Origin of the sequence: Paraburkholderia sp. CHISQ3 (assembly GCF_030464945.1) — a bacterium.
GTDB classification, from domain to species: domain Bacteria; phylum Pseudomonadota; class Gammaproteobacteria; order Burkholderiales; family Burkholderiaceae; genus Paraburkholderia; species Paraburkholderia megapolitana.
In genome coordinates this window covers 1-57,671 of sequence record NZ_JALPRG010000015.1, presented here as the reverse complement: position 1 = coordinate 57,671, position 57,671 = coordinate 1, and the positions used below count along the sequence as shown (strand labels likewise).

The window sequence follows — 57,671 nt, the reverse complement described above, 5'->3', positions numbered from 1 at the left end:
CTGGTTGACGTCGGTCTTGCCGTTGATGATGCGCTTGTCAGCAACATTCACGCGCGCCTCGGAGGCGGCGACCGGCGTTGCAGCGGCGGAATTCTGAGCGGCGTACGGAGCGACAGCGATGTCGTTCGCGAAGATATCTTTCGCCGAGGGAGCCTGATGAGCGGGACGCGTTACAGCTTGCGTACCGACAGCCGCTTCCGCCGAGTTGCGCAACGCATTTTGTTGCGCAACGCTCGCGGGAGTTACGGCAGTGATCTCGTCATCCCAGTTGAGCATAAATGTCACCATCAATTTAGAACGGTTTGTACCATCTTTTCACGAGCGTTAAAAGAGTTCGCTCACGAAAAATCCTGTTTTCGATTCGCGTTGCGACCTTCATACAACACTTTGTTCGTTCAACTGCATCGCGCGCTTCGCGCAACGCAGTCGAAACACATGTCGAAGAAGTGCTTCACGCGATCGATATGCATCGATCACAAGCGTGTCGATGCCTGAAAAATTTCTGCTACCGGAGCGTCTGCATCGCAGCGGATGCTTCGGGTAATTACCTGTTCGTCAGTGCGATCGAGACGAAGTTCAAGGTGATGCGATTCTCTTCGGCACACATCGCGGGATCGTCTTGCGTTCTCGCGCTGCGCGTTGCTCTTCGACTCTTCGACTGCTGCACGACTGCTACGGTCCGACTGCTGCGCCGGCGATCCCCCACTGTTCCAGGTTCCCGCCGGCGATGCTCTCTATATAGATAGAAGTTACTGGCAGGCTTCGCACTCGTCGAAGCCCGGGTCGCCCGGACGCATCATGCACACCGGACCGTCTGCTTCCGGTGCCGCTGCGATCGCTGCCGCTACCGGCGCCGCCGCGTTCAGACCACCCGACGAAGCCGCACCGCCGCTCACGCCGAAGCCGCCCGCATTGCCGACGCCGCCGCCTGCGGAGCCACTACCCGACGCGCCGCCCGATGCACCGCCGTCACCCGACGACACCGCGTTCAACGCACCGTGCGCAACCGTCGACTTCTCGACGTGCGTCGCCGCCATCGTGCGCAGGTAGTAGGTTGTCTTCAGACCGCGCAGCCACGCGAGCTTGTAGACCTCGTCGAGCTTCTTGCCCGACACGCCGCCCATGTAGATGTTCAGCGACTGCGCCTGGTCGATCCACTTCTGCCGGCGCGACGCCGCTTCCACAAGCCACGTCGGGTCGACTTCGAACGCGGTGGCGTAGATGGCGCGCAGGTCGGCCGGAATCCGGTCGATGCGCGACAGCGTGCCGTCGAAGTACTTCAGGTCGGCGACCATCACCTCGTCCCACAGGCCGCGTGCCTTCAGGTCGCGCACCAGGTAGTCGTTCACCACCGTGAATTCGCCTGACAGGTTCGACTTCACGTAGAGGTTCTGGAAGGTCGGTTCGATGCAGGCCGACACGCCGATGATGTTCGAGATCGTCGCCGTCGGCGCGATCGCGACGCAGTTCGAGTTGCGCATCCCGTACGTTGCAATGCGGGAACGCAGTTCTGTCCAGTCCATCGATTCGCTCGAATCGACCTCGACATAGCCGCCGCGTGCATCGGCGAGCAGCTTCAGCGTGTCCTGCGGGAGGATGCCGCGATCCCACAGCGAGCCGCGGTAGCTCGAGTAGCGGCCACGTTCCTGGGCCAGCTCGGTCGATGCGTAATACGCGTAGTAGCAGACCGCTTCCATCGACGTATCGGCGAACGCCACCGCTTCCTGCGACGCATACGGCGTGCGCAGCATGTGCAGGCAGTCCTGGAAGCCCATGATGCCCATGCCGACCGGGCGGTGCTTCAGGTTCGAATTGCGGGCCTTGGCGACCGCGTAGTAGTTGATGTCGATCACGTTGTCGAGCATCCGCATCGCCACGCTGACGGTACGCTTCAGCTTGTCGTGGTCGAGCACGTAGCTGCCGTCGGCCTGCTTCGCGAGGTGGGCGACGAGGTTGACCGAGCCGAGGTTGCAGACGGCGATTTCGGTGTCACTGGTGTTCAGCGTGATTTCCGTGCACAGGTTCGACGAGTGCACGACACCGACGTGCTGCTGCGGGCTACGGATGTTGCACGGATCCTTGAACGTGATCCACGGATGACCGGTCTCGAACAGCATGCCGAGCATCTTGCGCCACAGCTGGGCGGCCGGGATCTTCTTGAACAGCTTCAGCTCACCGCGTGCCGCCTTGTCTTCGTACGCGGTGTAGGCGGTTTCGAACTCGGCGCCGAACTTGTCGTGCAGGTCCGGGCAGGTGGACGGCGAGAACAGCGTCCAGTCACCGCCTTCCATGACGCGCTTCATGAACAGGTCGGGAATCCAGTTCGCCGTGTTCATGTCGTGGGTACGGCGGCGGTCGTCGCCGGTGTTCTTGCGCAGTTCGAGGAATTCTTCGATGTCGAGGTGCCACGATTCCAGGTACGCGCAGACCGCGCCCTTGCGCTTGCCGCCCTGGTTCACGGCGACCGCGGTGTCGTTGACCACCTTCAGGAACGGCACGACGCCCTGCGACTTGCCGTTCGTGCCTTTGATATGCGAGCCGAGCGCACGCACGCGGGTCCAGTCGTTGCCGAGACCGCCGGCGAACTTCGACAGCAGCGCGTTCTCTTTCAGCGCCTCATAGATACCGTCGAGGTCGTCGTCGACCGTCGTCAGGTAGCACGACGACAGCTGCGAGCGGCGCGTGCCCGAATTGAACAGCGTCGGCGTCGAGCTCATGAAGTCGAAGCTCGACAGCACGTTGTAGAACTCGATCGCACGCGCTTCACGATCGACTTCGTTCAGTGCGAGGCCCATCGCTACACGCATAAAGAATGCCTGCGGCATTTCGATGCGCACGCCGTCGCTATGCAGGAAGTAGCGGTCGTACAGCGTCTGCAGGCCGAGGTAGCCGAACTGCAGGTCGCGGTCGGCGTCGAGCGCGGCGCCGAGGCGCTTCATGTCGTACTGCAGCAGCTTGTCGTCGAGCAGTTCTGCCTGCACGCCACGCTTGATGAACTGCGGGAAGTATTCGACGTAGCGTTCGTCCATCTCGGCCTGCGTCACTTCCCCGCCGAGAATCTCGCGGCGGATCGTATGCAGCAGGATGCGGGCGGTGACCTGGCTGTATGCCGGGTCCTTCTCGATCATCGTGCGCGCCGCGAGAATCGCCGAGTCGTAGACCTGGCTCATCGGTACGCCGTCATACAGGTTCTTCACCGTTTCCGTGACGATCGGCGTGGCGCTGACCGCGTCCCCGAGGTTCGCGCAGGCGGATTCGATCAGCGAGTGCAGCGCCTGCAGATCCAGCGGACGCGTGATGCCGTTGTCGACCACGTTCAGTCCGGGTGCGGCTGCGTCGGTAGCTTCGTGCGCGACGCCGCGCTCCTGGTTGCGCTTCTCGCGATACAACACGTAGGCACGCGCGACGTTATGTTCGCCGCCGCGCATCAACGCGAGTTCGACCTGGTCCTGGATGTCTTCGATATGGAACGTTCCGCCGTTCGGGCGGCTGCGCAGCAGCGCACGCACGACGCTCTGCGTGAGCTGCTCCACCAGTTCGCGCACGCGTGCCGATGCTGCGCCCTGACCGCCGTTCACGGCCAGGAACGCCTTCGTCACCGCAATCGCGATCTTCGACGGTTCGAACGACACCACGCTACCGTTGCGACGGATCACCTTGTAGTCGGCGAAGGTGGCCTGCGGTGCGAGGCCCTGTGCGCTATGTGCCTGCCCGGCGAGGGGATGGCCAGCGGATGCGCCCTCGGACCGGGTCGTCACGTTGTCGGTCGTTTGCATGTGCAAAGCTCCTGATTCTGGAATGTGCGGAGAAACCGCGGATTAAAACGAACGCTGCGCCGCCGCGAGCGCAAACGAAAGGGAGGAAGAAAAAGAACAGCGAGGCCAGGTGGCCGGATGCGACAAAGCTGAAAAGACCTGGGTCTGCATCATGTATGTCGCGATCACTTGCTGCCCCCCTTCTTCGATTTAGCTGACGCCGCCAGTCCCTCAACCAGCCGCGCCGCACGAATATTTTTCACTGCCGGGCATGCTCACAGCGCCGTGCTCGCAGAGCGAAGCGCCGCTTACCTACAACCCATGAACACACAACATATAGTGGAAAACTGAACGTCTGGCACCAAGTATAGTGAACTTTCCAACCATCTCAAATTATTTTATTTGGCCCTGCGCGCTTGACTTTTGATGACCCGCGCAACGACGGGGCGACGCGGAAAGCAAGCGCCCATCGCGCTTTGCCGCGTATCGAACGATGCGTGTCAGGAAGCGAGGGGACGATGCAGATAGGGGAAATACCGATCGGCGAGCGCGGTGTCGCGCTGCAGTCGTGGCCACTCGAAATGCGGGCCTGGATCGGTCTTGCGGCCAGGCGCAATATCCGCGTGACCGGCGAGCGCGCCGATCGGATAACGCGCGACCAGTGCCTTCACGAGCGCGGCGAGCGTCTCGTATTGCTGCGCTTCGAACGCGGTGGCGTCGCTGCCTTCCAGTTCGACGCCGATTGAGAAATCGTTGCAGCGTTCGCGGCCGAAAAAGCTCGACGAGCCGGCATGCCACGCGCGCTCGTCGCACGATACGTACTGCTCGAGCGCTCCGTCGCGATGGATCACGAAATGCGCGGACACGCGCGTGTCGCGCAGATGCATGTCGTAGTACGGATGCGCATCGCAGTCGAGCTGGTTCAGGAAGAGCTCGGTGATCGCGCTACCGCCGAACTCGCCGGGCGGCAGGCTGATGTTGTGCACGACGATCAGCGTCGGCACTGCGCCGGCGGGTCGCGCCTCGTAGTTCGGCGACGGCAATTGTCGTGCGCCGGATACCCAGCCGTCAGCCGCGACGGCGTAACGAACGGTCATCGCGCTTCGCGGCCTGTCGGTCGCGCGGCATGACGGTGCGCGTGCTCGGCGCAGCAGAACGCCTGCCCCGCGACGACCACCGAGTCGCTCTTCGGCGCATGCACGCCGCACTCGACACAACGGATCATCGGCTCGGCGAGTTGCGGGGCTGCGCGGGTGGCGCCGGCTCCGGCCGGGTTTGCACCCGTGGTGCGCGCGTTACCGGCGTCGCCGGTCGCGCCTGCAGGACCGGTTGCGCCACCGGTGCGCTGGGTACGCGCGTCGGCACGGCGCACCGCTTTCACCAGCCATTGGCCGACGATGAACAGCAAGATCAGTAGAAAGATTTGTCGCATGGAAAACTCAGACCACAGGGCGGTGCAACAGCACCTCGAAAACGAAACGGCTGCCGACATACGCGAGCAGCAGCGCCACGAACGACGCCAGCACCCATCTTAACGCTGCGCGGCCGCGCCAGCCGGACACCTTGCGGGCGGTCAGCAGCGCGCCGAACATCAGCCACGAAAGAATCGCGAACACGGTTTTGTGATCGAGCCGCAGCGCGCGGTCGACCAGTTGTTCGCTGAACAGGATGCCGGACACCAGCGTGAGCGTCAGCAGGACGAAACCGGCGGCGATCAGACGAAACAGCAGCTTTTCGAGCGTCAGCAGCGGCGGCAGCGAATCAAGCCAGCTCGACAGCCAGTCGTTGTCCGACGCCGCGCCCGGTCGAGATGCCGAGCCGCTGCCGCGCATCGCGTGCAGACGACGTTCGACGAGCAGCATCAGCACCGCGTGCAGCGCCGCGATCGCGAACAGACCATAGGCGATATTGGCAATCAGAAAGTGCAGCTTGAAAAGCGGCGCCGCCGAATACGACAGCACGCGCACGCCGCCAAAGCCGAGCGGCAGCAACGACGCCACGCAGGCGAGCGGCAAAACGAGCAGCCGCAGACCGTCCAACGGGAAAAACAGGCTTTCGATCCAGTAGATGCCGACGCCAAGCCAGAACATCGCGGACAGCGCGAATGCGAAACCGAACACCATCGCGTTCTGCGGGAAAATCGTAGTGTGCAGCAGTGCGCCGTGCGCGAGCAGCGCGACGACCAGCAGCGCGCGGCCCGACGTGCTCATGCCCACCGCGGCGGCAACGCCGGCGCGCGGACCGGCCGGCAGCGGCGGAACGCTCTCGAGCAGCGGCTGCGCAGCGGTCTGCCGGTGCGCGCGCCAGCCCGCGACGGCAAGACCGCCGTAGAGGAGCGCAGTGAGGGCATACAGTACAATATCCATGTTCGAAGTTTACACTAGGGCCTCGGTCCGCGACGGCTTCGTCGTCGCGCGCTGTTCAGGCCGCACTGCTCATCGCTCCCCATGCTCGACAATCTGACTCAACGGATGGCGCGCGTCGTCAAGACGCTGCGCGGCGAGGCCCGGCTTACCGAGGCCAATACCCAGGAAATGCTGCGCGAAGTCCGCCTCGCGCTGCTCGAAGCCGACGTCGCGCTGCCGGTCGTGCGCGACTTCATCGCCAAGGTGAAGGAAAAGGCGCTCGGCGAAGAGGTGATCTCCAGCCTGTCGCCGGGGCAGGCGCTCGTCGGCGTCGTCCAGCGCGAACTGACCGCCTTGATCGGCGGCGACTATGAAGGCAAGGCCGTCGAGCTGAACCTCGCGGTGACGCCGCCCGCGATCATCCTGATGGCCGGTCTGCAGGGCGCGGGCAAGACGACCACGGTCGGCAAGCTCGCGAAGCTGCTGCGCGAAAAGTCGAAGAAGAAGGTTCTGACCGTCTCGTGCGACGTCTACCGCCCTGCCGCGATCGCGCAGTTGAAGACAGTGACCGAACAGGTCGGCGCTGACTTCTTCCCGTCGGAACCGGACCAGAAACCGATCGACATCGCACGCGCCGCCGTCGACTGGGCAAAGCGCCACTATCACGACGTGCTGATCGTCGATACGGCCGGTCGCCTCGGTATCGACGAAGCGATGATGCAGGAAATCACGGCGCTGCACACCGAACTGAAGCCGGCAGAAACGCTGTTCGTGGTCGACGCGATGCTCGGTCAGGATGCCGTCAATACGGCGAAGGCGTTCAACGATGCGCTGCCGCTCACCGGCGTCGTGCTGACCAAGCTCGACGGCGATTCGCGCGGCGGTGCGGCGCTGTCCGTGCGCCACGTGACGGGCAAGCCGATCAAGTTCGTCGGTGTCGCTGAAAAGCTCGACGGCCTCGAAGTCTTCTATCCGGACCGGATGGCGAACCGGATTCTCGGCATGGGCGACATCCTCGCGCTCGTCGAGGAAGCGCAGCGCGGCGTCGATGTCCAGGCCGCGCAGAAGCTCGCCGACAAGGTCAAGAAAGGCGGCGACTTCGACCTGAACGACTTCCGCGCGCAGCTCTCGCAGATGAAGAACATGGGCGGCCTGTCGTCGCTGATGGACAAGCTGCCCGCACAGTTTCAGCAGGCTGCCGCAGGAGCCAATATGGGCCAGGCGGAAAAGCAGATGAGCCGCATGGAAGGCATCATCAACTCGATGACACCGCTCGAACGCGCGAAGCCCGACCTGATCAAGGCGACCCGCAAGCGCCGCATCGCGGCGGGTGCGGGCGTTCAGGTGCAGGAAGTCAACCGGATGCTGAACCAGTACGACCAGATGCGCACGATGATGAAGAAGCTGAAGGGCGGCAATCTGCAGAAGATGATGCGCGGCATGAAGGGTATGCTGCCGGGTATGCGCTGATCGTCAAGGAACGCGGGTTTATGCTGTAGCGTGCCCGGTCCGTTTTTCTCACACTATGTATACAGTTACCGCCCGCCAGACGTCATGAATCGAGAAGAAGCTCTCCACATTTTCCGCCACTCCGAAGAAATCGTATCGGCCGGCGACGTCAACGCGTCGATCAGCGGGATGGCCGCAGCGATCCGGGCCGAGATCAGCGAGGAATTCCCGCTGGTGCTGTCGGTGATGGGCGGTGCGGCGGTGTTCACCGGCATGCTGCTGCCGCACCTCGATTTCCCGCTCGAATTCGACTACATCCACCTGACCCGTTATCGCAACACGACCAAAGGCGGCGCCGACATGCAGTGGCGCGTTGCGCCGGCCGAGTCGGTGAAGGATCGCGTCGTGCTGGTACTCGACGATATCCTCGACGAAGGCGAGACGATGGCTGCGATCCGCGACCGCATCCTCGATATGGGCGCGAAGCGCTTTCTGAGCGCCGTGTTGTGCGAGAAGACGCTGACGAAGACAAAACCGTTGCATCCGGACTTTTGCGGTTTCGAAGTACCGGACCGTTATGTGTTCGGTTGCGGGATGGATGCGAAGGGTTACTGGCGCAATCTGCCGACTATCCGGGCATTGACGGAAGGCGCGTAGGCTTCGGCGCCTCGTCTCCGGTGAATGAAAAAGCGGCCCGTGGGCCGCTTTTTTCTTTACTGCACCTGCTGGCGCACATCGGCGTTCAAAGCTGATGCACGAAACTCCTGATACCGCCCAGGATCATCTCGACGGAAATCGCTACCAGCACGAGCCCCATCAGACGCTCGAATGCGGTCACCGTGCGCTCGCCGAGCCAGATCTGGATGCGCTCCGCCAGCACCAGCACGATCGCGCAGACAACCATCGTCACGGTCAACGCACCGACCCATTCGAACATCTTGCCGGGCGCCTGCGACGTCAGCAGCATCACGGTTGCGAGCGCCGACGGCCCGGCAAGCGCAGGGATCGCGAGCGGCACGATGAACGGCTCGCCGCCGCGCTTGTCGCTGCCGAACGCACCGTCCGGATGCGGGAAGATCATGCGCAACGCGATCAGGAACAGCACGATGCCGCCGCCGATGCGTAACGATTGATCGGTGAGGCTCATCATCCGCAGGAAGCGGTCGCCGACCAGCATGAACAGCAGCAGGATCGCAAACGCGATCGCCACTTCGCGCAGGATCACGACGACGCGCCGGTGAGGCGCGACGCCGCGCAGGCAGTTGATGAAAAGCGGGATGTTGCCGAGCGGATCGGTGATCAGCACCAGCAGGACTGTCGCGGACAGGAAGTTATATTCCATGTCCGCTCCGGTCAGCGTGCGAGCGCTGCACGAATCTTCTCGACCACGGTCTGCGCCGCGCTCTCGACCGGCAGCAGCGTCGCTTCGGTGTCGCGGCGCCCCTGATATTCGATCTTGCCTTCCTTCAGTCCGCGCTCGCCGATCACGAGACGATGCGGGACGCCGATCAGTTCCCAGTCGGCGAACATGACGCCCGGACGCTCGCCGCGATCGTCGAGAATCACGTCGATACCGGCTTCGACGAGCGCCGCATACAGCGTGTCCGTGTGTTCGCGCACTGCGTCGCTGCGGTCATAGCCCATCGGGCACAGCACGATCTCGAACGGCGCAATCGACTCCGGCCAGATGATGCCCTTCTCGTCGAAGTTCTGTTCGATCGCCGCGCCGAGAATCCGCGTCACGCCGATGCCGTAGCAGCCCATCACCATCGGTTGCGGCTTGCCGGATTCGTCGAGAAAGGTCGCGTTCATCGCCTCTGAATACTTGCTGCCGAGCTGGAATACATGGCCGACCTCGATGCCGCGGCAGATGTCGAGCACGCCCTTGCCGTCCGGCGACGGGTCGCCCTTCTTCACGTTGCGGATATCGGCAACGACCGGCTCCGGCAGATCGCGGCCCCAGTTCACGCCGGCAATGTGGAAGTCGACCTCGTTCGCACCGACGACGAAGTCGCTCATGTTCGCAACCGTGCTGTCCGCGACGACTTTGACCGGCTTCTTCGTGCCGATCGGACCGAGATAGCCGGGCGGCGTACCGAAAGTCGCGACGATTTCTTCTTCGGTCGCGAAGCGGAAGTCGGCCAGACCGGGCAACTTGCTCGCCTTGATCTCGTTCAGGTCGTGATCGCCGCGCAGCATCAGCAGCCAGATGGTCGGCTCGGCACCTTCTTGTTCGGTTGCGAGCACGATCGACTTGATCGTGCGTTCGAGCGGGATGTTCAGCAGTTCGGCTACCGCTTCGCACTTCGCCTTGCCCGGCGTCGCGGTTTTCTGCATCGGCTCGGTGGGTGCGGCGCGCGTGGCGATTAGCGAGAGCGCTTCAGCTGCCTCGACGTTGGCCGCAAACTCCGAGGTCGGGCAATACGCGATTGCGTCTTCACCGGTGTCGGCGATCACGTGGAACTCATGCGAGCCGCTACCGCCGATCGAACCGTTGTCGGCCGCCACCGCACGGAACTCAAGGCCGAGCCGCGTGAAAATCCGCACGTACGCGTCGTACATCTTGCGATACGTCTCGCGCAGACCGTCCATGTCCTTATCGAACGAGTACGCGTCCTTCATGATGAATTCGCGACCGCGCATCACGCCGAAACGCGGACGGATCTCGTCGCGAAACTTCGCCTGGATCTGATAGAAGTTCACCGGCATCTGCCGGTAGCTCTTGATCTGGTTGCGCGCGATGTCGGTGACGACTTCCTCGTGCGTCGGCCCGAGCACGAAGTCGCCTTGCCGGCGATCCTTGAAGCGCAGCAGCTCCGGACCGTACTTTTCCCAGCGGCCCGATTCCTGCCAGAGTTCGGCCGGTTGAACGACCGGCATCAGCAGTTCGATCGCGCCGGCCCGATTCATCTCTTCGCGCACGATCGCTTCCACCTTGCGGATCGAACGCAGACCGACCGGCAGATAGTTATAGATGCCGCCAGCAATCCGGCGAATCATGCCGGCACGAACCATGAGCTTGTGACTGACGATTTCGGCGTCGGCGGGAGCTTCCTTCAGGGTGCCGATAAAGAAACGGGAGGCTTTCATTCAGAGTTTTTTCCAAAAGCGGCGGCCCGGACAGGCTGCCCAAAAGATGAAACGGTGGAAATCGCGAACCCTGCACGCATCCAGTACTAACCCGGCGAAGCAGGATGGATGCGCTTCTGGCGCCCTACCTGTGGGCGCCACGATCACGCCCCCTTTACTGCCGGCTGACGGAGAATCGACCCATTCTGGGTCGATTCGGTGCGTAGGGTCCGTTATCTGTTTATAATCAAAGCAATTTTAAAGGATTCGAAGGTGGTTGTATGCTGGATCGTGAAGGCTTTCGCCCGAACGTCGGCATCATCCTCTTGAACGCGCACAACGAGGTGTTTTGGGGCAAACGGCTCCGTGAACATTCCTGGCAGTTTCCGCAAGGGGGCATCAAGTACGGCGAGACCCCCGTGCAAGCGATGTATCGGGAGTTACACGAAGAAACCGGGCTGCTGCCGGAGCATGTCAAGGTTATCGGTCGCACGCGCGACTGGTTGCGCTATGAGGTGCCGGACAAGTTCATCAAGCGTGAAGTCCGCGGGCATTATCGCGGGCAGAAGCAGATCTGGTTCCTGCTTCGGATGGTGGGGCGCGACTGCGATATTTGCCTGCGCGCCTGCGATCATCCGGAGTTCGATGCCTGGCGCTGGAACGAGTACTGGGTGCCGCTCGACTGTGTGATCGAGTTCAAGCGGGATGTGTACCAGATGGCGTTGACGGAGTTGTCCCGTTTTCTGCGCCGCGCAGTGCCGCGAGCAGAGAAACCGGGCATGCATCATGGGCCGCGCTATCCCCGGATAGCGACGTCGGCGGACGGAACCGTCATGACCTCGACTGTCGTGGTCGAGGCGACGCTCCGAACGACGATCGAGTCCGACTGCGGCTCTGTTGAAAGCGTCATCGGCCACGTGCCGGGGCTGCGCGATTAAAAACCTGTGCGGCCGCTTACGCATGCCGCCTCTTGCCGGTGCGGCACGCGTGCTGCCGCGCCGGTGTTTCGAGGAATCATATTGAAAGTACTTGCTCTCGTCGTGGCGTGCGCCGCCACCGGCGCCTTGCTGGCTGGCTGTTCGAATTGGGGCCAACCGCCCGCCCAAGGTCAAACCGCGTTCCAGTACCTGCTGGACGAGCCTTCCAACTGGAAGGAAAACAAGGTCGATACGCTGCCGCCGTTGCCGGACCCGGCCAATCTGCTGGAGTTCGTTGTATCGGGTAATACGCCGCTGCATTTCTCGCTGGATGCGAAGTCGATCTCCGTCGGCTCCGACGGCGTCGTGCGTTACACGGTGGTAGTCACGAGTCCCGCCGGCGCGCGCAACGTGAACTACGAAGGCATCCGCTGCGATACCTACGAATGGCGCCTGTATGCCGGCCTCGATGCGGATCACAACGGTTGGGACCGGACCGTCGCGAACGACTGGACACGGATCGAGAACGGCGACCTGAACGCGTATCGCGCGTCGCTCTATCAGGATTACTTCTGCGCGAACAAGCTGCCGACCGGCAACGCCGCGAAGATCGTCGATAACGTCAAATACCACCGCACCGCGACTTCGCAACTCCGCTGACGCGAACCACATGCTGAACGCTGGATCAAGGGGCGGCGCCGGACTACCGGCGCCGCCCCTGTGTTTTTCCGGCTAGACGAGCACCAGGTTGTCCCGGTGAATCAGTTCCGGCTCCAGCATGTAGCCGAGTACCGATTCGATCTCTCCGCTCGGTCTGCGCTGAATCAGCTTCGCTTCGGCGCTGCTGTAGTTCGTGAGTCCACGCGCGACCTCGCGTCCAGCCGCGCTCAGACACGCAATCACCTCGCCGCGCGCGAACACGCCCTGCACACCCACCACCCCGATCGGCAGCAGGCTCTTGCCGCCGGCCGTCAGTTTCTCCACCGCGCCGTCGTCGATCACCACGTGCCCGCGCACCTGCAGGTGATCGGCCATCCATTGCTTGCGCGCAGCGATGCGCGCGGTTCGCGCGATCAGTTGCGTCCCGATCGCTTCACCCGATGCAAGCCGCACCAGCACATCCGACTCCCGGCCGCTGGCGATCACTGTATTTGCGCCGCTATGCGCGGCGCGCTTCGCTGCGAGAATCTTGGTCAGCATGCCGCCCCGGCCGAGGCTAGAACCCGCGCCGCCGGCCATCGCTTCGAGTTCGGGCGCACCGGCATCGGCCTGTTCGACGAATTTCGCAGCAGGGTCCTTGCGGGGGTCGGCGGTATACAGGCCGCGCTGGTCGGTGAGAATGATCAGCGCGTCGCCTTCGATCAGGTTCGCCACCAGCGCACCGAGCGTGTCGTTGTCGCCGAACTTGATTTCGTCGGTGATCACCGTGTCGTTTTCATTGATGATCGGCACGACGCCGAGACGCAGCAGCGTAAGCAGCGTGGAGCGCGCGTTGAGATAGCGCTCGCGGTCCGCGAGATCAGCGTGGGTGAGCAGGATCTGCGCGGTCCGGATTGAATGCTCGGCGAAGCGGCTTTCGTAGACCTGCGCGAGCCCCATCTGGCCGACCGCCGCCGCGGCCTGCAATTCATCGATCTCGCGTGGCCGTTTCGTCCAGCCGAGCCGCTGCATCCCTTCGGCAATCGCACCCGAGCTGACCAGCACGACTTCCTTGCCCTGCGCACGCAACGCGGCAATTTGCGCCGCCCAGCGGCCGATAGCCGCATGATCGAGCCCGCGCCCGTCGTTCGTGACGAGGCTGGACCCGACTTTCACTACCAATCGCCGGGAATCTGCGATGACGGAACGCATGATGCGCGGTCTCCCAAGATGACGCGTGATACCGCGGGCAGCCACGACAGCGCCCGCGCGCTCGACCTTTTTTGCTACCGGCTTATTACCGGTTCGCTGCCGGTTATTCCTGCGGCGGAACCGGGGTGCCAGCCGCCTTCCCTTCCGGCCCTTCGCGGAAGCGAACATCCGCGGCGAGGTCTTCGGCTTCGGCAGCACGCTGCGCGTCCGAATGCGCAGCGATGTGGTCATACACCGCGTAGCAGAGACTCTCGCAGCCCTGGCCGGTCAGTGCGGAAATCTCGAACACGGGGCCTTTCCAGCCAAAACCTTTGAGGAAAGCCGCGACACGTGTCTTGCGTTCATCTTCCGGAATCATGTCGAGCTTGTTCAATACGAGCCAGCGTGCCTTTTCGTGGAGCTGCTCGTCGTACTTGCGCAGCTCGTTGACGATCGCTTTGGCTTCGACGACGGGATCCACCGCCTCGTCGAACGGCGCGAGATCGACGATATGCAGCAACAAGCCCGTGCGCTGCAGATGGCGCAGGAACTGGTGACCAAGACCAGCCCCTTCGGCCGCGCCTTCGATCAGCCCGGGAATATCGGCGATCACGAAACTGCGGCTCGGCCCCACGCGCACGACACCGAGGTTAGGCGCGAGCGTAGTGAACGGGTAATCGGCGATCTTCGGCCGGGCATTCGATACCGACGAAATAAACGTCGACTTCCCTGCGTTCGGCATGCCGAGCAGACCGACATCGGCGAGCACTTTCAGCTCGAGGCGGATCATCCGGCGCTCGCCGGGTTTGCCTTCGGTTTTTTGCCGCGGCGCACGGTTCGTGCTCGACTTGAAATGCAGGTTGCCGAGGCCGCCTGCACCGCCAGTCGCCACCTGGATGGTCTGGTTATGCTCGGTCAGGTCGGCGATCAGTTCGCCGGTGTCCATGTCGGTGATGATCGTACCGACTGGCATGCGCAGCGTGATATCGTCGCCGCCCTTGCCGTAGCAATCCGCACCGCGGCCGTTTTCGCCGCTGCGCGCCTGATGCTTTTTCGCGTAACGGTAGTCGATCAGCGTGTTGATATTGCGATCCGCCACCGCGTAGACGCTGCCGCCGCGCCCGCCGTCGCCGCCGTCCGGGCCGCCGAACGGGACGAACTTCTCGCGGCGCATCGACGCACTGCCATCCCCTCCGTCGCCGGCGATGACTTCAATTCTCGCTTCGTCAATGAACTTCATGAGTTGCTCCGTCCCGTGTTTACAGCTATTTTGCCGCGCTCGACGCGCGTTGAACATTCGGCCGAATGGCCGGCCGGTGGGAAATCGCTTCGATCCGCAAAATCCTCCGGCAATAAAAAAGGCCCCGCCAACTTCGCGGGGCCTTGTTCCGGTCCTGAAGCCCGTGCCTGATTAAGCTTAGGCTGCTACCGGGACGACGTTGACCAGATGCTTCTTGTCGGCGCCTTTCGTCGTGAACTTGACGTGGCCGTCCGTCAGCGCGAACAAGGTGTGATCCTTGCCAATGCCGACGTTGTCGCCAGGGTGCATACGCGTGCCGCGTTGACGCACGATGATGCCGCCGGCGTTGATTGCCTGACCGCCGTACACTTTCACGCCAAGTCGTTTCGACTCGGAGTCGCGGCCGTTCCGGGACGATCCGCCTGCCTTTTTGTGTGCCATTTGATAGCTCCTTGACCGGTGCGCTTACGCGGTAATAGCGTCGATGCGCAGTTCGGTATAGTTCTGGCGGTGGCCGCCGTGCTTCTGGTAGTGCTTCCGGCGACGCATCTTGAAGATGGTCACTTTGGCATGCCGACCGTGTGACACAACGGTAGCCTTGACGGAAGCCCCACTGACCAGCGGCGTACCGAATTGAATCGATTCGCCTTCGCCAACTGCAAGAACCTGGTCGAGCGTGATTTCAGCGTCAATGTCTGCCGGTATCTGTTCTACTTTCAATTTTTCGCCGACAGCAACCTTATACTGCTTGCCGCCGGTTTTTATGACCGCGTACATTGAGAACCTCACTCTGTATTCATTTTCCCCACGCACCACGCGCGGAAACCCGTGATTATACATAGAGTTAGCTGCGCGGTCAAAACTCTCTGACAGTCCCGGATGTCCGCCCCCAGCGGCCATCCGGCACCGGTGCGCAGCCGGCCGGGCCGCGCCCGACACGCTACGGCCCGGAACAAGCGCGATTCGCCTTATAATTCGCGGCACTACCCTGCGGCACCACCCCTTTTTTGCCCTATGTCGTCGACTGCCACCCCCGCCCCCAACGCCGCCACCCTGCTCGCTCCGATCGCCGATGACATGGAACAGGTGAATCGTGTCATCCGGCAGCGCCTGGCGTCGGAGGTGATGCTGATCAACCAGATCTCCGAATACATCATCAGTGCCGGCGGCAAACGGCTGCGTCCCGCGCTGCTGCTGCTGGTCGCGGGCGCGCTGGGCGAAACGACCGGACACCGGCACGAGCTGGCGGCGGTCGTCGAGTTCATCCATACGGCCACCCTGCTGCACGACGATGTCGTCGACGAATCCGATCTGCGGCGCGGCCGCCAGACCGCCAACGCGCTGTTCGGCAACGCGGCGAGCGTGCTGGTCGGCGACTTCCTGTACTCGCGCTCGTTCCAGATGATGGTTGGCGTGGGCAAGATGCGCGTCATGGAGATCCTGTCCGAAGCGACGAACATCATTTCCGAAGGCGAAGTCCTGCAACTGCTGAACATGCACGACGCCGACGTGGACGAAGCGCGCTACATGCAGGTGATCCGCTACAAGACCGCGAAACTCTTCGAAGCCGCCGCACAACTCGGCGCCGTTCTGGCAGGCGCCGACACCGCGACCGAAAAAGCCGCGGCCGAATTCGGCCGGCGCATCGGCACGGCGTTCCAGATCATGGACGACTGGCTCGATTACACGGGCACGCCGGAATCGATGGGCAAGAACGCCGGCGACGATCTGCGCGAAGGCAAACCCACGTTGCCGCTGATCTGGCTCATCGAACACGGCACACCGGCCGAGGCGACGCTCGCGCGCGAAGCAATCGAACAGGGCGGCACGGACCGCTTCGACGAGATTTTCACGGCCATCACGCGCTCTGGTGCACTCGATCACACGCTTGAGTGCGCGAAGCAGGAAGCCCAGGTCGCGGCGGCGGCAATTTCTTCGTTCCCAGATTCCATTTACAAAGAAAGCCTGCTAGAATTATGCTCTTACTCGACGGCAAGACAGTCCTGAACTGGACTGAAACGTCGTAGAAGTCCAGATCGGGGTGTAGCTTAGCCTGGTAGAGCGCTACGTTCGGGACGTAGAGGCCGGAGGTTCGAATCCTCTCACCCCGACCAGATTTGCAAAAAACCGCGCACGTGTTGCGCGGTTTTTTTTCGGCCCTTCAGCCTGCGAAGTCGCCGCGGCACCCTCTGCTATATTCTCCCCACCTTCTCTCACTCTTCACGCCGCGTGGAACAACTTCCCTTATGGGCGCAGATCGGCGCCATCTTTCTGCTGCTTGTCTGCTCCAGTTTTTTTTCGATCTCCGAAACGGCGATGATGGCGCTCAACCGTCATCGGTTGAAGCATCTCGCCAACCAGGGCGCGCTCGGCGCGAAGACCACGCAGGGGTTGCTGGCGCAAACCGACCGCCTGCTCAGCGTGATCCTGATCGGCAACAATCTGTTCAACACGATCATCCCGGTACTCACGACCTCGATCGCGCTGCATACGTTCGGCCGCGACAACGTCGTGCTGTCGATCGCGACCGGTATGGTCGCGTTCCTGATCATCGTCTTCGCGGAGATCACGCCGAAAATCGTCGGGGCGACCTATCCCGAGAAAATCGCGCTGCCGGCGAGCCTGCTGATCGCGCCGCTCATGCGCGTCGCGAGACCGGTCATCTGGTTCGTCAACCTGTTCGCGAACGGCATCCTGCGGGTACTGCACATCAACACGAAAGGCGAACGCGAGCAGCGCCTCTCGACCGAGGAACTGCGCACCATCGTGCTCGAATCCGGCAGCTTCATGCCGACCAAGCACCGCAGCATCCTGCTCAATCTGTTCGACCTCGAAAACATCTCCGTCGATGACGTGATGATTCCGCGCCGCCGGATCGAGGCGCTCGATTTCGACGCGCCGTTCGAACAGATCCTGCATCAGCTCGAAACCTGCTATCACAACAAGCTGATCGTTTATCAAGGCGACATCGACCGGGTACTCGGCGTGCTCCATGTGCGCAAGACGCTGTCGGCGCTGCATAACCAGGAGCTCGAGCGCGAGACGCTGCGCGAACTGCTCGCCGAGCCTTACTTCGTGCCGACCGGGACACCCGTCTTCCAGCAATTGCAGTATTTCCAGGAGAGCCGCCAGCGTACGGCGCTCGTCGTCAACGAGTACGGCGAGCTACAGGGTCTCGTCACGCCGGAAGACATCATCGAGGAGCTGATCGGCGAATTCACCACGTCGATTCCGCGGAGTGCGTCATCGCGTGGCGGCTGGAACGACGATGGCGAATGTATCGTCGCGGGCAGCATGCCGCTGCGCGAACTGAACCGCTGGCTGCACCTGACGCTACCCACTGACGGCCCCAAGACGCTCAACGGCCTGATCCTCGAAATGCTCGAAGAGATCCCAGAAGGCGACGTGTGTTTGCGCATCGGCGATGTGAAGCTCGAAGTGATGCGCAGCGACGATCAGGCGGTTCGCACGGTCAAGCTGTTCCGTCCGGGGCTCGCACCGAAAAGCAAGCCCAAGAAAGGCCAGCTCGCCTGAACGCAGCGTCGCGCTCTGGCCATCCGGCCAGGTGGCGGTCATGCGGACGCTAACGGAAGATGAAGTCGTCATTTTCTGCAGGCGGCTTCCGGCCGGTCTTCGATGTTTCCCTCGTCTCGTGGCGCACCGCCCACCTCAGCCGAAGCGCCACGCGGTGACCTGGCCGCCGCTACCGTTCCGCCGTCGCGAAGCATCCCCGGTCGAGACCCGCGCGCGTTTCCCGCTGTGGCAACGGCAGGGACCACAACAAGCCAGCGAACTGCTCTTTCAGACGATGCGGATGACACCGACTCCGCCCCCGCAGTCCGCCTGCTAACGGACACATTGCGCGAAGCGGCCACGCGTAATGCATCGGACATTCACGTTGAACCGGCGGAACACGGCTGGCGGATCCGCCTGAGAATCGACGGTGTGCTGCATGAGACCGGCAAGCCGCCCGCTCACTTGCGCGACGCGTTCATCTCACGCGTGAAGGTGCTCGCCAGGATGGATATCGCCGAGCGGCGCATTCCGCAGGACGGCCGCCTGCGGCTCGCCGCGACCAAAGGGGCGTTCGAGGACTATCGCGTCAACTCGCTACCGACACTCTTCGGCGAAAAGCTGGTGCTGCGCCGACTCGAAGCGCTACCCACCGATCTGACGCTCGACTCGCTCGGGCTCGATGCGCAGCAACGCGATATCGTCGACGCCGCTATCCGCGCACCGCACGGCCTCGTGCTCGTCACCGGTCCCACGGGCAGCGGTAAAACGCTGTCGTTGTACTGCTTCCTGCAGATGCTGAATGTCGCGTCGCGCAATCTCTGTTCGGTGGAAGATCCGGCGGAGATCCAGCTTGCCGGCATCAACCAGGTCGGCGTGCGCGAGAAAGCGGGGCTGACCTTCGCGATCGCACTGCGCGCGTTTTTGCGGCAGGACCCGGACGTGATCATGGTCGGCGAAATCCGCGACGAAGAAACCGCCGATGTCGCGGTGAAAGCCGCACAGACCGGCCACCTCGTACTTTCCACCTTGCATACGAACGACGCTCCTGCGGCGATCGCGCGGCTCATCGATATCGGCGTCGAGCCGTACAACCTCGCGGCGGCGTTGCGGCTCGTAACAGCGCAGCGGCTCGTGCGCCGTCTCTGCGTGTCGTGCCGCGTACCGGCGAAGGAATCGGGCGCGGCACTGCTCGCGGCCGGCTTTGCGCGCGAGCATCTCGGCGACTGGCATCCATATACAGCGGCTGGATGCGCGGCGTGTCATGGAATCGGTTATCGCGGGCGCATCGGCATTCACCAGGTGATGCCGGTTCCGGAGTCGATGCGCGACCTGATCGTCACGCGTGCGGGCACCCAGGCGATCTCGGCGCATGCGCAGAACGACGGACGCGTCACGACGCTGCGCGATGCGGCACTCGCCCGCGTGCGCGATGGCACGACGAGCCTCGCCGAAGCCCTCGCCGCCACGGAGACCCAATGACACCCGACACCGCACCGCAGGACCTGCGCTTCGCGTGGCAGGCGCTCGACGCGACCGGAGCAGCGCGTCGCGGCTCGCTCGTTGCACCCGACGCGGCCGCAGCGCGTGCGATGCTCAGACGCGACAGCCTCTTCGTCGTAGAGCTCGCGGTACGCGGCCCGGCACTGCGCCCGAAAGCACGCACCGCCGATGTCACGTTGTTCGCGCGCCAACTCTCGAGCCTGCTGCGCGCCGGGCTGCCGCTCGCTGCCGCGCTCGATCTGCTCGGCCAGGCGCCGGGGCCGCGCGGCATGCCACGCATCATCGCCGCCCTCGCGCGCGACATCACGGCCGGCCTCGATTTTTCCGCGGCATTGCGGCGGCATCCCGCGCAGTTCAACGCATTGTTTTGCCAGCTGGTCGCCGTCGGCGAAGTGTCGGGCGCATTACCGACGATTCTCGCGCGCATCGCCGACGACCGCGAACGCAGCGCGACCCAGCGCGCAAAAGTGCGGGCGGCACTCACCTATCCGGCGGCCATCCTGCTGCTCGCGCTTGCGATTACGGCAGCGTTGCTCGTCTGGGTAGTACCGACGTTCAAACAGATATTCGATGGCTTCGGAGCGAAACTGCCCGTGCCGACTCAAGTGGTGCTCGCGCTGTCCGACGCGGCGGCGCGCTGGAGCATCCCTGCCGTCGTCGCAATCGGCGCCGGTAGTGCCGCACTGGGCGCGCTCATGCGGCGCTCGCCGGCAGCCCGCGTGCACGTTGCCCGTCTGTCCTTGCGGGCACCGCTGTTCGGACGGCTGTTAAAGACACTTTGTGCGGCCCGCTGGGCCCGTGCGCTCGGCACATTACTCTCCGCCGGCACGCCGCTCGCCGATGCGTTCGATTCGCTGACCCACGCCACCGGCAACGCCTACTTCGACCGCGCGACGGCCGACATCGCCACGCGTCTGCGTCGCGGCGAACGGCTCGCAGCGGCGATGCGCGCGGCCGGCTGCTTTCCCGCCGACGTGGTCCAGCCGGTCGCAGTGGCCGAAGAATCGGGCGCTCTCGACACGATGCTGCTCGACGTCGCCGCGCTCAGCGACCGTCAGGTCGACGAACAGATCAGCACGCTCGCGAGCCTGTGCGAACCGCTAGTGATCGTTGTGCTAGGTGGGCTGGTCGGCGGCCTTGTGATCGCGATGTATCTTCCCATCATTCAACTCGGCAACGTGGTGTAGCATCGCAGCCGAATCCCACTTTTCCGTTATGCCGGCTACCTATCCGACCGTGTCCGATTCCCTGTTTAGCAGCCCCTGGGGCCGCGTCGCCACCGATGTCGGCACGACCTTCAGCATGTTGCCGGTCAGTGTGCAGATCGCTTTCGCGATCATGTTCGGGCTCGTGATCGGCAGCTTTCTCAGCGTGGTCGCGCACCGTCTGCCGATCATGCTGGAACGCGCCTGGCGCAACGAGGTCAGCGACGCAACCGGCCAGCCTCCCGACGACGACGGCCTCCCCATCCGCTACAACCTCTGGCTGCCGCGCAGCGCATGCACGCATTGCGGCCATACGTTGCGCGCGTGGGAGAACATCCCGGTTGTGAGCTATGTGCTGCTGCGCGGCCGCTGCTCGCAATGCGGAACCCATGTGAGCCGGCGCTATCCGCTACTCGAACTCGCGAGCGCAGCCTGCGCGGTCGCGGCGCTCGTCTCGTTCGGCCCTACCCTGATGGCGCTGGCCGCGTTCGGCCTGTGCGCCGCGTTGCTCGCGATGAGCGTAATCGATATCGATACGCACCTGCTGCCCGACTCCATCACGCTGCCGCTGCTGTGGGCAGGGCTGATCGTCAACTTCGACGGGCTCTTCGCGAGCTTGCACGACGCGGTGCTCGGCGCGATCACCGGGTATCTCGTGCTGTGGTGCGTACACTGGGTATTCAGGCTGGTGCGCGGCATCGAAGGAATGGGCTACGGCGATTTCAAGCTGCTCGCCGCGCTCGGCGCCTGGCTGGGCTGGGCCGCGCTGCCGCAAATCGTGCTGGTGGCGGCCGTCGCGGGCGCCGTGGTCGGACTCGCGGCAACGTGGCGCGGCCGTATGCGTTTCGAGGAACCGCTGCCGTTCGGTCCGTTCCTCGCGGCCGGCGGCGCGCTCACGCTGTTTATCGGCACACCGCTCTATCTGGCGCTCGGGGGAGGCTGACACTATGTTTGCGGTTGGATTGACGGGGGGTATCGGTAGCGGCAAATCGACGGTGGCCGACAGGTTCGGCGCACTCGGTGTGCCGCTTGTCGATACCGATGTGATCGCGCATCGCATCACGGCGCCGAACGGTGTCGCGATGCCGGCGATCGCCCAGGAGTTCGGCCCGTCGTTCGTCACGACCGACGGTTCGCTCGATCGCGCACAGATGCGTACGCTGATCTTCAGCGACGACACCGCACGCAAGCGTCTCGAAGCCATTACGCATCCATTGATCCGTGCGGAAACCCAGCGGGAACGCAACGACGCGCAGGGTCCCTATGTCATCGTCGTGGTGCCGCTGCTCGTCGAATCGGGCAACTGGAAGACACGCGTGGACCGCGTCCTCACCGTCGACTGCAGCGTCGAAACGCAGATCGCACGCGTGATGCGGCGCAACGCCTTCTCGCGCGAACAGGTGCTGGCGATCATCGCGCGCCAGGCCACGCGCGAACAGCGCCTCGCCGCCGCCGACGACACGATCGTCAACGAAGACGCCCCACCCGATGCGCTACAGATTCAGGTCGAAGCGTTGCATCGCGCTTATCTCGCTTACGCGCATACCGCCTGATACTTCGGGTTCACGGCAGTGCAGTGAGCGGCCCGAGAAATGTGCGCTTGCCCGCCTTTCGCAGGGAACTTCGGCAGTGCAATGACAGACAGAATAAATTGCGTGAGGACACGCATAAAGTGCGTGATTGCGGGGGTAGTCTCACGGCATTAGAATGTCCTGCAATCCTGTCACCGACCACGCCCGAGGCGAGCCCGCTTGATTCTTTACGAGTATCCCTTCAACGAGCGAATCCGGACGCTGCTGCGCCTCGAAGATCTATTCGAGCGTTTTACGTTCTTTCTGACTCAGGAAGACGCCAGGGAACATCATGTCGCGCTGACCACGCTGTTCGAAATTGCCGAGGTCGCAGGACGCGCCGACCTGAAATCGGATCTGATGAAGGAACTGGAGCGGCAGCGGCAGACGCTCGCACCGTTTCGCGGCAACCCGGGCATCGAGCAGAGTGCGCTCGAAGCCGTGCTCGGTGAAATCGAGCAGACGCTGGCAGGTCTCTCGCAGATGCAGGGAAAGACTGGCCAGCATCTTGCAGACAATGAATGGCTGGCCAGCATCCGCAGCCGCGCAATCATCCCGGGCGGGACCTGCAAGTTCGATCTACCGTCGTACTTTGCGTGGCAGCAAACTCATCCCGATCAACGTCGCCAGGACATCGCCAAGTGGGTGACGCCGCTGCTGCCGCTGCGCGATGCTGCAACGATCGTGCTGCGTCTCGCGCGCGAATCGGGGCAGGCGTCGAAGGTGATGGCGATGCAGGGCAGCTACCAGCAGATGTTGTCGGGCCGCTCGTATCAGTTGATGCAGGTCCGCGTTACGCCTGAACTACGGGTGATCCCCGAAGCCAGTGCCAACAAGTACATGCTGTGGGTGCGCTTTACCGTGCAGGACGGCGACTTGCGGCCGCGCGCGGTAGATGTCGATGTGCCGTTCCAGCTGACGCTTTGCAGCCTGTAGTCGCGTGGTGCGCCGTGTCGGCACCACTCTTTAAGCCGCCCGAAACGCCCTCAAGTAAACTACCCGTTCCGTTTTGAGATTGACTGCCTGATCGAATGCCCACCGTCGTCAAATGCCCCACTTGCGCAAAGGATGTCCGCTGGACCTCTGAGAACCGCTTCCGCCCGTTCTGCTCCGAGCGATGCAAACAGATCGATCTCGGCGCATGGGCCGCTGAGAAATACCGGATTGGCGGGACCAATGATGAGCTGCCGCCGGATGAAGCGCCGGCCGGCGACACCCCACCCCACTAGCATCCGCAGCGCGATCGGTGCGGGCCTTCCAGTCCGCACCCATCCGCGACGCTATTCCGCCGCAAGCCACTCCAGCACAGGAATCGTCGCCGGCAACAGCGGCGCAACGTCGGCCGGCAGCGTCTGCCAGACGAACGCCTGGCCTTCGCGGCCATGCGGTTCACCGGTCCACGCGGTCACCTTGCAGAAATACAGGCGCACATAGGCGTGCGGGTAATCATGCTCGAGCGTGTGCCAGCGGTGGCTCGCCTGCACGTCGATACCGAGCTCTTCATGCAGTTCGCGTGCGAGCGCCGCTTCCACCGACTCCCCCGGCTCGAGCTTGCCGCCGGGAAATTCCCAGTAGCCCTCATACGGCTTGCCGGCCGGCCGCTGCGCCAGCAGGTAGCGCCCATCAGGTTGCACCAGCACGCCGACCGCGACTTCGGTAACCGGCCGCGCCGGGGTAGGCTCCACAGCGCCGGTCATGCGGGCGTCCGCCGGCCGGACCAGTCGCGTGCGAACTGCCACGCCACCCGCCCCGAGCGCGAGCCGCGTTCCAGCGCCCACACCAGCGCATCGCCGCGCGCCGCCTCGACACCCGCATCGTCGCAGCCGAAGTGACGCAGCCAGTGGCCGACGATCGACAGGTAATCGTCCTGCTTGAACGGATAGAAGCTCACCCACAACCCGAAGCGCTCGGACAGCGAGATCTTTTCTTCGACCACTTCGCCCGGATGAATCTCGCCGTCCGCGGTGTGCTTATAGGTCTCGTTGTCGCTCATGTATTCGGGCAACAGATGACGCCGGTTCGAAGTCGCATAGATCAGCACGTTGTCCGACTGCGCAGCGATCGAGCCGTCGAGCGCAACTTTCAGTGCCTTGTAGCCCGACTCACCGTCCTCGAACGAGAGGTCGTCGCAGAACACGATGAAGCGTTCAGGACGCGCCGAAATCAGGTCGACGATGTCGCCGAGATCGTGCAGATCGTCCTTGTCGACTTCGATCAGCCGCAGGCCTTCGTTTGAAAACGCATTCAGGCAGGCCTTGATCAACGACGACTTGCCGGTGCCGCGGGCGCCAGTCAGCAGCACGTTGTTGGCAGGCTGGCTACGCACGAACTGGCGCGTGTTCTGCTCGATCAGCGATTTCTGGCGCTCGATGTTCTGCAGGTCGTCGAGCGTGATCGTCGAAATGGCGGGCACCGGCTGGAGATAACCGCGGCCCTGGCGCGTACGCCAGCGAAACGCGACGCCCGCGCTCCAGTCGATATTGGGCGCGGCAGGCGGCAGCACCGCCTCCAGGCGGCCAAGCAACGCCTCGGCGCGGGTCAGAAACTGTTCGAGCTTATCCATGAGAAGAGAAAGTGCAGATCAGGAACGATAGTCGGCATTGATGCTCACGTATTCGTGCGAGAGATCGCAGGTCCAGATCGTGGCCTGTGCATCCCCTCGCCCGAGCAGCACGCGAATCGCGATCTCGCTCTTCTTCATGACACGCTGCCCATCTTCTTCGCGGTAGTCCGGATTGCGGCCCCCCGCCTTCGCCACCAGTACGTCGTCGAGGTACAGATCGATCTTGCCGACATCGAGATCGTTCACCCCGGCGTAGCCGATCGCGGCCAGGATGCGGCCGAGATTCGGATCGGATGCGTAGAACGCTGTCTTCACGAGCGGCGAATGGCCGATCGCATAGGCGATCTGCCGGCATTCGGCGACGTCACGGCCGCCTTCGACCTGTACCGTCATGAACTTCGTCGCGCCTTCGCCGTCGCGCACGATCAGTTGCGCGAGCGCTTGCGCCGCGTCGGTCACTGCGTCGCGCAGCGCCACATACGCGGGCGAATCCGTCGACGTCACCGCCGGCAGGCTCGATTTCCCCGAGGCGATCAGGATGAACGAGTCGTTCGTCGACGTATCGCCATCGATTGTGATGCAGTTGAACGAGCGGTCCGCCACATGCTTGACGAGCGCGTCGAGCACGGGCTGGGCGACGGCGGCGTCGAATGCGAGGAAGCCGAGCATGGTCGCCATGTTCGGCTTGATCATGCCCGCGCCCTTGCTGATGCCGCTCAATGTCACCGTGTGACCGTCGATCGTCACCTGGCGCGACACGGCTTTCGGCAGCGTATCGGTGGTCATGATCGACTGCGCGGCTTCGTACCAGTGAGCCGCCTTCCGGTTCTCGAGCGCGGCAGGCAAGCCTGCTTTCAGACGATCGAGCGGCAACGGTTCGAGAATCACGCCGGTCGAGAACGGCAGCACCTGCTCGGGCGCGATGCCTGCCAGTCGCGCGAGTTCCTTGCAGGTTTCGCGTGCGATCACGAGGCCCGGTTCGCCGGTACCTGCATTCGCGTTGCCCGTATTCACGACCAGCGCGCGTATCCCCTTGCCGCTCGAGCGTACGTGCTCGAGATGCTCACGACACACCGTGACCGGCGCGGCGCAAAAACGGTTCGACGTGAACACGCCGGCGACCGTCGCGCCTTCATCGACGGAAATGACCAGCACGTCCTTGCGGTTCGGCTTACGGATGTGCGCTTCCGCCCAGCCGAGCGTAACGCCGGCTACCGGATGCAATTGAGTGGGATCGATCGAGGGGAAATTGACAGCCATGGTCGCGACCTGTCGGAGCTGAAAATGCCGGCGAAAGCCGGCATTGGAGAATGGGAATAGAACTGGCGCTCCGGCACAACGGCCGGCGCGCCGCCTTCGGTCTTATGCAATCTTGCCGTGGCACTGCTTGTACTTCTTGCCGCTACCGCACGGGCACGGATCGTTGCGCCCGACTTTCGGCACCGTACCGGCCGGAACCGCCTGCGTCCCGCCGCCGTGGCTCATCGCGTCGTCGATCATCGTCATGGCGGCATCCGCTGCAACCGGTGCGGCAACCGCCGTGCCCGCTTCTGCAAACTCGGCGTGGCGAAACTCTACACTTTCCAGATGACTTCCTTGTTCTTCGATTTCCTCGGCGGCCTGTTCGAGCTGCTCCGGCGATTCGATCTGCACGTTCATCACGACCCGCGTGACTTCGAGCTTCACCGAATCGAGCATCGCGGCGAACAGTTCGAACGCTTCGCGCTTGTATTCCTGCTTCGGGTTCTTCTGCGCATAGCCGCGCAGGTGAATGCCCTGACGCAGGTGATCGAGCGCGGCGAGGTGTTCGCGCCAGCTACGGTCGAGCGTCTGCAGCATGATCGAGCGTTCGAACCCGCTGAATCGCTCGCGGCCTGCCAGTTCAACCTTCTGCTCATACGATTCGTCGGCGGCGCCGGTGACGGCTTCGAGAATCTCTTCCGGGCTGATCGACTTCGACTCGTTGATCATCTCCTGGATCGCGAGGTCGAGCTGCCATTCGTTGCGCAGCACTTCCTCGAGCTCGGGCACGTCCCACTGCTCTTCGATACTGCCGGCCGGCACGAACCCGTGAACGATGTCGGAAATCACACCGTGGCGCATCGCGCCAATCGTCTCGGCGATGTCGTGCGCTTCGAGCAACTCGTTACGCTGCTGATAGATCACCTTGCGCTGATCGTTCGACACGTCGTCGTATTCGAGCAACTGCTTGCGAACGTCGAAGTTACGCGCTTCCACCTTGCGCTGCGCCGATTCGATCGAACGCGTGACGATGCCTGCTTCGATCGCCTCGCCCTCGGGCATCTTCAGGCGGTCCATGATCGAGCGCACGCGGTCGCCGGCGAAAATACGCAGCAGCGGATCTTCCAGCGACAGGAAGAAGCGCGACGAACCCGGATCGCCCTGACGGCCGGCACGGCCGCGCAACTGATTGTCGATCCGGCGCGATTCGTGGCGCTCGGTACCGATGATGTGCAAGCCACCCGCTGCCTTCACTTCGTCGTGCAGCATCTGCCATTCGTCATGCAGCTGCTGGATGCGGCGCTGCTTTTCGTCGGCGGGGATCGATTCGTCTTCTTCGAGGAACATCGCCTGCTTCTCGGCGTTGCCGCCCAGCACGATGTCGGTACCGCGGCCGGCCATGTTGGTCGCGATCGTGACGCGGCGCGGGCGGCCCGCTTCGGCGACGATCGCAGCTTCCCGTTCGTGCTGCTTCGCGTTCAGCACTTCGTGCGGCAGGGCGGCCTTGTTGAGCAGATTGGACAGCAGCTCGGAATTCTCGATCGACGTCGTACCGACCAGCACCGGCTGACCGCGCTCGTAGCAGTCGCGGATATCGCGGATCACCGCGTCGTAGCGTTCCTTCGCCGTCTTGTAGATCTGATCCTGACGATCGGTCCGCTTCGGCGGGCGGTTGGTCGGGATGACGACGGTTTCGAGGCTGTAGATCTCGTTGAATTCGTACGCTTCCGTGTCGGCGGTACCGGTCATCCCGGAGAGCTTCGCGTACATGCGGAAGTAGTTCTGGAACGTGATCGAAGCGAGCGTCTGGTTCTCGCTCTGGATCTTCACGTGTTCCTTCGCCTCGACGGCCTGGTGCAGCCCGTCCGACCAGCGGCGGCCGGACATCAACCGGCCCGTGAATTCGTCGACGATCACCACGTCGCCGTTCTGCACGACATAGTGCTGATCGATGAAGAACAGCGTATGCGCGCGCAACGCGGCATACACGTGGTGCATCAGCGTGATGTTCTGCGGTGCATACAGACTCTCGCCTTCGCCGATCAGCCCCCACTCGGCGAGCAGCCGCTCCGCCTTTTCGTGGCCCGATTCGGTGAGGAACACCTGACGACCTTTCTCGTCGAGCGTGTAGTCGCCCGGCTTCTCGACACCGGTGCCGTCCGCCTTTTCTTCGCCGATCTGGCGTTCCAGCAGCGGCGGCAGCGCGTTCATCCGCACGTACAACTCGGTGTGATCTTCGGCCTGGCCGGAGATGATCAACGGCGTACGCGCTTCGTCGATCAGGATCGAGTCCACTTCATCGACGATCGCGAAGTTCAGGGCTCGCTGCACCCGCGCATCGGTCTCGTAGACCATGTTGTCGCGCAGATAGTCGAAGCCGAATTCGTTGTTGGTCCCGTAGGTGATGTCCGAGGCATACGCTTCCTGCTTCATGCCGTGGTCCATCTGCGACAGGTTGATACCCACCGACAGACCGAGGAAGTTGTACAGGCGCCCCATCCACTCGGCGTCGCGCTGCGCGAGGTAGTCGTTCACCGTCACGACGTGCACACCGCGCCCGGACAGTGCATTCAGGTAGGCCGCGAGCGTCGCGACGAGGGTCTTGCCTTCGCCGGTGCGCATTTCCGCGATCTTGCCGTAATGCAGCACCATCCCGCCGATCAGTTGGACATCGAAGTGGCGCATCTTCAGCACGCGCTTGCTCGCTTCCCGGCAGACGGCGAACGCCTCGGGCAGCAGCTTGTCGAGCGATTCGCCACTCGCAACGCGCTGGCGGAATTCACCCGTTTTGGCGCGCAGCTGATCATCCGTCAATTGCTCGATCTGCGGCTCGAGCGCATTGATCGCTATGACGGTCCTTTGATATTGCTTGACGAGCCGCTGGTTGCGGCTGCCAAAAACTTTCTGGAGAAAACCGGTGGTCATCGGATCGGTGTCTGCGTCGCGGCTTCGGCGAGGCGTCGTGCGTGTTTTTCACGTCCGGCGCGCCCGGTTCGGTGGGGCCTCGGCGGCTTAGGTCCAAGAGTGAATTCGAATCGGGGATTTTAGCACGCGCGTCCGTGAGCGCCTGTGTCACGCACGAGACCGCTTAATGCCACCCGCGGCCCATGCCGACAGGCGCCGCGAGCCGCAAGAGCAACCAACCCACGGGCTGGCCGCGCAATAGCCGCGGTACAATTCCCACGCATGGCGCGCACAATGCGCGAGCATGCCCTTATTCCCACACATGAGCCGTTCCACGTCCTTTTCAAGACCGCAGAATTCGCGCCGCCCGCAGCCGGTCGCCGAGGTGCTCGGCCGTACAGATGCGTTCGCCGCGCTGCGTGCCGGTGTCGAGCAGATTGCTGCGCTCCAGCGCGATCTGCAGCAGTTGCTGCCCGACTATCTGGCGGCGAGTGTCGAACCGGGATTCATCAAGGACGGTGTGCTCGCGCTGTTCGCGGCACATAACGCGCTGGCCGCGCGGTTACGACATATGGAACCGCGTCTGATCGCCGATCTGCAGCAGCGCGGCTGGGCGGTCAATGCGCTGAAGATTCGGGTGCGGCCGCAGCCGGTGAAGGAACCGGCGCCGGTCAAACAGGCGCGCATGACATCGGTGGGGGCGACGGCGTTGCAGGCGCTCAGCGAATCGCTGGAGAAGTCACCGTTGCAGGCAGCGCTCGCCAGAATGGCGAGCCGGCATCTGAAAAAGCGGGATTGAATGTGATGAGCTGCCGGGCTTTCCCCGGAGTACTGGTCGCGCATGGGCTGCGGTTCGAACCCCACGTAGCGTAGGCCGGACGCCAAACCCACGAAGTCCCGGCTTTCCCAGACCGAAAACAAAAGACTCGCGGGAAAAACCGGAAAAACCCAAGCTACTGGCTTTCTACTGCCTCAGGCAAACGCCGTTTGCGCGTCGTATCCAAAGCCGCGCGGCGCTTTTTGCAGGTCGTCGAAGGTGACGATTTCGTAGGCGTCTTCGTGCGCGAGGAGTTCGCGCAGCAATGCGTTGTTCAGTCCGTGGCCCGACTTGTAGGCGGTGTACGACGCCAGCAGCGGATGGCCGACGACATAAAGATCGCCGATCGCATCGAGCATCTTGTGCTTCACGAATTCGTCGTCGTAACGCAGGCCGTCGTTGTTCAGGATGCGGTATTCGTCGAGCGCGATGGCGTTGTCGAGGCTGGCACCGCGTGCAAGGCCCAGTTCACGCAATTGTTCGACTTCATGTGCGTAACCGAACGTGCGCGCCCGAGCGATATCGCGCACGTAAGACGTGTGTTCGAAATCCACTTCCAGCGACTGACCGGTTTTATCGACGGCCGGATGACGGAAATCGATCGTGAACTTCAGCTTGAAGCCGAAATACGGGTCGAGACGCGCGAACTTGTCGCCATCGACGATTTCGACCGGTTTCTTGACCTTGATGAATTTCTTCGCCGCGCCCTGCTCTTCAATTCCCGCCGACTGGATCAGGAACACGAACGAAGCCGCGCTGCCATCCATGATGGGGATTTCTTCGGCCGTGACGTCGACATACATATTGTCGATACCGAGGCCCGCAAGCGCGGACATCAGATGCTCGACCGTCGACACGCGCACGCCGTCCTTCTGCAGCACCGACGCCAGCCGCGTATCGCCGACCGACAGCGCCGAGGCCGGAATATCGACCGGCGTGGGCAAATCCACGCGCGCGAATACGATGCCCGTGTCCGGCGCCGCCGGGCGGAGCGTCAGCTCAACCTTGCGGCCCGAATGCACGCCGATGCCGACCGTCTTCACGATCGATTTGATAGTCCGCTGCTTCAACATGATGATCTTTTACTCGATTGAAAATCCCAATGGGACTTCTGATTCCATAGCCGCGAGTATACTCCATCTGCTCGCAACCCGTTTTGCCCGCAACGTATCAATCTGTTTCGAGCAATTACCCGGGCGCTGAAAGAAAGGAAAGCATGACGGGCCGATGTCCGGAACGGAGGCGTTTCCGGTCATCGGCCCGCGTAACGGCCTGTCACATCCCAGTCATGTTGCCGTTGCCCTCGCACAACGCAAGGCGGCAGCAAAGACCGGCGCAACTAGGTCAACGTGGCGAGAATGCTCTGCGCATCGCTGACTTCGAACTTGCCGGGTGCCTCGACGTTCAGCGTCTTGACCACGCCGTCGTCGACCACCATCGCGTAGCGCTGGGAACGGATTCCCATGCCGCGCGCCGACAAATCCTGCTCCAGACCAAGCGCCCGCGTGAAAGCCGCACTGCCGTCCGCCATCATGCGCACCTTGCCCGAGGTGTGCTGATCGCGGCCCCACGCGCCCATGACGAAAGCATCGTTGACGGACACGCACCAGATCTCATCGATGCCGGCAGCGCGCAACTGCCCGGCGTGTTCGACATAACCTGGCACGTGCTTCGCCGAACAGGTCGGCGTGAACGCGCCCGGTAACCCGAAGATCACCACACGCTTGCCCGCCGTCTGTCCGCGCACATCGAAACTGTTCGGTCCGATCGTGCAGCCCGCGCGGTCGTCCTCGATAAATTCGAAGAGCGTCGCGTCAGGCAGCTTTTCGCCTGTCTGAATCATGCTCGATCCTTCACTTCGATACACAGCCTGCCCGCACGTTGTCGTGACTCAAGTGACGGATGGTACGCCTCGCGGCGACACTTGCCCGCTCCACTTCGCAAAACCGAAGAGGGCACCTGTCCTTGCCGCGCGTCTGAACAAACGCGGCTTGTCAGCCGGTCCACCTGTCACGTCCGTGCATTCGCGAACGGCGCTGCATGATGCAGCCGCGCCGCGGCGAAAGCCTGGCCCGTGCGTCAGTCCGCCTGCTTGCGCAGGAACGCCGGGATATCGTACGTGTCGACGCCCTTTTCCTGCAGCGCCTGCACATGCGATGCCGCGGTGTCGCGCGAGGTACGCCATACAGCCGGCGTATCGAGCGCACCGTAATCCGCCGTGCCCGCGTGTTGCGGCGTGTAGGCCGGGTGCTGCATTCCGCCGATCGGCTGGTTGTCCGTGCCGGTGCGCAGCAGCGTCATCGGTGCGGACTGCTGCTTCTTCGCCGCCCGGCCGAGACCCGTCGCCACCACCGTCACGCGCAATGCATCGCCCATCGCGTCGTCGTACACCGCACCGAAGATCACCGTCGCGTCTTCCGCGGCGTAGCTCTTGATGGTGTTCATCACTTCGCGCGTTTCCGACAGACGCAGCGAACGGCTCGACGTGATGTTGACCAGCACGCCGCGTGCTCCCGACAGATCGACGCCTTCCAGCAGCGGGCTCGCCACGGCCTGTTCCGCCGCGAGACGCGCGCGATCGACGCCGGCAACCGTCGCCGTGCCCATCATCGCCTTGCCCTGCTCACCCATCACCGTCTTCACGTCTTCAAAGTCGACGTTCACCAGACCGTCGACGTTGATGATTTCGGCAATACCGGCCACTGCATTGTTCAGAACGTCGTCTGCGCACTGGAAGCACTTGTCCATCTCGGCATCGTCGCCCATCACCTCGAACAGCTTGTCGTTCAGAACGACGATCAGCGAGTCGACGTGATCCTCCAGTTGCTGCGAACCTGCCTCGGCAACACGCATGCGCTTGCCGCCTTCGAATTCGAACGGCTTGCTGACCACGCCGACCGTCAGAATCCCCATTTCCTTGGCGATCTGCGCGACGACCGGAGCAGCCCCCGTTCCCGTGCCGCCACCCATGCCTGCGGTGATGAACACCATGTGCGCGCCGCGCAGTGCGTCTGCGATACGCTCACGGGCTTCTTCCGCTGCCGCGCGGCCCATTTCCGGCTTGGCTCCAGCGCCCAGACCCGTGTTACCGAGCTGGATCACCGCGGATGCACGCGAACGCGACAGTGCCTGCGCGTCCGTGTTCATCACGATGAAGTCGACGCCTTGCACGCCTTTGTTGATCATGTGCTGAACGGCATTGCCGCCAGCGCCACCGACGCCGATCACCTTGATGATCGTGCCGTTGGTTTCGGTTTCCAGCATCTGGAATTCCATTGTTGCCTCCGTCAAGATAAAAAATCGCAGCTACTTCGGCCGTTATTCGGCAGGAGATCGGGCAACCTCCTGTCGCACGCGGGCCGCCGGCACCCACGCGTATTTCGAAATCGATCGATGCCTAGAAGTTGCCGAGGAACCAGTCTTTCATCCGCGTGAAGACCTGTCCCATCGACCCCGATTGCACCGCCACCTTGCGACCGCGCATCCGTTGCGACCGGCCTTCGACGAGCAGCCCCATCGCCGTCGAATAGCGCGGATTGCGCACTACGTCTGCCAGACCGCCCGCATATTCCGGCACACCGATGCGCACCGGCTTCAGGAAGATGTCCTCGCCGAGCTCGACCATGCCCGGCATCATCGCGGCGCCCCCGGTCAGCACGACGCCGGAGCTCAGCAATTCTTCGTAACCCGACTCGCGCACCACTTGCTGCACGAGCGAAAACAGTTCTTCGACACGCGGCTCGACCACCGCCGCCAGCGCCTGGCGCGACAAGGTGCGCGGACCGCGCTCGCCGAGCCCCGGCACTTCGATCATCTCGTCGGGATCGGCGAGCGCCTGCTTCGCGATGCCGTAACTCACCTTGATGTCTTCCGCATCCGGCGTCGGCGTGCGCAGCGCCATCGCGATGTCGCTCGTGATCTGATCGCCGGCAATCGGAATCACCGCGGTATGGCGAATTGCGCCTTCACTGAAAATCGCGATGTCCGTCGTGCCGCCGCCGATATCGACGAGCACCACGCCGAGTTCCTTCTCGTCTTCCGTCAGCACCGCCAGCGACGACGCGAGCGGTTGCAGGATCAGATCGTTCACTTCGAGCCCGCAGCGGCGCACGCACTTGACGATGTTCTGCGCCGCGCTCACCGCGCCCGTCACGATGTGCACTTTCACTTCGAGACGAATGCCGCTCATGCCGATCGGCTCGCGCACATCTTCCTGACCGTCGATGATGAATTCCTGCGTCAGGATGTGCAGCACCTGCTGATCGGTCGGAATGTTGATCGCCTTCGCGGTCTCGATCACGCGCGCCACATCGGTCTGCGTAACTTCCTTTTCCTTGATCGCCACCATGCCGCTCGAATTGAAGCTGCGGATGTGACTGCCGGCGATCCCGGTGAAGACATTCGTGATCTTGCAGTCGGCCATCAGCTCGGCCTCTTCGAGCGCTCGCTGAATAGACTGCACGGTGGCCTCGATGTTCACCACGACGCCTTTTTTGAGCCCTTTCGACTCGCTCTGGCCGAGACCGATCACCTCGTAGTGACCTTCGCCCTTCAACTCGGCAACGATGGCCACGACCTTCGCGGTCCCGATGTCGAGGGCGACCAGTAAATCCTTGTAGTCTTTGCTCATAGCGTGCTCATTGCGTGTGATGTTTCATTACTTCTTGCCTTTGTCGGGCTCGCTGAGAAAGCGCATACCTGCTGCGCGAATCGCGAAACCGTTCGGATAGCGCAAGTCCGCATACTCGATATCCTTCCCCCATCGTTGCGTCACCGCCGACCATGCCGCCGTCAGCCGGCGACTGCGATCGAAGAGCGTGTCCTGATTGCGTTCGCGCCCGAGTTCCACCTGCATGCCGTTCGACAGCTTCACCGTCCATGCGTAGCGCGGCGACAGCGTCACTTCGTCGGGCGTCACACCGAGCGGCGCAAACCACTTCGTGAAGTCGCGATACCGCGCGACCACTTCCTTCGCCGTGCCGTCCGGACCGTCGAACGCCGGCAGGTCCTGGTCGAGTTCGCCCTGGTTCGCCGTGAACAGATCGCCGTCCACACTGACCAGTTGATCGCTGCCCCACGTTCCCAGCGGTTTGTACTCTTCGAGCGTGACAGCCAGCGCGTTCGGCCATACACGCCGCACGCTCGCGTGCCGCACCCACGGCATCTGTTCGAACGCCTGCCGCGCGCTGTCGAGATCGACGGTGAAGAAGTTGCCCTTCAACCGTCCGACGACGCCCGCGCGCACCGTCGGCGCATTGATATGCTCGACATCGCCGTCGATCAGAATCTCGTGCAGCGCGAAGTTCGGCCGCTGGATCAACCAGTACGCACCCGCCGCCAGCAGCACGAGCAGCAACAACGCGTGTAGCGCGTTGGCGGCGAGGTTGAGCTGGCGTACGTTGTTCCACATGTCGTTCGATCAATCCTTCAAGGTCAGCGACAGGATCTTCACCACCAGATCCCGGTAGCTGATGCCGACCGAGCGCGCCGCTTTCGGCGGCAGCGAATGGTCGGTCATGCCCGGCGCCGTATTCACTTCGAGAAAGTACGGGTTGCCGCCGGCATCCAGCATGAAATCGGCGCGGCCCCAGTCGGTGCAGCCGAGCACGTCGAACGCGCGGCGCGCCAGCTTCTTCAGCTTCGCTTCGGCGTCCGGCGCAACGCCGCACGGAATCAGATACTGCGTCGTATCGAGGATGTACTTCGCGTCGTAGTCGTAGAACTCGCCGGCAGGCACGATGCGGATCAGTGGCAAGTCGAGATCGCCGGCGATGCATGCGGTGTACTCGCCGCCGCCTTCGATGCTTTTCTCCACCAGCACGATCGTGTCGTACTTCGCCGCTTCCGCCAGTGCGGGCGGTAACGCGTCTGCGCTTTTCACCTTGATCACCGCGACGCTCGAGCCTTCGCTTGCCGGTTTCACGAACAGCGGCAGACCGAGCTTCGCGACGATCTCCGGCGCGCGCGCCGCAAAGTCGTCGCCGCGCAGCACCGTTTCGAACGGCGGCGTCGGAATGCCGAGCTGCTGCCACACGAGCTTGGTGCGGAACTTGTCGAGCCCGAGCGCCGAACCGAGCACGCCGGTGCCCGTATAGCGAATGCCGTAGAAATCGAGCGCGCCCTGGATCTGGCCGTTTTCGCCATACCCACCGTGCAGCGCATTGAACGCACGTACGAAACCTTCATCTTTCAGCGCGCCGAGCGGCCGCTCGGACGGATCGAACGGATGCGCGTCGATGCCGGCCTCGCGCAATCCCTGCAGCACGAGGCGACCGGAATTGAGCGACACTTCGCGCTCGGCGGACACGCCGCCAAACAGGACCGCAACCTTGCCGAACTGCTTCGGATCGATACCGCTCATTTCACACCTTCCGTTTGCGCAAGCCGACCCGGCACGCCGCCGATCGAACCCGCTCCCATCGTAATCACCACATCGCCGTCGCGTACGACTGTCGCCAGCGCGTCAGGCACTTCATCGACTGTCTCGACGAATACTGGTTCAACTTTGCCCGCCACCCGGATCGCTCGCGCGAGCGCGCGGCCATCGGCGGCGACGATCGGCGCTTCGCCTGCGGCGTAGACCTCGGTGAGCACGAGTGCATCGACAGTCGACAGCACTTTCACGAAATCCTCGAAGCAGTCGCGTGTGCGCGTGAAGCGGTGCGGCTGGAATGCCAGCACGAGCCGGCGGTCGGGGAAGGCGCCGCGCGCCGCTGCGACCGTCGCCGCCATTTCGACCGGGTGATGGCCGTAGTCGTCGACCAGCGTGTAGCTGCCGCCTGCCTTGTTATCCGCGGGGATCGGCACTTCGCCGTAACGCTGGAAGCGCCGGCCCACGCCGTTGAAATCGGCGAGCGCGCGCTGGATGTCCGCGTCCTTCACTTCGAGTTCGGTCGCGATCGCGATCGCCGCCAGCGCGTTCTGCACGTTGTGCGTCCCGGGCAGGTTCAGCACGATATCGAGCGGCGCCGCGTCCTCGCGCATCGTCGTGAAATGCATCTTGCCGTCGCGCGCGACGACGTTCACCGCGCGCACCTGCGCGTCCGGCGCGAAGCCGTAGCGGATGATCGGCTTCGAGACGAACGGCAGGATCTCCTTCACGTTCGGATCGTCGACGCACAGCACGGCGATGCCGTAGAACGGCAACCGGTGCGTGAACTCGATGAACGCCTGCTTGAGCCGCGCGAAGTCGTGACCGTAGGTGTCCATGTGATCGGCATCGATATTCGTGATGACTTCGATCACTGGGAACAGGTTCAGGAACGACGCGTCGGACTCGTCCGCTTCGGCGACGATGAAGTCGCCGGTACCGAGCCGTGCATTCGCGCCCGCGCTGATCAGACGGCCACCGATCACGAAGGTCGGATCGAGCCCGCCCGCGGCGAGCACGCTCGCGACAAGCGAGGTCGTCGTAGTCTTGCCATGCGTACCGGCAATCGCGATGCCCTGCTTCAAGCGCATCAGTTCCGCGAGCATCACCGCGCGCGGCACGATTGGAATGCGCCGGTGACGCGCAGCCAGCACTTCCGGGTTGTCGCTGCGCACGGCCGTCGACACGACGACTGCATTCGCCCCTTCGATGTTCGCTTCGTCGTGGCCGATCGCGACCTTCGCGCCGAGTGCGGCCAGCCGGTCGGTCACCGCGTTACGCGTGAGATCGGAACCGCTCACGTGATAGCCGAGGTTGACGAGCACTTCGGCGATGCCGCTCATCCCCGCGCCGCCGATCCCGACAAAATGGATATGTTTGACGATGTGTTTCATTGCTTTCCTTGCGGGCTCGTACTCGGGAGCCCACCGGCCACAGTGGCGCAGATCTGCGCGACCTGTTCGGTGGCATCGGGTTTCGCGAGCGAGCGCGAACGCTCTGCCATGACCGCGAGTTTTTCCCGGGTCTGGCTGCGCAACCAGTCGGCGAGCGTTTCCGCCGTCAGGTCGCGTTGCTGTACGACCAGCGCCGCGCCGTGATCGGCGAGAAACGCTGCGTTAGTGGTCTGGTGATCGTCGACGGCGTAGGGGAACGGCACGAAGAACGCGGCCACGCCCACTGCGGCGATCTCGGAGACCGTCATCGCGCCCGAACGGCAGATCACGAGATCGGCGTTGCCGTAGGCAGCCGTCATGTCGTCGATGAACGGCACCAGTTGCACGTCTTCGCCCGGCGTGAAGCCCGCTTCCGCGTAGTTCGAACGCAGCACGTCGATGTGCTTCGCGCCCGCCTGATGCACGACGCGCGGCCGTTCATGCGGTGCAAGCTGCGCGAGCGCACGTGGCACGACTTCGTTGAGCGCGGCCGCGCCGAGGCTGCCGCCCACTACAAGCAGATTCAGCGGGCCGCTGCGCGCGGCATAACGTGTTTGCGGAGCGGCCGCGTGAGTCAGTTCGTCGCGGATCGGATTGCCGGTCCATTCTGCATGCGGCAGCGCACCGGGGAACGCGACGAGCACGCGCTTCGCGAGCCGTGCGAGCACCTTGTTCGCGAGGCCAGCGATCGAGTTCTGTTCGTGCAGCACCAGCGGACGGCCAGATAGTGCAGTCATCAGGCCAGCCGGAAACGTGATGTAGCCGCCCATGCCGAGTACGACATCCGGCTTCACGCGACGCAGCACCGACAGGCTTTGCGCACACGCGCGCAGCAGGTTAACGGGCAGCATCAAGCGGGTTTTCATGCCTTTGCCGCGCAATCCGCCGAAGCGCACGTATTCCATCGCGATGCCGTGCTTCGGCACCAGCGTCGCTTCCATACCCGCCGGGTTGCCGAGCCAGACGACATTCCAGCCCTGCGACTGCATCCGATGCGCGACCGCGAGCCCCGGGAAGACGTGCCCCCCGGTGCCACCGGCCATCACCATCAGCGTGCGCGCAGCGACGCTCATACCTTGCCCCCACGCATCAGTACACGGTTCTCGTAGTCGACGCGCATCAGCAACGCGATCGCAACGCAGTTCAGCAGAATGCCCGAGCCGCCATAACTAACGAGCGGCAGAGTCAGCCCCTTGGTCGGCAGCAGGCCCAGGTTCACACCCATATTGATGAACGTCTGCGCACCGAACCAGATGCCGACGCCCTTCGCGACGAGCCCGGCAAACGTGCGATCGAGTGCGAGCGCCTGGCGGCCGATCTCGAACGAGCGCCGCACGATCCAGTAGAACATCAGGATCACGACCAGCACGCCGATAAAACCGAGTTCTTCGCCGATCACCGCGAGGATGAAGTCGGTATGCGCTTCCGGCAGATAGTTGAGCTTTTCGACGCTGCCGCCAAGCCCTACGCCAAACCATTCGCCGCGACCGAAGGCGATCAGCGAGTGAGTCAACTGATACGCCTTGCCCTGCGCGTAGCGGTCGTCCCACGGATCGAGATACGCGAAGATCCGCTCGCGACGCCACGGCGAGGCCCACACCAGCAAGCTGAAGGTACCGACCGCCGTCGCGACAAGGCCGCCGAACAGCTTGCCGTTCACGCCGCCGAGGAACAGCACGCCCATCGCGATCGCCGCGATCACCATAAAGGCGCCCATGTCCGGCTCGAGCAGCAGCAACGCGCCCACCACGCCAACTGCAACCGCCATCGGCATGAAGCCTTTCGCGAAGCTGTGCATGTACTCCTGCTTGCGCACCGTGTAGTTGGCCGCGTAGATCGTCACCGCGAGTTTCATGATCTCCGACGGCTGCATGTTCGTGATGCCGAGCGGAATCCAGCGCCGCGCACCGTTCACGCCTTTGCCGACGTGCGGAATCAGCACGATCACCAGCGTGAGCAGCGCGAGCAGGAAGAGCTTCGGCGCGTACTTGTCCCACGTCGAGATCGGAATCCGGAACGCGATCACACCGACCACCGAACCCATCACCACGAAGACGATCTGCCGCACGAGAAATGCATAGTCGCGATAAGACGCGTACTTCGGCGAATCGGGCATCGCGATCGACGCCGAGTACACCATCACGATGCCGAGCCCGAGCAGCGCGATCACGACCCACAGCAATGAGTGGTCGTAATCGAGCATGCGCGAGCGCAACGGACGAACGCCGTTAACCGCGCTCGCAAGACCACTCGCCGTCGCGCGACCGCCGCTGCGTCCCGCAGTAGCAGCTTCACCGACCGAGCCGCGTTGCCCGGCAAGCCGCGAGCCGAAACGTTCGGACCAGCTCATAGCATCGTCCCCCGTTCTGCAGCGATGTCTTCGACCGTGCTGCGGAAGACCGCCGCACGATGCGCATACCCCGTAAACATGTCGAAACTCGCGCAGGCCGGCGACAGCAACACGGCGTCGCCAGGTTGAGCGAGTGCGCTTGCGGCGCGCGTGGCTTCTTTGAGCGTCGCGTGATCGGCGAGCGGGATGCCGGTATCGGCGAGCGCTGCGCGAATGTGCGGCGCGTCGCGGCCGATCAGCATCACGGCGCGGCACCAGCGCGTCACCGGCTCGGCGAGCGGCTCGAACTCCTGACCCTTGCCGTCGCCGCCCGCGATCAGCACCGTGCGCTGTGCGAGACCGTCGAGCGCAGCAACCGTTGCGCCGACATTGGTGCCCTTGCTGTCGTCGACATAGTCGATGCCTTCGATCGACGCGATCAATTCCACACGATGCGGCTCGCCACGATACTCGCGCAGACCGTGCAGCAGCGGCGCACCCGGCAGACCGATCGCGCGGGCGAGCGCAAACGCGGCCAGCGCGTTCGCCGCGTTGTGCAGACCGCGGATGCGCAGCGCGTCGGCGGGCATCAGGCGCTTCAGGCCGATGTCCGCGGGTGCTACCGGATCGTTCTTGCGGCGGCGCGTCGGTTGAGGCTCGTCGGATGCATCGCGGTCGTGCGCTTCGACTAGCCACTGCATCCCGTTGTCGCGCAGCAAGCCGTAGTCGCCGTTGCGGGTCGGCTCGTTCAGGCCGAACGTCACCGTCGGCACTGCATGTCCCGCGTTGGGTGCAAGCGCCATCACGCGCGCATCGTCGCGATTCAGCACGCGCACGGTATTCGGCCCGAAGATACGGCCCTTGGCCGCCGCGTACGCATCGAGGCCGCCGTGCCAGTCCAGATGGTCCTGCGTGATGTTCAGCACGACCGCTGCGTCCGGTGCAAAAGTGTGCGCAGTTTCCAGCTGGAAGCTCGACAGTTCGAGCACCCAGATGTCGGGCAGCGCGGTGTTATCGATTGCTTCGGCGAGTTTGTCGAGCGCGGCCGGGCTGATGTTGCCCGCCACCGCGACCTTCTTGCCGGCGCGTTCGCACAGCAGGCCAGTCAGGCTCGTCGTCGTGGTCTTGCCGTTGGTGCCGGTAATCGCGATCACCTTCGGCGCGTAGCCGCTCTCGCCGAGCGTCTTCAGTGCCTGGGCGAAGAATTCGAGTTCGCCCCAGACCGGAATGTCGCGCTCGCGCGCAGCGGCGATCAGCGGCAGGAGATCGGCGGCGAGCGGCGACAGGCCGGGGCTAATGGCAACCAGTTCGACACCTTCGAGCAGCGCCGTCGAAAACGCACCGCCAATGAACTCGGCATCGACGCCGTGCGCTTCGAGCCCGGACAGGTTCGGCGGCACCTCGCGCGTATCGGCAACGCGCAGCCGGCACCCGTGGCGCGCGCACCAGCGCGCCATCGCGAGACCCGATTCCCCGAGTCCCAGCACGAGCACCATCGGCTTTTGCCGATCCCGAAACTTCTCGCCAAACATCCGTGCTTCCCCTTTCTTTCCTGCTACCGCTTAACGCAACTTGAGCGTGGACAAACCGAACAGACACAGCATCAGCGTGATGATCCAGAAACGCACGACGACCTGCGTCTCTTTCCATCCCGACAGTTCGAAATGATGATGCAGCGGTGCCATCTTGAAGATGCGCCGCCCTTCGCCGTAACGGCGCTTCGTATATTTGAACCACGTGACCTGCAGCATCACCGAGAGCGTCTCGGCGACGAAAATTCCGCCCATGATGAACAGCACGATTTCCTGGCGCACGATCACGGCCACCGTGCCGAGCGCGCCGCCCAGCGCAAGTGCGCCGACATCGCCCATGAAAACCTGCGCGGGGTGCGTGTTGTACCAGAGAAACGCGAGTCCCGCGCCACCCATTGCCGAACAAAAGATCAATAGCTCGCCGGCGCCTGGGATGTGCGGGAACAACAGATACTTCGAATACACCGCGCTACCCATCACATACGCGAACACACCGAGCGATGCGCCGACCAGCACGACCGGCATGATGACGAGGCCGTCGAGCCCGTCGGTCAGATTCACCGCGTTGCTCGCGCCGACGATGACGAGATACGTCAGCACGATGAAACCCCATACGCCAAGCGGATAGCTGATCGACTTGACGAACGGCAGCATCAGGTCGGCGCGCGCGGGTAGCCCCATCGACAGACCGCTTCTCACCCATGCCATGAACAGATCGAACACACGCACGTTGCTCGCCTCGGACACGCTGAACGCGAGATACACCGCGGCGAACAGGCCGATCACCGACTGCCAGAAATACTTCTCGCGCGACGACATGCCGCGCGGGTCCTTGTAGACCACCTTGCGATAGTCGTCGACCCAGCCGATCACCCCGAAGCCGAACGTGACGAGCATCACGATCCAGATGAAGCGGTTGGTCAGGTCGCCCCACAGCAGCGTCGAAACCGCGATACCGATCAGGATCAGCACACCGCCCATCGTCGGCGTGCCGGATTTCACGAGGTGCGTTTGCGGGCCGTCCTTGCGCACGGCCTGGCCGACCTTCATCGCGGCGAGCGTACGGATCACCCACGGGCCGCAGACGAGCCCGATCAACAGCGCGGTGATGGTCGCCATCACCGCACGGAACGTCAGATAACTGAACACGCGCAAGAAGCTTGCGTCATTCTGCAGCCATTGCGCCAGCGCCAGAAGCATGCTTTCGGTCCTTCTCTTTCAGTGCGCGCCGGGCGCGTGGCCCGATGCGTCGGGTTGTGGACTCGTGATGGCGTCCACCACGCGCTCCATCTGCATGAAACGCGAGCCTTTTACGAGAATCGTTGCACCGGCGCCGAAGCCGGCTTGCTGCAATTGCGCGAGCAATCCAGCGAGGTCGTCCGCGTGGTACGCGCCGGCGCCGTACGCGCCGCACGCATCGCGGGTCGCGTCGCCGAGCGCAAACAGCTCGTCGATACCGCGCTCCTTCGCATAGGCACCGACCTCGCGATGAAACGCCGGGCCGTTGTCGCCGACTTCACCCATGTCGCCCATCACCAGCACGCGCGGCGATGCCTGAGCGGCGAGCACATCGATTGCAGCAAGCATCGAGTCGGGGTTCGCGTTGTACGTATCGTCGATCACGGTCGCGCCGGCCAGCGCGCCGCGTGTCGCATGCTTCACCTGCAGGCGCCCTTTCACGGCGCCGAATGCTTCGAGGCCACGGCGGATCGCGTCGAGCGTTACACCAGCGGCAAGCGCTGCGGCCGTCGCGGCCAGTGCGTTGCGCGCGTTGTGCTCGCCGAGCACCTGCAGCGTGATGTCGACGTGGCCTGCTGGCGTGTCGATGCCCAGACGGTTGCCGGTCAGCGTGCCGGTCACCGCGGCTTCTGTATGACGGTTCGCGTCGTTCAGCGAGAAATCGACGATCGGGTTGCCGGTGGCGGCCACGCGCCAGATGCTGGCGTACGCGTCGTCGGCGGGGAACACGGCTGTGCCGTTAGGTGCCAGCGCGTGAATGACGCTCGCGTGTTCGAGCGCGACCGCTTCGACCGTCGCCATGAATTCCTGGTGTTCGCGCTGTGCGTTGTTCACGACCGCGACCGTCGGCTCCGCGAGTTTCGCGAGCACCGCCGTTTCGCCGGGATGATTCATGCCGAGTTCGATTACAGCCAACCGGTGCGCGGCGGTAAGACGGAACAGCGTCAACGGCACGCCGATGTCGTTGTTGAAGTTGCCAGCAGTCGCAAGCCGCAGATCGGCACCAACCGCAGCCGCGAAGATCGACGAGATCATTTCCTTGACCGTCGTCTTGCCGTTGCTGCCCGTCACTGCAACGAGCGGCAATGTGAAACGACGGCGCCAGCCGCGCGCGAGCGTGCCGAGTGCGACGCGCGTATCCGTTACTTTTAACGTCGGCACTTGCCAGCCGTCGGGACTGCGTGCAACCAGCACCGCCGATACGTTCCGTGCCGCGACGTCGGCGAGGAAATCGTGTGCATCGAAGCGGTCGCCCTTCAGCGCGACGAACAGATCGCCGGGGCCGGCCGTGCGGCTGTCGGTCGACACGCGTTCGAACGTCGTGCCCGCATCGCCGAGAACAGTTGCGCCCGGAATCAGCCCAGCGGCTTCACGCAGCGAGAACAAAGTCATTCGCCACCTCCCCGTGCCTGCGTCGCCCGCGCAGCCAGCGCGAGACGGGCGTGATCCTGATCGGAGAATGCGCGCTTCCTGCCCATGATTTCCTGAGTCGATTCGTGCCCTTTGCCGGCCAGCACGATCACGTCTTCGCGTGCGGCCGTGCGGATTGCCTGCAGGATCGCGCTCGCGCGATCCTCGATGCGGCGCGCCTTCGACGCGTCCTGCATGCCCGCGACGATCTGGTCGATGATGCTCTGCGGGTCTTCGCCACGCGGGTTGTCGCTGGTTACGACGACGCCATCGGCGAGCCGCTCGGCGATCGCGCCCATCAGCGGCCGTTTGGTCGCATCGCGGTCGCCGCCGCAACCGAACATGCAGATCAGTTCGCCGCCGCGCGCTTCCGCCATCGGGCGCAGGGCGGTCAGCGTCTTGTCGAGCGCGTCGGGTGTGTGTGCGTAGTCGATCACGACGAGCGGCTCGTCGTTCTGCAGGCGGCCACCGAGCCGCTGCATCCGGCCGTTCACCGGTTCCAGCTTCGCCAGTTCGGCGAGGGCGGCGTCGAACGGTACGTCGGCGGCAAGCAGTGCGCCCAGCACGCCGAGCAGATTGCTCACGTTGAACGCGCCGAGTGTCGCGACCTCGACGTCGGCATTGCCCCAGTCCGATGCGAGATGAAATGCGGTCCCGATCGCGGTGGGGCGCACGTTCGAGGCGAGTAGCAATGCATCGGCTGCCGGCGCACCGTCGGGCGCGGTGTCGAGACCGTAAGCGATAACGCGCGCGTGACCGCGCACACTGGCGATCAACCGGTGGCCCGCTTCGTCGTCGCGATTGATCACCGCGCAGCGCAAGCCGGGCCACGCGAAGAGCCGTGCTTTCGCCGCTTCGTAAGCGGCGAACGTGCCGTGATAGTCGAGGTGATCCTGCGTGAGATTGGTGAAGACGGCGATATCGAACGAGGTTCCGTTCACGCGGCCCTGATGCAGCGCGTGCGACGACACTTCCATCGCCACCGCCTGTGCACCCGCGTCGCGCAGTTCGGCGAGGTTGCGCTGCAGCTGCGGTGCATCCGGTGTCGTGAAGCCCGTGTGGACCAGTTGCCCCGGCATGCCGCTGCCGAGCGTCCCGATGATCGCGCAAGGCTTACCCAGTGCGCTCAGTGCCGCCGAGATCCATTGGGTCGACGACGTCTTGCCGTTCGTGCCGGTCACGCCGATCGCAAGCAGCGCATCGCTGGGGTCTCCGTACCAGCCGCTCGCAATCGATCCCGCCAGTTCGTTCAGCGCCGGCACCGCGTGCGCGACCGCCGGGTCCGGCTGACCCGCGAAATTGTCCGGCTGATACAGCACCGCGGCAGCGCCGCGCTCGATCGCGTTATCGATGAACGCGCGATTGTCCGCGCCGTCCACCGCGTAGGCGAGAAAAACATCGCCGGCGGCAAGCGAGCGCGTATCGGCGTGCAGATGCGCCGTCGGCTGCGCATGTGCGCGCAGCCAGGCGAGCGCGTCGGCGATCTGCCGGTGCGCGGGGTGCGAGGACCGAAATACGCTCATCGCACGACTCCGGGGCGGTTCTTCGCGTTGTCGGCGATGGTCATGTGTTTCGCGGCGGTGTTCGTCGCGAGCCTCTTCGCAGCGGTGGGTGCTAGCGCGGGCGTGGGTGCTGACGGTGCCGCGGATGCGCTGTCGTCGGACACGACTAGCTGCTTCACCGGCATGTCAGGCGGTATGTTCAGAGAACGCAGCGTATCGCCGGCGATTGCCGAGAACACCGGACCCGACACCCACCCGCCGAAGTGGCTACCGGACGTCGGTTCGTCGATCGACACCGCAACGACGATGCGCGGATTCGGCATCGGCGCCATGCCGACAAACGACGCGCGGTACTTCGATTTGTCGTAGCCGCGGCCGACGTGTTTGTACGCGGTACCGCTCTTGCCGCCGACGCGATAGCCGGGCACTGCCGCTTCCGGCGATGTGCCGCCTGGCGCCACGACGGTTTCGAGCATCGCGCGAACTTCGCGTGCGGTGGTCGGCGAGAAGACCTGCGGACCGGTCACCTGCGCATCGCCCTGCGTGCGGAAAATAGACACGGGCAGCACCTGGCCGTCGTGCGCGATGGCCGTGTAAGCGCGGCCAAGCTGGAACAGCGACGCCGACAGGCCGTAGCCGTACGACATCGTCGCCTGTTCGATCCGGCGCCAGCTCTTCCACGGACGCAGACGGCCGGCCGCCGCACCCGGGAAGCCGACCTTCGGCGCCTGACCGAGACCGATGCTGGTGTACATGTTCCACATCTCTTCGGGCTTAAGCTGCATCGCGATCTTGGTCGCGCCGATGTTGCTCGACTTCTGGATCACGCCGCCTACGGTCAGCACGCCGAACGCGCTGTCGTCGGTGATCTGCGCGCCGTCGAGCATGAAACGTCCGGGGCCTGTATCTACCAGGGTAGTCGGCGAGACGCGATGCAGATCGAGTGCGAGCGAGATCGTGAATGGCTTCATGATCGAGCCGGGCTCGAACACATCGGTCAGGATGCGGTTTCGCAACTGCTCGCCGGTCAGGTGCGTGCGGTCGTTCGGGTTATAGGTCGGGTAATTGACGAGAGCCAGCACCTCGCCGGTCTTCACGTCGATCACCATCGCCGCACCGGCCTTGGCCTTGAATTTCTCCACAGCCGCTTTCAGGTTCGTATACGCGATGTACTGAACCTTGCTGTCGATCGACAGGTCCACGTCGTCGCCGTTGTGCGGAATCACCTGCTCGTCGACGTCCTCGACGATATGGCCCATGCGGTCCTTGATGACGTGGCGGATACCGGGCGTGCCTTCGAGCATTTTCTGGTCGCCGAGTTCGACGCCTTCCTGGCCTTCGTCCTCGACGTTGGTGAAGCCGATCAGGTGAGCGGTGATCTCGCCTTCCGGATAGAAGCGCTTGTACTCGTCGCGCTGATAGATACCGGGAATGTCGAGATCGGCGACCTGCTGGGCAACGTCGACCGGCACCTGGCGCTTCACGTAGACAAAGGTCTTGTCCTCCGACAGCTTGGTGCGCAATTCCTTTTGCGTCATGCCAAGCAGCTTGCCGAGCGACGCGAGCTTGTCGGCGCCGAGATCGTCGGGCACGGCTTCGGGAATCGCCCAGATCGCGCGCACCGGCAGACTCGTGGCGAGCACGAGTCCGTTGCGATCGAGAATCTTGCCGCGCGTGGCCGGCAGTTCGAGCGTGCGCTGATAGCGGCTCTCGCCCTGCTTCTGATAGAACGCGTTGCCCGGCCCCTGAATCCAGAACGCGCGCGCGGTCAGTGCGACGAACGCCATGAACAGCATGAACACCACGAGCTTCGAGCGCCACATCGGCAGACGCACCGAGAGGATCGGGTTCGCCGAAAAGGCCACGCTCTTGCGGTTCGACGATTTCTTCATCGTGCGCCTCCGCGATGGGTCGCCGTAGCGGGTGCCGGCACGGGCGCCGACGTCGGGATCGGTGCGTCCTCAGCCTTCACGGCGCCGGAATCGAGCGTCAGGTATTGCGTACGGCCGGTCGTGACGGACTGCATCTTCAGTGAAGCCGTGGCGATCTGTTCGATGCGCGAAGTCTTCGACAACGCGCTCTGCTGATATTGAAGCTGCGAATAATCCTGCTGCAACTGACGCTCCTGCGTCTGTGCGCGCTGCAACTGGATGAAGATCTGGCGCTGCTGGTTCGTCGCATTAACAACCGACAACGCACATCCCATCACGACGATCAGCAGGAAGATATTGAGGCGGTTCATGGCGCGATCCGCTCGGCGATGCGCATCACGGCGGAACGCGCGCGCGGGTTCGCGGCGACTTCCGCGTCGCTCGCGAACACGCGGCCACGCAGTTTGAGCGGCGGGCTGGGGAGATCAGCGGCACGGATCGGCAGGCGGCGGTCGAGCACAGGCGCACTAGCGTGCACCTGCATGAACCGCTTGACGATCCGGTCCTCGAGCGAATGAAAGCTGATCACCACCAGCCGCCCCCCTTGCTCCAGCAACGACAATGCAGCTTCTAAAACGACTTGCAGCTCCGCAAGCTCTTGATTGACGTGAATCCGTATAGCCTGAAAGGTGCGGGTTGCCGGATCCTTGCCCTTCTCACGGGTTTTGACGACGTTAGCCACGATTTCGGCAAGCTCGCCCGTGCTGACGAGAGGCCCAAGACGGTCGGACTCTGCCCGGCGAGCAACAAGCGCCTTTGCAATCTGAAAAGCAAACCGTTCTTCCCCATAATCTCGTATCACCTCCGTCAGTTCCTGCACCGTGGCCCGCGCGAGCCAGTCAGCGGCAGACTCGCCGCGCGTCGGGTCCATTCGCATGTCGAGCGGGCCGTCGGCGCGGAAACTGAAACCCCGCTCCGGGTCGTCGATTTGCGGCGACGACACGCCCAGATCCAGCAACACTCCCGACACACGCCCTACTCCGCGCGCCGCTAGCGCGTCACGCAGTGAAGCAAAACTCTCGTGCACGATCTCGAAACGCGGATCGGCGATCTGCTGCGCCGTGGCAATGGCGAGCGGGTCCTTGTCGAAGGCGATCAGCCGCCCCGCTTCGCCCAGCCTGCCCAGCACCGCGCGGCTGTGACCGCCGCGCCCGAACGTGCCGTCCACGTAGACGCCGTCCGCGCGCATCAGCAACGCATCGACCGCTTCTTCCAGCAGCACCGTGCGATGCTGCAACTCGTTTCCCATCGCAGGTGCCATATTCGTGAACCGCGATCAGAACGTGAAATTCTTCAACGCATCGGGCATGCCCTGGGCCATCGCCGCCTGTTCCTTCGCAGCGTAGGTTTGCGCGTCCCATAACTCGAAGTGACTGCCCATGCCGAGCAACATCACTTCTTTTTCAAGCGCGGCGGCCAGCCGCAATTCCGGCGACACGAGCACGCGACCCGCCGTGTCCAGATCGACATCCGATGCGTTACCGAGAAAAATCCGGCGCCACCAGTGAGCGTCCATGGGCAGCGCTGCGATCTTGGTGCGAAAGACCTCCCATTCCGGGCGCGGAAACAGCAACAGGCAGCCGTCCGGGTGCTTGGTAATCGTCACCCGGCCTTCTGCCTGTCCTTGCAGCGCATCCCGATAGCGGGACGGAATCGACATCCGTCCTTTCGCATCGAGTGTCAGCGCCGACGCCCCTTGGAACACTTCGCTCTCCCCTTGCCCGGCGTCCGCCGCCGTTCGCCTGATTTCGAAAATCTACCCGGAAAGGCCCGGGAAATCACACAAAAATACACTTTCTCACACTGTCTCCCACTTTAGAGGAACGCTAAAGACGGGTCAAGGGAGATGCGCGGTTTTTTAACGAAATTTGTTTGTTAGAACAAGGACTTAGCGCGACTCCTTCACGTCACCCTTAAAATGGGAAAACCTTTATAAATGAATGGACTAGTGAAGCTTGTGAAGGTGATACGTGAAAAGCAGGAGGGAAGCGCCGGGCGGAAAAGCGATCTGGGCGGGAGAAATAAGGCGGGATAACCGACGTGGAGTAACGATGTGAGGTAAAACCGGCACCGCATTTTTGAGACAGCGCGGATCGCGCCGTCCCACTTCAAACAAGACCTTCAGACATAGTACGCAGTACGAGTCATCACCTTCGACGCTGCACGCATCAACGCGCGAGCGGGAAACGGCAATTCGATGCCACCTGCGTCGACCGCGGCCTTACCGTGAGCCGCTTCGTCGGCACGCATCTGCTCGACGACGGCACGCGATTCCCGGTCGGCTTCGGGCAATGCATCGAGATGGCCATTTAGATGATGCTCGACCTGGCGCTCCGTTTCCGCCATGAAGCCAAGACTCACACGATCGCCGAGGCGACCGGCCACCAGACCGATTGCGAGTGCGCCGGCGTACCAGAGCGGATTCAGCAGGCTGGGGCGGGACTCGAGTGCATCGAGTCGTCGGGAGGTCCACGCAAGGTGATCTTCCTCTTCACGGGCGGCGTGATCGAAGGCGTCTTTCAGGGTCGGCGAACGCGTGGCCAGCTTCTGCGCCTGATAAAGCGCCTGGGCGCACACCTCGCCGACATGGTTGACCCGCATCAGCGCAGCCGCATGATTGCGCTCGGCAGGCGAGAGCTCCGCAGCGGTTTCGGCGGGCTCCAGCGGAGGCGGAACCGGCATCGGGCGCGTCATTCGAGACACTCCGGTCATTGAGCGTAAACCCCGATCAAACTCGCTAATCCATTCGTCCAGCAACATCTGGTTCTCCTGCTTTTTCAATTCGCCACCGATACCCGCAAACGCCCGTCCAGCAAAGGTATGCGGACAAAAAAACGGGCGCTGCCAAGCCACGGATTATGGCAAAACGGGTGGCCGACTTTTGATTCTAGACCATGTTGCGTAAACGAAACAGGGACCGACCAGGCGGTCTGCTTTTCCTTTGTCTCGATAAACCCTTTTGTTACATTACGTGGCAACTTCTCGCGAAGTTAATGGCAAGGCCGCAATACAGACAACTACTCGCCTTGTGACAAAAATTCGTAGCATCCTTGGAGATCATTCGATGAAAAAGTCGCTTCTCGCGCTTGCAGCTTTTGGCGCGTTCGCTGGCGTCGCTCATGCTCAAAGCAGCGTCACGCTGTACGGCATTATTGACGAAGGTTTCAACATCAACACGAACGCAGGCGGCAAGCACCTGTACAACCTGTCGAGCGGTGTTCTGCAAGGCAGCCGTTGGGGCCTGCGTGGCACGGAAGACCTGGGCGGTGGCCTGAAGGCAATCTTCGTGCTCGAAAACGGTTTTGACGTGAACAGCGGCAAGCTCGGTCAAGGCGGTCTGGAATTCGGTCGTCAAGCCTACGTCGGCCTGTCGAGCCAGTTCGGTACGGTCACGCTGGGTCGTCAGTACGACTCCGTCGTCGACTACGTCGGCCCGCTCGAAGCCGGCGACCAGTGGGGCGGCTACATCGCTGCTCACCCGGGCGACCTCGACAACTTCAACAACGCTTACCGTGTGAACAACGCGGTCAAGTTCACCAGCGCGAACTACGCTGGCCTGACGTTCGGCGCCCTGTACAGCTTCGGTGGCGTGGCAGGCGATTTCAGCCGCAATCAGACGTTCTCCGCCGGTGCCGCCTACAACAACGGCCCGTTGGTATTGGGCGTCGGCTATTTGAACGCACGCAACCCGTCGTCGTCGACTGGCCTGTTCGGCAACAACACGACGAGCAGCACGCCGGCTGGCGTCACGACGCCGGTTTATGCTGGCTACGCAAATGCCAACACGTACCAGGTCATCGGTGCGGGCGGTGCTTACACGTTCGGCGCAGCAACGATCGGCGCGACGTACTCGAACATCAAGTTCATGAACTTCTCGAGCGGCGCGTTCCTGAGCCAGACCGCCACGTTCAACAACGGCGAACTGAACTTCAAGTATCAGCTGACCCCGGCACTCGTGCTCGGCGCTGCGTATGACTACACGCGCGGCAGCAAGATCAGCGGCGGCTCCGCTGCCCAGTATCACCAAGGTTCGATCGGCGCCGATTACTTCCTGTCGAAGCGGACCGACGTCTATGTGATTGGCGTCTACCAGCATGCTTTGGGCAATACGCTGGACGCGAAGGGCAATGTTATCCAAGCCGATGCTTCGATCAACGGCCTGACGCCTTCGGCGAACCAGAACCAGCTGACGGCACGTGTCGGTATCCGCCACAAGTTCTAATAAGTCGTAAAAAAGCAGTTCAACTCAAAGGCGCCTTCGGGCGCCTTTTTTTATCTACTGCTTTTGCGGGTTGTGCGGATGGATAATGAAAAACGGCCTGACAGGGATCGAACCTGTCAGGCCGTTTGATCTTGCAGATCCAGTTGTCTTCGCGTCATGTGCGACCTACTCGATCGCACCTTCACGCTCGCCGTAACGTTGTTCGGCGCCCGACTACATACTGTTACGCGCGCCCGTCGCGCAATTCCCGACGCAGGATCTTGCCCACATTGCTCTTCGGCAGCTCGGTGCGGAACTCGATGATTCTCGGCCGCTTGTAGCCGGTCAGTTGCTCCTTGCAGTACGCGAACAGCACCGCGTCGGTAAGCGCCGGATCCTTCTTCACCACGAACAGCTTGACCGCCTCGCCCGAATGCTCGTCCGGCACGCCAACGGCCGCCACTTCGAATACGCCGGGATGCTTGGCCACCACGTCTTCGATCTCATTCGGATACACGTTGAAGCCCGACACCAGGATCATGTCCTTCTTGCGGTCGATGATCTTCGTGTAACCACGGTCGTTCATGAAACCTACGTCTCCCGACTTGAAGAACCCATCGGCCGTCATGACCTTGGCGGTTTCGTCGGGGCGATTCCAGTAGCCGGCCATCACCTGCGGTCCGCGAATACAGACTTCGCCTGGCTGGCCGAGCGCTACTTCGTTGCCCTCGTCATCGCGGATCGAAATCTCTGTGGACGGCATCGGCAGTCCGATTGTCCCGCTGTACTCCGCTGTGTTCGACGGGTTGCAGGTCGCGCAGGGCGAGGTCTCCGAAAGGCCATAGCCCTCGATGATCGGCGCGTTCGTTCTCTCGAACCAGCGCTTCGCGACCGCCTCCTGAACCGCCATCCCGCCACCGTTCGCGACCAGCAGATTCGAGAAATCGAGCTTGTCGAAATCGGGGTGATTGAGCATCGCGTTATACAGCGTGTTCACCGCCGGTATCGTCGTGATCGGATAGCCTTGCAGCGACTTGATCATGCCCGCGATGTCGCGCGGATTCGGAATCAACACGCCGAGGCCGCCGGTGCGAATGGTCAACAGGCCGCAAACCGTCAGCGCAAACACGTGATACAGCGGCAGTGCCACGACCGTGATGAACTGGTCGATATCGGGCCGCTTCGCGCGCGCCGGCTGGAGCCAGGCTTCCGACTGCAGCACATTGGCGATCAGGTTTCTATGCAGCAGCGTGGCACCCTTCGCCACCCCGGTCGTGCCGCCCGTGTACTGCAGGAAAGCGATATCGTCGGGGCCTTGCTTGACCGGGCTGAATGAGCGGCGCGCGCCTTCCGCGAGCGCATCGTTGAATTTGACGTGCCCCGGCAGATTCCAGGCGGGCACCATCTTTTTGACCCGGCGGACCACGAAGTTGACGATGAGCCCCTTCGGTCCCAGCAGATCGCCAAGCGACGCAACCACGATGTGCTTGATGGAGGTGTTGGCGACAACCGCCTGCAGCGTCACTGCGAAATTCTCAAGCAGGATGATCGCTTCGGCGCCGCTGTCCTTCAGTTGATGTTCGAGTTCACGCGGCGTGTACAGCGGATTCACGTTCACGACGACATACCCGGCGCGCAGAATCGCGGCCAATGCGACCGGATACTGCAACACGTTCGGCATCATGATCGCGACGCGGGCGCCACGCGCGATTCCTTTCGACTGCAACCATCCGCCGAGCTTCGCGGAAAGCGTGTCGAGTTCGCCGTAGGTAATCTCTTTGCCCATGCACGCGAACGCCGGCTTCGCGCGATATTTGTGAAAACTTTCCTCGAACAGATCGGCAATCGATGCGTACTGGGTCGGATCGATCTCAGCTGGAACGCCAGACGGATAAGACTTCAGCCAGATTTTTTCCACGCGGCGTCTCCCTCTATATTTTCGAATGATCGTGCTAAAAAGCGCATCGTAGCATGCAGGTCCAACGGCAAAGCGCGAAAAGCGGCATGGTTAGACGACGCCCTCGAACAACAAGGCGATTTTTTCACAAATAACCGGGGATAGAAGCCCGTTGAAGGACGTTTCCGGCAACCGTTAGACTCGCTCGACTTCGACAAGACAGTCATAGAAGGTTGCGGAACCACCCAGGTCGGTGAGCCGCTGGCTCGTGACCTGATTGGCGTTGCGGCCGTCCGGCGAGAGCTTTTTCCACCAGATCGACAGTCCGACTACGAGCCCTTCCCTCGCCTTGTCCGTCACGCGAGCGCGCGCTTGCATCGAACCGCGGTCGTTGAAGATACGCACCTGATCGCCATCTGTGATTCCGCGGAGTTGCGCGTCTGAAGGATGGATGTCGAGATGCGGATGACCCTCGGTCGACCGCAGGCTCGTGACATTGACGAAGGTACTGTTCAGAAAGTTGCGGGCGGGCGGCGAAATCATCGCCAGCGGATAGCGTTCGACGAGCTCCGGCGAACCTTCCGCCGATTCATACGGCGGCAGGTAATCCGGCAACGGATCAAGCCCTTGCTGCGCGAGGCGCTGACTCGAGAACTCGCACTTGCCAGACGGAGTGCGAAAGCCGCCGTTCGCAAACGGTGCGTCCGGCAGATTGAGACGAGCCCAGCCCGTCTGTTTCAGCGTTTCCCAGTCGGTTCCGGCAAGCGCCGGATCGCTCCAGTGCAGCGCATTCGCCGCAACCGTCTCGTCACTCTCGAACAACGCCGGTTCTTGCAGTCCCATCGCCCGCGCTATCCCCCGAAAGATCTCCGTGTTCGGCCGTGCGTCGCCAACCGGCGCGATCGCGGGCAGATTCACCATCACGTGGGTGTGGCCGTAGGACTTGTGCACATCGAGATGCTCGAGTTGCGTTGTCGCTGGGAGAAGCAGATCGGCAAAATCAGCGGTGTCGGTGCGGAAATGCTCAAGCACGATCGTGAAGAGGTCCTCACGCGCGAAGCCGGCCGCGACTCGCTCTGAATCGGGCGCGACGGCCACCGGATTCGAGTTATAGACAATGACGGCCTCGACCTGCGGCCCGAACGCAGCATCGCCCGGATGCAGCAGCGCATTGCCGATTTCGTTCATATTGATGACGCGCGGCTGACGCTGCGGCCAGCCCGGTATCAGATCGGGGCGCCCGAGCGCGTGCGAATCGACCGGCGCCCAGCCCGATGAAGACAGCAGCAAGCCGCCCGCCCGATCTCGCCACGCACCCGTCAGCGACGGCAGACACGCGATGGCCCGCGTCGCGTTGCCCCCGCCACGTACGCGCTGCATGCCGTAGTTCAGACGGATTGACGCCTTGCGGGTACTACCGTACAAACGCGCAAGATCGACGACGACCTGCTCGTCGATACCGCAGATCTGCGCGACGCGCGTAGGTGGATAGGTCAGCGCGCGTGCTTTGAGCTCGTCGAAACCGAGCGTGTGGTCGGCGATATACGCCGGATCGAGCAGGTTGTCCGAGATCAGCACATGCATCATGCCGAGCGCGAGCGCACCGTCGGTGCCCGGCTTCAGCGCAATGTGCTGGTGGCACTTTTCGGCGGTCAGCGAGCGATAGGGGTCGATCGCGATCAGCTTCGCGCCGCGACGCTTCGCCTCCTGAGCGCGTGTCCAGAAGTGCAGGTTTGATGCGATCGGGTTGGCACCCCAGATCAGAATGACTTCGCTCTCTTCGAAGAACTCGGTCAGCATGCCGAGGCTCGCACCATAGGTGTATTTGAGCCCGGCCGCGCCGGCTGCGGCGCAGATCGTGCGGTCCAGCTGCGACGCTCCGATTGCATGGAAAAAGCGCTGGGCGATGCTTTCGCTTTGCACGAGCCCCATGGTGCCGGCGTAGCTGTACGGCATGATCGCCTCGGGCGCGCGACTCGCGATCTCCGACAGGCGCGTTCCCGCAATCTCGAGTGCCTCGTTCCAGCTAATGGGCTCAAACCGGCCTTCGCCCTTCCTGCCGACGCGCTTCATCGGCGTCGTCAAACGCTCCGGATGATGTACGCGCTCCGCGTAACGACTCACCTTCGTGCAGAGAACGCCCTGGGTGGGCGGGTGATCGGGGTCTCCGGTGACTTTGATGGCCCGTCCATCTTCGACGGTCACGCGCATGGCGCAGGTGTCCGGGCAATCGTGCGGACAGACGGCACGGGCGAATTCGGCGGGGGCGTTCATGGGCGGTGGTAGTTGATGAGCGGAATAGAACCGATTTTATTACGTCCGCAGCGAGCCGGCCCGTGCCGTACTGCCAAAAATTCCGGTGGGCGTAGAATGGATCGCCTCGATGTCCGAAGCACGCAAGTGGCTTCGGACGACATCACGTACATCGAAGCCCGATTCCATCATGAAACTGATCCCCGAAATTCAGGCCGCGAGCGGCGAAATCCAGACCCTGCGACGAACGATTCACGCACATCCCGAACTTCGTTACGAAGAAACCCAGACGGCCGACCTTGTTGCGAAAACACTGGCCGACTGGGGGATCGAAGTGCATCGAGGCATGGGTAAGACCGGAGTGGTCGGCATCCTGAAGCGCGGTAGCAGCACGCGGTCGATCGGTCTTCGCGCCGACATGGACGCGCTCCCGATCCAGGAACTCAACACCTTCGATCATCGTTCGCGCAATGACGGGAAGATGCATGCGTGTGGACACGATGGGCATACCGCGATGCTACTCGGTGCGGCGCGGCACCTCGTGAAACACGGGGAGTTCGATGGGACGATCGTGTTCATTTTTCAACCGGCGGAAGAAGGTGGGGCCGGCGCGCAGGCGATGATCGACGACGGTCTGTTTACGAAATTCCCTGTCGATGCCGTATTCGGCATTCACAACTGGCCCGGCATGCCTGCCGGTCAGTTCGGTGTGACGGAAGGCCCGATCATGGCCTCGAGCAATGAATTCCGGATCGAGATCAAGGGTACGGGGTCGCACGCGGCGATGCCGCACAACGGACACGATCCAGTATTTACCGCAGTACAGATCGCCAACGGCCTGCAAGGCATCATCACCCGCAACAAGAAACCGCTCGATACGGCGGTGCTGTCCATTACCCAGATCCACGCCGGCGATGCAGTGAACGTCGTTCCTAACGATGCATGGATCGCGGGAACCGTGCGTACGTTTACGACAGCGACGCTCGATCTGATCGAGACACGCATGCGCAAGATCGCGGAGACGACCGCGGAGGCATACGATTGCTCGGCGAAACTGACGTTCCACCGCAACTATCCGCCGACGATCAATAGCGGCGAGGAGACGCGCTTCGCAGTGGCGGTGATGAAGGAGATCGTCGGCGCGGAGAACGTCGACGATGCCGTCGAACCGACGATGGGTGCGGAAGACTTCTCGTTCATGCTGCTGGCGAAGCCGGGTTGCTACGCGTTCCTCGGCAACGGCGAAGGCGGTCACCGCGATGCCGGCCACGGAGCGGGACCATGCATGCTGCACAACGCCAGCTATGACTTCAATGACGAGCTGTTGCCTATCGGTGCAACGTATTGGGTTCGGCTGGCGCAGCAGTTTTTGTCGCAGCGGTAGCTTTATGCGATGACGATTATTCTCGGTGGCCTACTGAGGGGTTTGGAAGGGTCGTCGGGAAAGAGTTTGCGCTATGCAGCGTATTTCATCTGCGTGCGTAACGAGATGAGTGAACAACAAGCTGGGGCGGTGGCCGCCCCCGGGGTGAAGTACCGGGGGGCGTCGTCCGGCAAGGCATGAGACGCGTACGGTTGTACGCTACTAAACCTGGACCGTAAACGCCAAGACCCCGCTGGTTGAGGGCGGGGTCTTGTCTTGCAGCATGAG

At 63.0% G+C, this 57,671-nt stretch carries 50 protein-coding genes and 1 tRNA gene (1 of these 51 running past the window's edge); 16 read left to right on the top strand and 35 right to left on the bottom strand.

All coding sequences use genetic code 11. From position 1 onward, the window contains the following. The 5 genes from M0D65_RS29270 to M0D65_RS29250 all read right to left on the bottom strand — a co-directional run. Positions 1–276, bottom strand: the start of a protein-coding gene (locus M0D65_RS29270) for a ribonucleotide-diphosphate reductase subunit beta (RefSeq protein ID WP_266255642.1). The gene continues 960 nt to the left of window position 1, outside the view; 276 of the gene's 1,236 nt are visible here — the first part of the coding sequence; the start codon lies at positions 274–276; the stop codon falls past the left edge of the window. A 473-nt stretch (positions 277–749) separates the two neighbouring features. Further along, positions 750–3,776, bottom strand: a complete 3,027-nt coding sequence (locus M0D65_RS29265; protein WP_266255641.1) for a ribonucleoside-diphosphate reductase subunit alpha — start codon at positions 3,774–3,776, stop codon at positions 750–752. A gap of 479 nt (positions 3,777–4,255) precedes the next feature. Beyond that, the gene (gene ampD, locus M0D65_RS29260) at positions 4,256–4,852 is read right to left on the bottom strand and encodes a 1,6-anhydro-N-acetylmuramyl-L-alanine amidase AmpD (RefSeq protein WP_266255640.1); all 597 of its coding nucleotides are present in this window, start codon (positions 4,850–4,852) and stop codon (positions 4,256–4,258) included. Beyond that, positions 4,849–5,187: a PP0621 family protein gene (locus tag M0D65_RS29255; RefSeq protein ID WP_266255639.1), complete on the bottom strand. Its 339-nt coding sequence runs from the start codon at positions 5,185–5,187 to the stop codon at positions 4,849–4,851. Before M0D65_RS29255 ends, ampD begins: the two co-directional genes overlap by 4 nt. Positions 5,188–5,194: 7 nt before the next feature. Further along, positions 5,195–6,121, bottom strand: a complete 927-nt coding sequence (locus M0D65_RS29250; RefSeq protein WP_091010990.1) for an inner membrane protein YpjD — start codon at positions 6,119–6,121, stop codon at positions 5,195–5,197. A gap of 81 nt (positions 6,122–6,202) precedes the next feature. Between M0D65_RS29250 and ffh the strand changes: the two genes are divergently transcribed. Continuing rightward, positions 6,203–7,570, top strand: a complete 1,368-nt coding sequence (gene ffh, locus M0D65_RS29245; RefSeq protein ID WP_091010989.1) for a signal recognition particle protein — start codon at positions 6,203–6,205, stop codon at positions 7,568–7,570. Positions 7,571–7,654: 84 nt separating this feature from the next. Continuing rightward, entirely contained in the window at positions 7,655–8,206 is a 552-nt protein-coding gene (locus M0D65_RS29240) for a hypoxanthine-guanine phosphoribosyltransferase (RefSeq protein ID WP_091010988.1), read from the top strand. Between the two features lie 85 nt (positions 8,207–8,291). Here M0D65_RS29240 and M0D65_RS29235 read toward each other — a convergent pair whose 3' ends face one another. Together M0D65_RS29235 and M0D65_RS29230 are read right to left on the bottom strand one after the other, a co-directional pair. Then, complete coding sequence (locus M0D65_RS29235; protein ID WP_091010987.1) at positions 8,292–8,891, bottom strand: MarC family protein; 600 nt, start codon at positions 8,889–8,891, stop codon at positions 8,292–8,294. An 11-nt stretch (positions 8,892–8,902) separates the two neighbouring features. Continuing rightward, positions 8,903–10,639, bottom strand: a complete 1,737-nt coding sequence (locus M0D65_RS29230) for a proline--tRNA ligase (RefSeq protein WP_091010986.1) — start codon at positions 10,637–10,639, stop codon at positions 8,903–8,905. Positions 10,640–10,899: 260 nt separating this feature from the next. On the opposite strand from M0D65_RS29230, the gene M0D65_RS29225 reads away from it, so the two are divergent. Further along, a complete protein-coding gene (locus tag M0D65_RS29225; protein WP_091010985.1) occupies positions 10,900–11,556 on the top strand; it encodes an RNA pyrophosphohydrolase in 657 nt (218 codons plus the stop codon). 81 nt (positions 11,557–11,637) lie between these two features. Further along, positions 11,638–12,195: a CNP1-like family protein gene (locus M0D65_RS29220; protein WP_091010984.1), complete on the top strand. Its 558-nt coding sequence runs from the start codon at positions 11,638–11,640 to the stop codon at positions 12,193–12,195. Positions 12,196–12,267: 72 nt separating this feature from the next. Here M0D65_RS29220 and proB read toward each other — a convergent pair whose 3' ends face one another. The 4 genes from proB to rplU form a co-directional block, all read right to left on the bottom strand. After that, positions 12,268–13,386 (bottom strand): glutamate 5-kinase, encoded by a 1,119-nt coding sequence (proB, locus tag M0D65_RS29215; protein WP_091010983.1) that lies wholly within the window; start codon positions 13,384–13,386, stop codon positions 12,268–12,270. Positions 13,387–13,489: 103 nt separating this feature from the next. Next, positions 13,490–14,605 (bottom strand): Obg family GTPase CgtA, encoded by a 1,116-nt coding sequence (gene cgtA, locus M0D65_RS29210; protein ID WP_091010982.1) that lies wholly within the window; start codon positions 14,603–14,605, stop codon positions 13,490–13,492. A 177-nt stretch (positions 14,606–14,782) separates the two neighbouring features. Further along, entirely contained in the window at positions 14,783–15,046 is a 264-nt protein-coding gene (gene rpmA, locus M0D65_RS29205; RefSeq protein ID WP_091010981.1) for a 50S ribosomal protein L27, read from the bottom strand. Between the two features lie 24 nt (positions 15,047–15,070). Continuing rightward, a complete protein-coding gene (rplU, locus tag M0D65_RS29200) occupies positions 15,071–15,382 on the bottom strand; it encodes a 50S ribosomal protein L21 (protein WP_091010980.1) in 312 nt (103 codons plus the stop codon). Positions 15,383–15,619: 237 nt separating this feature from the next. Between rplU and M0D65_RS29195 the strand changes: the two genes are divergently transcribed. The 9 genes from M0D65_RS29195 to yacG all read left to right on the top strand — a co-directional run bounded on the left by M0D65_RS29195 (position 15,620) and on the right by yacG (position 23,626). Then, positions 15,620–16,612, top strand: a complete 993-nt coding sequence (locus tag M0D65_RS29195; protein WP_091010979.1) for a polyprenyl synthetase family protein — start codon at positions 15,620–15,622, stop codon at positions 16,610–16,612. A gap of 30 nt (positions 16,613–16,642) precedes the next feature. After that, positions 16,643–16,719: transfer RNA gene (locus tag M0D65_RS29190), tRNA-Pro, on the top strand. A 115-nt stretch (positions 16,720–16,834) separates the two neighbouring features. Continuing rightward, positions 16,835–18,139: an HlyC/CorC family transporter gene (locus M0D65_RS29185; RefSeq protein WP_091010978.1), complete on the top strand. Its 1,305-nt coding sequence runs from the start codon at positions 16,835–16,837 to the stop codon at positions 18,137–18,139. A gap of 102 nt (positions 18,140–18,241) precedes the next feature. Continuing rightward, complete coding sequence (locus M0D65_RS29180) at positions 18,242–19,600, top strand: GspE/PulE family protein (protein WP_091010977.1); 1,359 nt, start codon at positions 18,242–18,244, stop codon at positions 19,598–19,600. Further along, a complete protein-coding gene (locus M0D65_RS29175) occupies positions 19,597–20,808 on the top strand; it encodes a type II secretion system F family protein (protein WP_091010976.1) in 1,212 nt (403 codons plus the stop codon). The genes M0D65_RS29180 and M0D65_RS29175 overlap by 4 nt, the downstream gene beginning before the upstream one ends. A 115-nt stretch (positions 20,809–20,923) precedes the next feature. Further along, positions 20,924–21,769: an A24 family peptidase gene (locus tag M0D65_RS29170; protein ID WP_245811464.1), complete on the top strand. Its 846-nt coding sequence runs from the start codon at positions 20,924–20,926 to the stop codon at positions 21,767–21,769. Between the two features lie 4 nt (positions 21,770–21,773). Then, a complete protein-coding gene (gene coaE, locus M0D65_RS29165; protein ID WP_091010974.1) occupies positions 21,774–22,379 on the top strand; it encodes a dephospho-CoA kinase in 606 nt (201 codons plus the stop codon). A 198-nt stretch (positions 22,380–22,577) separates the two neighbouring features. Then, positions 22,578–23,333, top strand: coding sequence for a cell division protein ZapD (gene zapD / locus M0D65_RS29160; RefSeq protein ID WP_091010973.1), 756 nt, complete (start codon positions 22,578–22,580; stop codon positions 23,331–23,333). A 95-nt stretch (positions 23,334–23,428) separates the two neighbouring features. Beyond that, entirely contained in the window at positions 23,429–23,626 is a 198-nt protein-coding gene (gene yacG / locus M0D65_RS29155) for a DNA gyrase inhibitor YacG (protein WP_091010972.1), read from the top strand. A 51-nt stretch (positions 23,627–23,677) separates the two neighbouring features. Here yacG and M0D65_RS29150 read toward each other — a convergent pair whose 3' ends face one another. The 4 genes from M0D65_RS29150 to secA all read right to left on the bottom strand — a co-directional run bounded on the left by M0D65_RS29150 (position 23,678) and on the right by secA (position 29,127). Beyond that, positions 23,678–24,094, bottom strand: a complete 417-nt coding sequence (locus tag M0D65_RS29150; RefSeq protein WP_091010971.1) for an NUDIX domain-containing protein — start codon at positions 24,092–24,094, stop codon at positions 23,678–23,680. Beyond that, complete coding sequence (locus tag M0D65_RS29145; protein ID WP_091010970.1) at positions 24,091–24,960, bottom strand: ATP-binding protein; 870 nt, start codon at positions 24,958–24,960, stop codon at positions 24,091–24,093. Before M0D65_RS29145 ends, M0D65_RS29150 begins: the two co-directional genes overlap by 4 nt. 18 nt (positions 24,961–24,978) lie before the next feature. Beyond that, positions 24,979–26,220: a bifunctional glutamate N-acetyltransferase/amino-acid acetyltransferase ArgJ gene (gene argJ, locus M0D65_RS29140; RefSeq protein WP_091010969.1), complete on the bottom strand. Its 1,242-nt coding sequence runs from the start codon at positions 26,218–26,220 to the stop codon at positions 24,979–24,981. A gap of 102 nt (positions 26,221–26,322) precedes the next feature. Then, positions 26,323–29,127 (bottom strand): preprotein translocase subunit SecA, encoded by a 2,805-nt coding sequence (secA, locus tag M0D65_RS29135; RefSeq protein ID WP_091010968.1) that lies wholly within the window; start codon positions 29,125–29,127, stop codon positions 26,323–26,325. 301 nt (positions 29,128–29,428) lie between these two features. Between secA and M0D65_RS29130 the strand changes: the two genes are divergently transcribed. Beyond that, the gene (locus M0D65_RS29130) at positions 29,429–29,905 is read left to right on the top strand and encodes a DUF721 domain-containing protein (protein WP_091010967.1); all 477 of its coding nucleotides are present in this window, start codon (positions 29,429–29,431) and stop codon (positions 29,903–29,905) included. Between the two features lie 173 nt (positions 29,906–30,078). Here M0D65_RS29130 and lpxC read toward each other — a convergent pair whose 3' ends face one another. From lpxC to coq7, 18 genes are all read right to left on the bottom strand, one after another. Further along, on the bottom strand, positions 30,079–30,996 hold the full coding sequence (gene lpxC / locus M0D65_RS29125) for a UDP-3-O-acyl-N-acetylglucosamine deacetylase (RefSeq protein WP_091010966.1): 918 nt from the start codon (positions 30,994–30,996) through the stop codon (positions 30,079–30,081). A 266-nt stretch (positions 30,997–31,262) separates the two neighbouring features. Then, complete coding sequence (locus M0D65_RS29120) at positions 31,263–31,766, bottom strand: peroxiredoxin (RefSeq protein WP_091010965.1); 504 nt, start codon at positions 31,764–31,766, stop codon at positions 31,263–31,265. Between the two features lie 236 nt (positions 31,767–32,002). Next, complete coding sequence (gene ftsZ / locus M0D65_RS29115) at positions 32,003–33,199, bottom strand: cell division protein FtsZ (protein ID WP_091010964.1); 1,197 nt, start codon at positions 33,197–33,199, stop codon at positions 32,003–32,005. A 121-nt stretch (positions 33,200–33,320) separates the two neighbouring features. Continuing rightward, positions 33,321–34,553 carry a cell division protein FtsA gene (gene ftsA / locus M0D65_RS29110; protein ID WP_091010963.1) on the bottom strand — a complete coding sequence of 411 codons (1,233 nt, stop codon included), beginning with the start codon at positions 34,551–34,553 and terminating at the stop codon, positions 33,321–33,323. A gap of 27 nt (positions 34,554–34,580) precedes the next feature. Further along, positions 34,581–35,333 (bottom strand): cell division protein FtsQ/DivIB, encoded by a 753-nt coding sequence (locus tag M0D65_RS29105; RefSeq protein ID WP_096718417.1) that lies wholly within the window; start codon positions 35,331–35,333, stop codon positions 34,581–34,583. Positions 35,334–35,342: 9 nt separating this feature from the next. Further along, entirely contained in the window at positions 35,343–36,284 is a 942-nt protein-coding gene (locus M0D65_RS29100; protein ID WP_091010961.1) for a D-alanine--D-alanine ligase, read from the bottom strand. Continuing rightward, positions 36,281–37,687, bottom strand: a complete 1,407-nt coding sequence (gene murC, locus M0D65_RS29095; protein ID WP_091010960.1) for a UDP-N-acetylmuramate--L-alanine ligase — start codon at positions 37,685–37,687, stop codon at positions 36,281–36,283. The genes M0D65_RS29100 and murC overlap by 4 nt, the downstream gene beginning before the upstream one ends. Then, a complete protein-coding gene (murG, locus tag M0D65_RS29090; RefSeq protein WP_091010959.1) occupies positions 37,684–38,799 on the bottom strand; it encodes an undecaprenyldiphospho-muramoylpentapeptide beta-N-acetylglucosaminyltransferase in 1,116 nt (371 codons plus the stop codon). Before murG ends, murC begins: the two co-directional genes overlap by 4 nt. Beyond that, the gene (gene ftsW / locus M0D65_RS29085) at positions 38,796–40,076 is read right to left on the bottom strand and encodes a putative lipid II flippase FtsW (protein WP_091010958.1); all 1,281 of its coding nucleotides are present in this window, start codon (positions 40,074–40,076) and stop codon (positions 38,796–38,798) included. Before ftsW ends, murG begins: the two co-directional genes overlap by 4 nt. Continuing rightward, entirely contained in the window at positions 40,073–41,587 is a 1,515-nt protein-coding gene (gene murD, locus M0D65_RS29080; protein ID WP_091010957.1) for a UDP-N-acetylmuramoyl-L-alanine--D-glutamate ligase, read from the bottom strand. The genes ftsW and murD overlap by 4 nt, the downstream gene beginning before the upstream one ends. 30 nt (positions 41,588–41,617) lie before the next feature. Then, entirely contained in the window at positions 41,618–42,787 is a 1,170-nt protein-coding gene (mraY, locus tag M0D65_RS29075; RefSeq protein WP_091010956.1) for a phospho-N-acetylmuramoyl-pentapeptide-transferase, read from the bottom strand. 18 nt (positions 42,788–42,805) lie between these two features. Next, positions 42,806–44,218: a UDP-N-acetylmuramoyl-tripeptide--D-alanyl-D-alanine ligase gene (murF, locus tag M0D65_RS29070; protein ID WP_091010955.1), complete on the bottom strand. Its 1,413-nt coding sequence runs from the start codon at positions 44,216–44,218 to the stop codon at positions 42,806–42,808. Next, entirely contained in the window at positions 44,215–45,759 is a 1,545-nt protein-coding gene (locus tag M0D65_RS29065) for a UDP-N-acetylmuramoyl-L-alanyl-D-glutamate--2,6-diaminopimelate ligase (protein WP_266255637.1), read from the bottom strand. The genes murF and M0D65_RS29065 overlap by 4 nt, the downstream gene beginning before the upstream one ends. Then, a complete protein-coding gene (locus M0D65_RS29060; RefSeq protein ID WP_266255636.1) occupies positions 45,756–47,630 on the bottom strand; it encodes a penicillin-binding protein 2 in 1,875 nt (624 codons plus the stop codon). The genes M0D65_RS29065 and M0D65_RS29060 overlap by 4 nt, the downstream gene beginning before the upstream one ends. Next, entirely contained in the window at positions 47,627–47,980 is a 354-nt protein-coding gene (gene ftsL / locus M0D65_RS29055; protein WP_091010952.1) for a cell division protein FtsL, read from the bottom strand. Before ftsL ends, M0D65_RS29060 begins: the two co-directional genes overlap by 4 nt. Continuing rightward, on the bottom strand, positions 47,977–48,918 hold the full coding sequence (gene rsmH / locus M0D65_RS29050) for a 16S rRNA (cytosine(1402)-N(4))-methyltransferase RsmH (protein ID WP_266255635.1): 942 nt from the start codon (positions 48,916–48,918) through the stop codon (positions 47,977–47,979). Before rsmH ends, ftsL begins: the two co-directional genes overlap by 4 nt. Before the next feature lie 27 nt (positions 48,919–48,945). Further along, complete coding sequence (gene mraZ / locus M0D65_RS29045; protein ID WP_091010950.1) at positions 48,946–49,374, bottom strand: division/cell wall cluster transcriptional repressor MraZ; 429 nt, start codon at positions 49,372–49,374, stop codon at positions 48,946–48,948. Between the two features lie 416 nt (positions 49,375–49,790). Next, positions 49,791–50,429, bottom strand: a complete 639-nt coding sequence (gene coq7 / locus M0D65_RS29040; protein ID WP_266255634.1) for a 2-polyprenyl-3-methyl-6-methoxy-1,4-benzoquinone monooxygenase — start codon at positions 50,427–50,429, stop codon at positions 49,791–49,793. Between the two features lie 304 nt (positions 50,430–50,733). On the opposite strand from coq7, the gene M0D65_RS29035 reads away from it, so the two are divergent. After that, complete coding sequence (locus M0D65_RS29035; RefSeq protein WP_266255633.1) at positions 50,734–51,891, top strand: porin; 1,158 nt, start codon at positions 50,734–50,736, stop codon at positions 51,889–51,891. Between the two features lie 223 nt (positions 51,892–52,114). Here the strand turns inward: M0D65_RS29035 and M0D65_RS29030 are convergent, their stop codons facing one another. Both M0D65_RS29030 and M0D65_RS29025 read right to left on the bottom strand, forming a co-directional pair. Continuing rightward, on the bottom strand, positions 52,115–53,788 hold the full coding sequence (locus M0D65_RS29030) for a long-chain fatty acid--CoA ligase (protein ID WP_266255632.1): 1,674 nt from the start codon (positions 53,786–53,788) through the stop codon (positions 52,115–52,117). A 174-nt stretch (positions 53,789–53,962) separates the two neighbouring features. Continuing rightward, complete coding sequence (locus tag M0D65_RS29025) at positions 53,963–56,041, bottom strand: molybdopterin-dependent oxidoreductase (protein ID WP_266255631.1); 2,079 nt, start codon at positions 56,039–56,041, stop codon at positions 53,963–53,965. A 169-nt stretch (positions 56,042–56,210) separates the two neighbouring features. On the opposite strand from M0D65_RS29025, the gene M0D65_RS29020 reads away from it, so the two are divergent. Then, entirely contained in the window at positions 56,211–57,404 is a 1,194-nt protein-coding gene (locus M0D65_RS29020) for a M20 aminoacylase family protein (protein ID WP_266255629.1), read from the top strand. Positions 57,405–57,671: the final 267 nt, after the last annotated feature.

Bases quoted from the DNA above. Each gene is read 5' to 3' on its own strand.
- murC (WP_091010960.1), bottom strand. From the start codon at position 37,687: ATGAAACACATCGTCAAACATATCCATTTTGTCGGGATCGGCGGCGCG.
- cgtA (WP_091010982.1), bottom strand. From the start codon at position 14,605: ATGAAGTTCATTGACGAAGCGAGAATTGAAGTCATCGCCGGCGACGGA.
- yacG (WP_091010972.1), top strand. From the start codon at position 23,429: ATGCCCACCGTCGTCAAATGCCCCACTTGCGCAAAGGATGTCCGCTGG.
- M0D65_RS29255 (WP_266255639.1), bottom strand. From the start codon at position 5,187: ATGCGACAAATCTTTCTACTGATCTTGCTGTTCATCGTCGGCCAATGG.
- M0D65_RS29130 (WP_091010967.1), top strand. From the start codon at position 29,429: ATGAGCCGTTCCACGTCCTTTTCAAGACCGCAGAATTCGCGCCGCCCG.
- M0D65_RS29035 (WP_266255633.1), top strand. From the start codon at position 50,734: ATGAAAAAGTCGCTTCTCGCGCTTGCAGCTTTTGGCGCGTTCGCTGGC.
- proB (WP_091010983.1), bottom strand. From the start codon at position 13,386: ATGCGTTCCGTCATCGCAGATTCCCGGCGATTGGTAGTGAAAGTCGGG.
- M0D65_RS29170 (WP_245811464.1), top strand. From the start codon at position 20,924: ATGTTGCCGGTCAGTGTGCAGATCGCTTTCGCGATCATGTTCGGGCTC.
- secA (WP_091010968.1), bottom strand. From the start codon at position 29,127: ATGACCACCGGTTTTCTCCAGAAAGTTTTTGGCAGCCGCAACCAGCGG.
- M0D65_RS29230 (WP_091010986.1), bottom strand. From the start codon at position 10,639: ATGAAAGCCTCCCGTTTCTTTATCGGCACCCTGAAGGAAGCTCCCGCC.
- M0D65_RS29235 (WP_091010987.1), bottom strand. From the start codon at position 8,891: ATGGAATATAACTTCCTGTCCGCGACAGTCCTGCTGGTGCTGATCACC.
- ftsL (WP_091010952.1), bottom strand. From the start codon at position 47,980: ATGAACCGCCTCAATATCTTCCTGCTGATCGTCGTGATGGGATGTGCG.
- M0D65_RS29240 (WP_091010988.1), top strand. From the start codon at position 7,655: ATGAATCGAGAAGAAGCTCTCCACATTTTCCGCCACTCCGAAGAAATC.
- M0D65_RS29265 (WP_266255641.1), bottom strand. From the start codon at position 3,776: ATGCAAACGACCGACAACGTGACGACCCGGTCCGAGGGCGCATCCGCT.
- argJ (WP_091010969.1), bottom strand. From the start codon at position 26,220: ATGGCTGTCAATTTCCCCTCGATCGATCCCACTCAATTGCATCCGGTA.
- M0D65_RS29020 (WP_266255629.1), top strand. From the start codon at position 56,211: ATGAAACTGATCCCCGAAATTCAGGCCGCGAGCGGCGAAATCCAGACC.
- murG (WP_091010959.1), bottom strand. From the start codon at position 38,799: ATGAGCGTCGCTGCGCGCACGCTGATGGTGATGGCCGGTGGCACCGGG.
- M0D65_RS29100 (WP_091010961.1), bottom strand. From the start codon at position 36,284: ATGAGCGGTATCGATCCGAAGCAGTTCGGCAAGGTTGCGGTCCTGTTT.
- rplU (WP_091010980.1), bottom strand. From the start codon at position 15,382: ATGTACGCGGTCATAAAAACCGGCGGCAAGCAGTATAAGGTTGCTGTC.
- ftsA (WP_091010963.1), bottom strand. From the start codon at position 34,553: ATGAGCAAAGACTACAAGGATTTACTGGTCGCCCTCGACATCGGGACC.
- ampD (WP_266255640.1), bottom strand. From the start codon at position 4,852: ATGACCGTTCGTTACGCCGTCGCGGCTGACGGCTGGGTATCCGGCGCA.
- M0D65_RS29060 (WP_266255636.1), bottom strand. From the start codon at position 47,630: ATGAAGAAATCGTCGAACCGCAAGAGCGTGGCCTTTTCGGCGAACCCG.
- mraY (WP_091010956.1), bottom strand. From the start codon at position 42,787: ATGCTTCTGGCGCTGGCGCAATGGCTGCAGAATGACGCAAGCTTCTTG.
- M0D65_RS29145 (WP_091010970.1), bottom strand. From the start codon at position 24,960: ATGGATAAGCTCGAACAGTTTCTGACCCGCGCCGAGGCGTTGCTTGGC.
- lpxC (WP_091010966.1), bottom strand. From the start codon at position 30,996: ATGTTGAAGCAGCGGACTATCAAATCGATCGTGAAGACGGTCGGCATC.
- M0D65_RS29025 (WP_266255631.1), bottom strand. From the start codon at position 56,041: ATGAACGCCCCCGCCGAATTCGCCCGTGCCGTCTGTCCGCACGATTGC.
- M0D65_RS29120 (WP_091010965.1), bottom strand. From the start codon at position 31,766: ATGATTCAGACAGGCGAAAAGCTGCCTGACGCGACGCTCTTCGAATTT.
- rsmH (WP_266255635.1), bottom strand. From the start codon at position 48,918: ATGGGAAACGAGTTGCAGCATCGCACGGTGCTGCTGGAAGAAGCGGTC.
- M0D65_RS29225 (WP_091010985.1), top strand. From the start codon at position 10,900: ATGCTGGATCGTGAAGGCTTTCGCCCGAACGTCGGCATCATCCTCTTG.
- coq7 (WP_266255634.1), bottom strand. From the start codon at position 50,429: ATGTTGCTGGACGAATGGATTAGCGAGTTTGATCGGGGTTTACGCTCA.
- ftsW (WP_091010958.1), bottom strand. From the start codon at position 40,076: ATGAGCTGGTCCGAACGTTTCGGCTCGCGGCTTGCCGGGCAACGCGGC.
- ftsZ (WP_091010964.1), bottom strand. From the start codon at position 33,199: ATGGAATTCCAGATGCTGGAAACCGAAACCAACGGCACGATCATCAAG.
- murF (WP_091010955.1), bottom strand. From the start codon at position 44,218: ATGACTTTGTTCTCGCTGCGTGAAGCCGCTGGGCTGATTCCGGGCGCA.
- coaE (WP_091010974.1), top strand. From the start codon at position 21,774: ATGTTTGCGGTTGGATTGACGGGGGGTATCGGTAGCGGCAAATCGACG.
- ffh (WP_091010989.1), top strand. From the start codon at position 6,203: ATGCTCGACAATCTGACTCAACGGATGGCGCGCGTCGTCAAGACGCTG.
- M0D65_RS29180 (WP_091010977.1), top strand. From the start codon at position 18,242: ATGTTTCCCTCGTCTCGTGGCGCACCGCCCACCTCAGCCGAAGCGCCA.
- M0D65_RS29105 (WP_096718417.1), bottom strand. From the start codon at position 35,333: ATGTGGAACAACGTACGCCAGCTCAACCTCGCCGCCAACGCGCTACAC.
- M0D65_RS29175 (WP_091010976.1), top strand. From the start codon at position 19,597: ATGACACCCGACACCGCACCGCAGGACCTGCGCTTCGCGTGGCAGGCG.
- M0D65_RS29250 (WP_091010990.1), bottom strand. From the start codon at position 6,121: ATGGATATTGTACTGTATGCCCTCACTGCGCTCCTCTACGGCGGTCTT.
- murD (WP_091010957.1), bottom strand. From the start codon at position 41,587: ATGTTTGGCGAGAAGTTTCGGGATCGGCAAAAGCCGATGGTGCTCGTG.
- M0D65_RS29195 (WP_091010979.1), top strand. From the start codon at position 15,620: ATGTCGTCGACTGCCACCCCCGCCCCCAACGCCGCCACCCTGCTCGCT.
- M0D65_RS29150 (WP_091010971.1), bottom strand. From the start codon at position 24,094: ATGACCGGCGCTGTGGAGCCTACCCCGGCGCGGCCGGTTACCGAAGTC.
- rpmA (WP_091010981.1), bottom strand. From the start codon at position 15,046: ATGGCACACAAAAAGGCAGGCGGATCGTCCCGGAACGGCCGCGACTCC.
- M0D65_RS29065 (WP_266255637.1), bottom strand. From the start codon at position 45,759: ATGAGCGTATTTCGGTCCTCGCACCCCGCGCACCGGCAGATCGCCGAC.